This window comes from Pseudomonas sp. SBB6 (genome assembly GCF_024213215.1).
Taxonomy (GTDB): domain Bacteria; phylum Pseudomonadota; class Gammaproteobacteria; order Pseudomonadales; family Pseudomonadaceae; genus Aquipseudomonas; species Aquipseudomonas donghuensis.
On sequence record NZ_JANAVH010000001.1, the window covers coordinates 617578 to 673329 of the forward strand.

General features: G+C 62.0%; 52 protein-coding genes and 1 tRNA gene (1 of these 53 only partly in view). 24 read left to right on the forward strand and 29 right to left on the reverse strand.

Translation table 11 applies throughout. The annotated features are described in order from the left end of the window. Positions 1 to 600: the 5' portion of a 3-methyl-2-oxobutanoate hydroxymethyltransferase gene (panB, locus tag NLX68_RS02925; RefSeq protein ID WP_010221429.1), read on the reverse strand. The gene continues 219 nt to the left of window position 1, outside the view; only the first 600 of its 819 coding nucleotides appear in the window; its start codon is at positions 598 to 600; the stop codon falls past the left edge of the window. Between the two features lie 84 nt (positions 601 to 684). On the opposite strand from panB, the gene NLX68_RS02930 reads away from it, so the two are divergent. The 3 genes from NLX68_RS02930 to NLX68_RS02940 all read left to right on the forward strand — a co-directional run bounded on the left by NLX68_RS02930 (position 685) and on the right by NLX68_RS02940 (position 2447). Then, entirely contained in the window at positions 685 to 1476 is a 792-nt protein-coding gene (locus NLX68_RS02930) for a helix-turn-helix transcriptional regulator (RefSeq protein WP_254282605.1), read from the forward strand. 93 nt (positions 1477 to 1569) lie between these two features. Next, positions 1570 to 2223, forward strand: a complete 654-nt coding sequence (locus NLX68_RS02935; RefSeq protein WP_254282606.1) for a hypothetical protein — start codon at positions 1570 to 1572, stop codon at positions 2221 to 2223. Positions 2224 to 2294: 71 nt separating this feature from the next. After that, positions 2295 to 2447 carry a hypothetical protein gene (locus tag NLX68_RS02940; protein WP_254282607.1) on the forward strand — a complete coding sequence of 51 codons (153 nt, stop codon included), beginning with the start codon at positions 2295 to 2297 and terminating at the stop codon, positions 2445 to 2447. 53 nt (positions 2448 to 2500) lie between these two features. On the opposite strand, the gene NLX68_RS02945 is transcribed toward NLX68_RS02940, so the two are convergent. From NLX68_RS02945 to rpsU, 5 genes are all read right to left on the reverse strand, one after another. Then, positions 2501 to 2577, reverse strand: a tRNA-Ile gene (locus tag NLX68_RS02945). Positions 2578 to 2590: 13 nt separating this feature from the next. Then, positions 2591 to 6334 (reverse strand): EAL domain-containing protein, encoded by a 3744-nt coding sequence (locus NLX68_RS02950; RefSeq protein WP_254282608.1) that lies wholly within the window; start codon positions 6332 to 6334, stop codon positions 2591 to 2593. A 128-nt stretch (positions 6335 to 6462) separates the two neighbouring features. Further along, positions 6463 to 8310, reverse strand: a complete 1848-nt coding sequence (gene rpoD / locus NLX68_RS02955) for an RNA polymerase sigma factor RpoD (RefSeq protein WP_254282609.1) — start codon at positions 8308 to 8310, stop codon at positions 6463 to 6465. Between the two features lie 67 nt (positions 8311 to 8377). Next, positions 8378 to 10348, reverse strand: coding sequence for a DNA primase (dnaG, locus tag NLX68_RS02960; protein WP_254282610.1), 1971 nt, complete (start codon positions 10346 to 10348; stop codon positions 8378 to 8380). Between the two features lie 304 nt (positions 10349 to 10652). Further along, positions 10653 to 10868, reverse strand: coding sequence for a 30S ribosomal protein S21 (rpsU, locus tag NLX68_RS02965; protein ID WP_002551877.1), 216 nt, complete (start codon positions 10866 to 10868; stop codon positions 10653 to 10655). A gap of 201 nt (positions 10869 to 11069) precedes the next feature. Here rpsU and tsaD point away from each other — a divergent pair, with 201 nt between their 5' ends. Beyond that, positions 11070 to 12095, forward strand: a complete 1026-nt coding sequence (gene tsaD / locus NLX68_RS02970; protein ID WP_254282611.1) for a tRNA (adenosine(37)-N6)-threonylcarbamoyltransferase complex transferase subunit TsaD — start codon at positions 11070 to 11072, stop codon at positions 12093 to 12095. 26 nt (positions 12096 to 12121) lie between these two features. Here tsaD and plsY read toward each other — a convergent pair whose 3' ends face one another. Continuing rightward, positions 12122 to 12691 (reverse strand): glycerol-3-phosphate 1-O-acyltransferase PlsY, encoded by a 570-nt coding sequence (gene plsY, locus NLX68_RS02975; RefSeq protein ID WP_010221435.1) that lies wholly within the window; start codon positions 12689 to 12691, stop codon positions 12122 to 12124. Positions 12692 to 12765: 74 nt separating this feature from the next. On the opposite strand from plsY, the gene folB reads away from it, so the two are divergent. Continuing rightward, entirely contained in the window at positions 12766 to 13119 is a 354-nt protein-coding gene (gene folB, locus NLX68_RS02980; protein ID WP_010221436.1) for a dihydroneopterin aldolase, read from the forward strand. Further along, positions 13110 to 13619 carry a 2-amino-4-hydroxy-6-hydroxymethyldihydropteridine diphosphokinase gene (gene folK, locus NLX68_RS02985; protein ID WP_254282612.1) on the forward strand — a complete coding sequence of 170 codons (510 nt, stop codon included), beginning with the start codon at positions 13110 to 13112 and terminating at the stop codon, positions 13617 to 13619. The genes folB and folK overlap by 10 nt, the downstream gene beginning before the upstream one ends. Positions 13620 to 13706: 87 nt before the next feature. On the opposite strand, the gene NLX68_RS02990 is transcribed toward folK, so the two are convergent. The 11 genes from NLX68_RS02990 to lptD form a co-directional block, all read right to left on the reverse strand. Then, entirely contained in the window at positions 13707 to 14936 is a 1230-nt protein-coding gene (locus NLX68_RS02990) for a multifunctional CCA addition/repair protein (RefSeq protein WP_254282613.1), read from the reverse strand. A gap of 55 nt (positions 14937 to 14991) precedes the next feature. Continuing rightward, a complete protein-coding gene (locus tag NLX68_RS02995) occupies positions 14992 to 16554 on the reverse strand; it encodes a SpoVR family protein (RefSeq protein ID WP_010221439.1) in 1563 nt (520 codons plus the stop codon). Further along, positions 16551 to 17822 carry a YeaH/YhbH family protein gene (locus tag NLX68_RS03000; RefSeq protein ID WP_254282614.1) on the reverse strand — a complete coding sequence of 424 codons (1272 nt, stop codon included), beginning with the start codon at positions 17820 to 17822 and terminating at the stop codon, positions 16551 to 16553. The genes NLX68_RS02995 and NLX68_RS03000 overlap by 4 nt, the downstream gene beginning before the upstream one ends. Positions 17823 to 17943: 121 nt before the next feature. Further along, positions 17944 to 19866: a PrkA family serine protein kinase gene (locus NLX68_RS03005; protein ID WP_010221441.1), complete on the reverse strand. Its 1923-nt coding sequence runs from the start codon at positions 19864 to 19866 to the stop codon at positions 17944 to 17946. Positions 19867 to 20147: 281 nt separating this feature from the next. Next, positions 20148 to 20477 (reverse strand): thiosulfate sulfurtransferase GlpE, encoded by a 330-nt coding sequence (gene glpE / locus NLX68_RS03010; protein ID WP_100783179.1) that lies wholly within the window; start codon positions 20475 to 20477, stop codon positions 20148 to 20150. Positions 20478 to 20491: 14 nt separating this feature from the next. Further along, on the reverse strand, positions 20492 to 21367 hold the full coding sequence (locus NLX68_RS03015; protein ID WP_254282615.1) for a symmetrical bis(5'-nucleosyl)-tetraphosphatase: 876 nt from the start codon (positions 21365 to 21367) through the stop codon (positions 20492 to 20494). After that, the gene (apaG, locus tag NLX68_RS03020; protein WP_100783177.1) at positions 21367 to 21747 is read right to left on the reverse strand and encodes a Co2+/Mg2+ efflux protein ApaG; all 381 of its coding nucleotides are present in this window, start codon (positions 21745 to 21747) and stop codon (positions 21367 to 21369) included. Before apaG ends, NLX68_RS03015 begins: the two co-directional genes overlap by 1 nt. 104 nt (positions 21748 to 21851) lie before the next feature. Further along, complete coding sequence (gene rsmA / locus NLX68_RS03025; protein WP_254282616.1) at positions 21852 to 22658, reverse strand: 16S rRNA (adenine(1518)-N(6)/adenine(1519)-N(6))-dimethyltransferase RsmA; 807 nt, start codon at positions 22656 to 22658, stop codon at positions 21852 to 21854. After that, a complete protein-coding gene (gene pdxA / locus NLX68_RS03030; RefSeq protein WP_010221447.1) occupies positions 22655 to 23644 on the reverse strand; it encodes a 4-hydroxythreonine-4-phosphate dehydrogenase PdxA in 990 nt (329 codons plus the stop codon). Before pdxA ends, rsmA begins: the two co-directional genes overlap by 4 nt. Then, entirely contained in the window at positions 23641 to 24960 is a 1320-nt protein-coding gene (surA, locus tag NLX68_RS03035) for a peptidylprolyl isomerase SurA (RefSeq protein ID WP_254282617.1), read from the reverse strand. Before surA ends, pdxA begins: the two co-directional genes overlap by 4 nt. Beyond that, positions 24941 to 27715 carry an LPS-assembly protein LptD gene (gene lptD / locus NLX68_RS03040; RefSeq protein WP_254282618.1) on the reverse strand — a complete coding sequence of 925 codons (2775 nt, stop codon included), beginning with the start codon at positions 27713 to 27715 and terminating at the stop codon, positions 24941 to 24943. Before lptD ends, surA begins: the two co-directional genes overlap by 20 nt. A 130-nt stretch (positions 27716 to 27845) precedes the next feature. Between lptD and NLX68_RS03045 the strand changes: the two genes are divergently transcribed. Genes NLX68_RS03045 through NLX68_RS03055 form a run of 3 tightly spaced genes read left to right on the forward strand, consistent with a single transcriptional unit; the run spans position 27846 to position 30305 of the window. Continuing rightward, entirely contained in the window at positions 27846 to 28871 is a 1026-nt protein-coding gene (locus tag NLX68_RS03045) for an aminoglycoside phosphotransferase family protein (protein WP_254282619.1), read from the forward strand. After that, positions 28868 to 29539, forward strand: a complete 672-nt coding sequence (murU, locus tag NLX68_RS03050) for an N-acetylmuramate alpha-1-phosphate uridylyltransferase MurU (protein WP_254282620.1) — start codon at positions 28868 to 28870, stop codon at positions 29537 to 29539. The genes NLX68_RS03045 and murU overlap by 4 nt, the downstream gene beginning before the upstream one ends. Position 29540: 1 nt before the next feature. Beyond that, on the forward strand, positions 29541 to 30305 hold the full coding sequence (locus tag NLX68_RS03055; RefSeq protein ID WP_036995058.1) for a DnaJ domain-containing protein: 765 nt from the start codon (positions 29541 to 29543) through the stop codon (positions 30303 to 30305). Here NLX68_RS03055 and NLX68_RS03060 read toward each other — a convergent pair. After that, the gene (locus NLX68_RS03060) at positions 30302 to 31306 is read right to left on the reverse strand and encodes an alpha/beta hydrolase family protein (RefSeq protein ID WP_254282621.1); all 1005 of its coding nucleotides are present in this window, start codon (positions 31304 to 31306) and stop codon (positions 30302 to 30304) included. The two genes, NLX68_RS03055 and NLX68_RS03060, sit on opposite strands and share 4 nt — an antisense overlap. Positions 31307 to 31400: 94 nt before the next feature. Between NLX68_RS03060 and NLX68_RS03065 the strand changes: the two genes are divergently transcribed. The 9 genes from NLX68_RS03065 to trpE all read left to right on the forward strand — a co-directional run bounded on the left by NLX68_RS03065 (position 31401) and on the right by trpE (position 42224). Further along, a complete protein-coding gene (locus tag NLX68_RS03065) occupies positions 31401 to 33791 on the forward strand; it encodes a transporter substrate-binding domain-containing protein (protein WP_254282622.1) in 2391 nt (796 codons plus the stop codon). A 9-nt stretch (positions 33792 to 33800) separates the two neighbouring features. Then, positions 33801 to 34430, forward strand: coding sequence for a response regulator transcription factor (locus tag NLX68_RS03070; RefSeq protein ID WP_010221455.1), 630 nt, complete (start codon positions 33801 to 33803; stop codon positions 34428 to 34430). 258 nt (positions 34431 to 34688) lie between these two features. Beyond that, complete coding sequence (locus NLX68_RS03075) at positions 34689 to 35813, forward strand: ABC transporter ATP-binding protein (protein WP_010221456.1); 1125 nt, start codon at positions 34689 to 34691, stop codon at positions 35811 to 35813. Positions 35814 to 35853: 40 nt separating this feature from the next. After that, positions 35854 to 36888: an ABC transporter substrate-binding protein gene (locus NLX68_RS03080; protein WP_254282623.1), complete on the forward strand. Its 1035-nt coding sequence runs from the start codon at positions 35854 to 35856 to the stop codon at positions 36886 to 36888. Between the two features lie 64 nt (positions 36889 to 36952). Then, positions 36953 to 38200, forward strand: a complete 1248-nt coding sequence (locus NLX68_RS03085) for an ABC transporter permease (RefSeq protein WP_036995062.1) — start codon at positions 36953 to 36955, stop codon at positions 38198 to 38200. Positions 38201 to 38211: 11 nt separating this feature from the next. Further along, the gene (locus NLX68_RS03090) at positions 38212 to 39039 is read left to right on the forward strand and encodes an ABC transporter permease (RefSeq protein ID WP_254282624.1); all 828 of its coding nucleotides are present in this window, start codon (positions 38212 to 38214) and stop codon (positions 39037 to 39039) included. A gap of 144 nt (positions 39040 to 39183) precedes the next feature. Continuing rightward, entirely contained in the window at positions 39184 to 39858 is a 675-nt protein-coding gene (gene rpe, locus NLX68_RS03095; RefSeq protein WP_010221460.1) for a ribulose-phosphate 3-epimerase, read from the forward strand. Beyond that, the gene (locus tag NLX68_RS03100) at positions 39855 to 40673 is read left to right on the forward strand and encodes a phosphoglycolate phosphatase (protein ID WP_254282625.1); all 819 of its coding nucleotides are present in this window, start codon (positions 39855 to 39857) and stop codon (positions 40671 to 40673) included. Before rpe ends, NLX68_RS03100 begins: the two co-directional genes overlap by 4 nt. A 69-nt stretch (positions 40674 to 40742) precedes the next feature. Next, positions 40743 to 42224 carry an anthranilate synthase component I gene (gene trpE / locus NLX68_RS03105; protein ID WP_254282626.1) on the forward strand — a complete coding sequence of 494 codons (1482 nt, stop codon included), beginning with the start codon at positions 40743 to 40745 and terminating at the stop codon, positions 42222 to 42224. A 45-nt stretch (positions 42225 to 42269) separates the two neighbouring features. Here the strand turns inward: trpE and estP are convergent, their stop codons facing one another. Next, positions 42270 to 44192, reverse strand: a complete 1923-nt coding sequence (estP, locus tag NLX68_RS03110; protein WP_254282627.1) for an esterase EstP — start codon at positions 44190 to 44192, stop codon at positions 42270 to 42272. 404 nt (positions 44193 to 44596) lie between these two features. Between estP and NLX68_RS03115 the strand changes: the two genes are divergently transcribed. The 4 genes from NLX68_RS03115 to NLX68_RS03130 are packed head-to-tail and all read left to right on the forward strand — an operon-like array spanning position 44597 to position 47840. After that, complete coding sequence (locus tag NLX68_RS03115; protein WP_254282628.1) at positions 44597 to 45190, forward strand: aminodeoxychorismate/anthranilate synthase component II; 594 nt, start codon at positions 44597 to 44599, stop codon at positions 45188 to 45190. A gap of 9 nt (positions 45191 to 45199) precedes the next feature. Beyond that, complete coding sequence (gene trpD, locus NLX68_RS03120; RefSeq protein WP_254282629.1) at positions 45200 to 46249, forward strand: anthranilate phosphoribosyltransferase; 1050 nt, start codon at positions 45200 to 45202, stop codon at positions 46247 to 46249. Then, a complete protein-coding gene (trpC, locus tag NLX68_RS03125; RefSeq protein WP_254282630.1) occupies positions 46246 to 47082 on the forward strand; it encodes an indole-3-glycerol phosphate synthase TrpC in 837 nt (278 codons plus the stop codon). The genes trpD and trpC overlap by 4 nt, the downstream gene beginning before the upstream one ends. A gap of 53 nt (positions 47083 to 47135) precedes the next feature. Next, complete coding sequence (locus NLX68_RS03130; RefSeq protein ID WP_254282631.1) at positions 47136 to 47840, forward strand: lipoate--protein ligase family protein; 705 nt, start codon at positions 47136 to 47138, stop codon at positions 47838 to 47840. On the opposite strand, the gene crp is transcribed toward NLX68_RS03130, so the two are convergent. Beyond that, entirely contained in the window at positions 47837 to 48481 is a 645-nt protein-coding gene (gene crp, locus NLX68_RS03135; protein ID WP_254282632.1) for a cAMP-activated global transcriptional regulator CRP, read from the reverse strand. The genes NLX68_RS03130 and crp overlap by 4 nt on opposite strands. 192 nt (positions 48482 to 48673) lie before the next feature. Between crp and NLX68_RS03140 the strand changes: the two genes are divergently transcribed. Beyond that, positions 48674 to 49096, forward strand: coding sequence for an OsmC family protein (locus NLX68_RS03140; RefSeq protein ID WP_010221469.1), 423 nt, complete (start codon positions 48674 to 48676; stop codon positions 49094 to 49096). Positions 49097 to 49162: 66 nt separating this feature from the next. Here the strand turns inward: NLX68_RS03140 and NLX68_RS03145 are convergent, their stop codons facing one another. From NLX68_RS03145 to hemJ, 8 genes are all read right to left on the reverse strand, one after another. Further along, positions 49163 to 49582: a hypothetical protein gene (locus tag NLX68_RS03145; protein ID WP_254282633.1), complete on the reverse strand. Its 420-nt coding sequence runs from the start codon at positions 49580 to 49582 to the stop codon at positions 49163 to 49165. After that, positions 49582 to 50622, reverse strand: a complete 1041-nt coding sequence (locus tag NLX68_RS03150) for a DUF2157 domain-containing protein (protein ID WP_254282634.1) — start codon at positions 50620 to 50622, stop codon at positions 49582 to 49584. The genes NLX68_RS03145 and NLX68_RS03150 overlap by 1 nt, the downstream gene beginning before the upstream one ends. A gap of 8 nt (positions 50623 to 50630) precedes the next feature. Continuing rightward, the gene (gene coq7 / locus NLX68_RS03155; RefSeq protein ID WP_254282635.1) at positions 50631 to 51278 is read right to left on the reverse strand and encodes a 2-polyprenyl-3-methyl-6-methoxy-1,4-benzoquinone monooxygenase; all 648 of its coding nucleotides are present in this window, start codon (positions 51276 to 51278) and stop codon (positions 50631 to 50633) included. Between the two features lie 65 nt (positions 51279 to 51343). Continuing rightward, positions 51344 to 51682, reverse strand: a complete 339-nt coding sequence (locus tag NLX68_RS03160; RefSeq protein ID WP_010221473.1) for a histidine triad nucleotide-binding protein — start codon at positions 51680 to 51682, stop codon at positions 51344 to 51346. A gap of 71 nt (positions 51683 to 51753) precedes the next feature. After that, positions 51754 to 52527: an SDR family oxidoreductase gene (locus tag NLX68_RS03165; protein ID WP_254282636.1), complete on the reverse strand. Its 774-nt coding sequence runs from the start codon at positions 52525 to 52527 to the stop codon at positions 51754 to 51756. Positions 52528 to 52602: 75 nt separating this feature from the next. Next, positions 52603 to 53049 carry a DUF805 domain-containing protein gene (locus tag NLX68_RS03170; RefSeq protein ID WP_254282637.1) on the reverse strand — a complete coding sequence of 149 codons (447 nt, stop codon included), beginning with the start codon at positions 53047 to 53049 and terminating at the stop codon, positions 52603 to 52605. 31 nt (positions 53050 to 53080) lie between these two features. Next, positions 53081 to 54037 carry a nitronate monooxygenase family protein gene (locus tag NLX68_RS03175; RefSeq protein ID WP_254282638.1) on the reverse strand — a complete coding sequence of 319 codons (957 nt, stop codon included), beginning with the start codon at positions 54035 to 54037 and terminating at the stop codon, positions 53081 to 53083. Positions 54038 to 54070: 33 nt separating this feature from the next. After that, positions 54071 to 54496, reverse strand: a complete 426-nt coding sequence (gene hemJ, locus NLX68_RS03180) for a protoporphyrinogen oxidase HemJ (RefSeq protein ID WP_254282639.1) — start codon at positions 54494 to 54496, stop codon at positions 54071 to 54073. 142 nt (positions 54497 to 54638) lie between these two features. On the opposite strand from hemJ, the gene argC reads away from it, so the two are divergent. Then, a complete protein-coding gene (gene argC / locus NLX68_RS03185; protein WP_010221478.1) occupies positions 54639 to 55673 on the forward strand; it encodes an N-acetyl-gamma-glutamyl-phosphate reductase in 1035 nt (344 codons plus the stop codon). The last annotated feature ends 79 nt before the right edge of the window (positions 55674 to 55752 follow it).

Here is a 55752-nt window from a genome sequence, read left to right on the forward strand (position 1 = left end):
CTCCTCGCTCAGACGCCGGGCCAGAGGTTCGGCGATGCCTTCCAGTACGACCGAGAAAGCGCCTGCGCCCTGCATGGCCAGGGCATCCTGACGCACCTTGGCGGCGCTCTGATCATCCCGGCCCTGGGCCTTGAAACCGCCGAGGCTGTTGACTTGTTGCGGCATCAGACCGACATGGGCCATTACCGGAATACCGCGGCGGGTGAGAAACGCTACGGTCTCGGCCAACTCTTCACCGCCTTCAAGCTTGACGCCCTGGGCGCCGGTTTCGCGCAGCAGTCGGGCGGCACTGAGGAACGCCTGTTCAGGCGAAGCCTGATAGCTGCCAAACGGCAGATCGATAACCACACAGGCGCGCTGGGCCCCACGCATCACCGCCTGGCCATGGGCAATCATCATCTCCAGGGTAACGCCGAGGGTGCTGGGCATACCGTACAGCACCATACCAAGCGAGTCGCCGACAATGATCACATCGGCCTCGGCATCCACCCAGCGTGCCATTGGCATGCTGTACGCCGTTAGCACCACCAGATTGCCAGCCCCCTTGCGCTGCTGAATGGCGGGCACGCTCAAACGGTTTTCACGTACATGGCTGCTCATCGGTCTCTCCTTGGGTTGTTCAACGAAGCCGGGCGCAGGCTAACATCGGTCTTTATCGGCTCACTTGAGCAAAGGAGACAGGCGATGCCGTCAATGAGACAAGCTAGCGAAGTGCCGCCGCTGCCGGACTTTCAGCAACTGCCGGGCCCGGTGTACCGGCGCATGTTTGCTATTCCGGCGGGTCATCGGGTGCAGATGCACAGCCACCCCTGGGTGCAGTTCACCTATGCCAGTGCCGGCATCATGCAGGTGCTGACCGAACACCACAGTTACCTGTTGCCGCCGCAATGTGCGTTATGGATACCGGCTGGCGTCGAGCACACCGCCTATAGCGACCAGGCCATCGAGTTTCGCGGGCTGTACCTGGACGACTCGCTGCTCAATGGTTACCAGCGCCCCTGTGGCGTGCTGCAGGTCACGCCGCTGGTGCGCGAGCTGATTGCCAAGGCCAGCCGCTTTGCGCCGGAATATCCCGCACAAGGGGCCCAGGCGCGGCTGCTGCAGGTGTTGGTCGATGAGTTGCGCGAGCTGCCCGAAGCGCCATTTGGCCTGCCGCTGCCCAGCGACCCGCGCTTGCGGCGGATCACCGAAGCCTTGCAGGCCACCCCTGCGGATAACCGCAGCATTGAGGACTGGGCGCAGCAGGTAGGGGCTTCACGGCGTACCCTGGTGCGATTGTTCCAGGCGCAGACGCAGTTGTCGTTCAGGGAATGGCGACAGCGCCTGCGCCTGCTTGCGGCGTTGCCGCTGCTGGCCCAGGGCATGAGTGTCACGGCGCTGGCCAACGAGTTGGGCTACGACTCGGTGTCGGCGTTTATTGCCTTGTTTCAGCAGCACTATGGTGTGACGCCAGGACAAATGCGCCGGCGTCAGTAATGGCTTGGTAGTGGCAGTGGTTGCACAGTAAAATCGTGCTCTTTTACGGCTTGGTCGATTTCCGGCGCTGGCTGATGCTGGAAGGGTTGCAAGATGAGCAAGATCCACTTCGACGTTGATGCTGTTTATTGCATTTCGATCAAAGAGCGAAACGACCGGCGCGAGTTGTTCAGGCAGACCGTTGGCAGCCTGATCCAGAATCAGGTGATCTTCCACGTTGTCGAGCGTAGCGATGATCCGGTCAGGGGCTGTTATGAGTCCCATCAGGCCTTGGCACGCCAGGCATTGGCTGAAGGTTTGCAGCGCGTGCTGATCTTCGAGGATGACGTCCAGGCCTATGCATTAAAGGCGGCGCCTATCCGTTGGGTCAATCGCTTTATTCGCACGCGCAGTTTCGAAGTACTGCACCTGGGGTACAGCATGGGCAGAACCTGGCTGACCTGGTTTCCCTACATCGCTCGCGGTCGCGTGGTGGCCCTGCACGCGTACATCCTGTCGCCTGCGGGCTGCCGGATCCTAGCTGAAACACCTTACGACGGTACGCCGGTGGATGTGCTGTTCAAGCAGCGCATCAAACAGCACTGCGTGTTCCCGATGTTGTTCCGTCAGCATGCGGCGTCAGCGACGGGCAGCGATATCGAAGCGCTGGTCAAGAACGAGGATGAGTTCTGGCAACGCAACTGGGACAAGCATCGCATTTCGCCGCTGAAAAACTTCTGGCGCACCCTGTTTCGGGTGCGTTTCTGAGAGAACCAACTAGAGTGATGAAGGTACCAGCGGCACGGATGCCGCTGCATGTTCATTGCTCAGGGTTCGAGATGATTCGCAACAAGACCTTTGGCGCGCTGCAGTTATTGAAGCGCGTTCTTTTCACTGTTTTGGCCTTGCTCAGCTTCTTTGTCATACCACTGGTGTGGGTGCCGTTGATCGTCGGTGACTGGTTACTGGGGAAGTTCAGGCAGCGCAGGTGAAACCGGTTTCTATCGCAGGCACAAAAAAACCGCGCAATGCGCGGTTTTTTGTTTGGTGGGCCCAGCAGGACTCGAACCTGCGACCAAGGGATTATGAGTCCCCTGCTCTAACCAACTGAGCTATAGGCCCCAGTGGACGCGGATTATAACGAGGGTTTCCAGGCTGTGCTATCCGAAAGATCCGAAAGTGCTATGCGAAGGAAAGTCGCGGCAAATTCCCCGGCTGGCAGCGGCAGGCTGACGATGTAGCCCTGGATCTGCTCGCACCCTTCGGCTGCCAGGAACTGCTGCTGGGCCTGGCTTTCCACCCCTTCGGCAATTATGGTCAGTTGCATACTGCGCCCCAGGGCAATAATCGCGCGGGCGATGGCGGCATCGTGGGGATCGTCCGGCAGGCCGCGGATGAACGACTGGTCGATCTTGAGAATATCCAGCGGCAGGCGTTTGAGGTAGCTCAGTGACGAGTAGCCGGTGCCGAAGTCATCGATCGCCAGTTGCACGCCCAGCTGCTTGAGCTGGTGGAGGATGGCCAGGGCTTCTTCGGCCTGGCTCATGATGAAGTTCTCGGTGATCTCCAGTTGCAGGTCGCCAGCCTTGAGCTGGTGGGTCTTGAGCAACTGTTCGATGCGCTTGACCAGGCTTGGCTGGCGCAGTTGGGCGCCGGCCAGGTTGACCGATAGCGGGCCGAACGCCAGGTAGTCGTGCTTCCATGCCTGCATTTGCTGGCAGGCCTGTTCCAGCACCCAGTCGCCCAGTTGCAGGATCATGCCGTTTTCTTCGGCCAGTGGGATGAAGTGTTCCGGTGGAACGTCACCGAAGCTTGGGTGGGTCCAGCGGATCAGCGCTTCGGCGCCTACCAGGCTCTGGGTTTTCAGGCTGAACTTGGGCTGGTAGCACAGGCTCAGCTCATTGCGCTCGATAGCCCGGCGCAGCTCGTGCTCCAGGGCGATGCGTTCGCTGGCCTGGGCGGTGAGGTCGCGGGTGTAGGACTCGACCCGGTTGCGGCCCTTGGCCTTGGAGCGGTACATGGCGGCGTCGGCGTTGCGGATCAGTGAGGCGACGTCGGTGCCGTCCTGTGGATACAGGCTGGTGCCGATGCTGGCGCTGGTGAAGAACTCGTGCTCGCCGGCCTGGAACGGCGCCCCGAAGCAGGCCAGCAGCTTGTGCGCGATGTGCCCGGCATCACTGGGCTGGTGCAGGCCGGGCAGGAGGATGATGAACTCGTCGCCACCCAGGCGCGCCACGGTGTCGATATCGCGCACCTGCTCCTTGAGCCGCTGGGCGATGGCTTTGAGTAGCAGATCACCCACCGGATGGCCGAGGCTGTCATTGATGTGCTTGAAACGATCGAGGTCGAGAAACAGTACTGCGCCTTGGCGCTGCGAGGCTTGGGCGCAGTTGAGTGCAGCCTGCAGACGGCTTTCGAACAGGGTGCGGTTGGGCAAGCCGGTGAGCGGATCGTGATGGGCCTGGTAGTCGAGCTTGGCTTGCGCGTGCTTGAGGCTGGAGATGTCGGCGAACACCGCGACAAAGTGGGTGATGCCGCGTTCGCTGCTGCGCACCGCGCTGATGGTCAGCCAGCTGGGGTAGACCTCGCCGTTCTTGCGCCGGTTATGGATTTCGCCTTGCCAATGGCCCTCGGCAGTCAATTGGTGCCACATGGCCACGTAGAAGGCGCTGTCGTGCTGACCGGAAGCCAGCAGGCGCGGGGTCTGGCCCAGGGCCTCGAACTCGCTGTAGCCGGTGATTTCGCTGAAGGCGCGGTTGACGGCGCTGATGCGTTGGTCGGTATCGGTGATCAGTACCCCTTCGGCGGTGTTCTCGAACACCGTGGCGGCCAGCTGCAGTTTTTCCTGCATCAAGTGGCGTTCGGTGATGTCGCGGGCGATGGTCAGCATGCAGTCAACGCCGGCGATCGGTAATGGCCTGGCGGATAGCTCGCACAGGCGGATCTGACCGTCGCTGCGGCGGATATGACAGCTGAAGTCACGTACGAAGCCATCACGCTGGAGCATGTCCAACAGTCGGCGGCGCTCGTTGAGGTCGACCCAGATACCCAGGTCCAGCGAAGTGTGGTCCAGCGACATATGGGTGTCGTAGCCGGTCAGGCGGCAGAAGCCTTCGTTCACTTCGATCAGCAGGCCGTCGCTCTGGCGTGACAGCAGCAGGCCGTCGGGAGAGGCGTGGAAGGCTTTGGCGAACTTCTCTTCGGAGGTTTGCAGCTGTTCCTGGGTTTCCTTTAGCTGACTGATGTCCCGAACCGCCACTACCAGTGCCGGCGTGCTGTCGAGCTGGAAGGTTTCGGCGGAGGTCAGGCCGGTGAACACTTGGCCGTTGCTGCGCCGGAAGAGCATTTCCAGGTTGCGGATGCTGCCTGCCTGCAAGCGTTTGAGCAGGTCGGGGCCGATGCCGTCGATGCCCCAGATGTTCAATTCGGTTGCGGTGCGGCCCAGCACTTGCGCCGGGCTCAGGCCAATCTGCTCTTCGAAGGCTTCGTTGACCTCCAGCAGGCAGCCGTCGCTCATGCGGGCGATAACCAGGATGTCCGGACATTGCTGGAACACCGAGGCGAACTTTTGTTCGGACAGGCGCAGGGCTTCTTCGGCGTTCTTGGTTTCGCTGATGTCGATCATCAACCCACGCATCACCGGTTTGCGCCCGTGTTCGATCAAGCTGACGATATCGCGCACCCACAGGCTGCGACCGTCGGCGCGGATCACCCGGTAGTCCAGGCTGTGATCGCGCCCGGCAGCGGTTTCGCTGTCGCAGTAGGCTTGGGCCCAAAGTGCGTCGTCAGGGTGAATGATGCTGCGCCAGAAGCCCGGACGCAGCCATTGGCTCAAGGGGTAGCCGAGCAGGCCTTCGGCATGGGGCGAAACGTAGCTGTAGGTGAAGTCGTTGGCGTCGGCTTCCCAGGCAATGGCTGACAGGCTCTCGATCAGGCCGCGGTAGTGGTACTCGCTGCTGCGCAGTTCCTGTTCCAGGGCAATGCGCCGGGAAATCTCCGAACTCAGGCGCCGGTTGACGCGGATCACGGCCGCCAGGACCGCAATCAGCAGCAGCAGGGCGGGTAGACCGTAGATCAGCAGGTCGTACCAGAGCGTGCGGTGATCGAGCACCTTGCCGACCCAGCGCTCCTGGATATTGCTGATTTCGTTGGGGCTCATGTCGGCCATGACTTTGTCGAGGATGCTGACCAGGATTTTCTGCTCCCGCGGCACGGCCATGGCCAGCTGATAGCGGTAGGGCGTTTCGCCGCTGACGTACAGGCCTTCGAGCTTGAGCTGGCGCAGGCTCCAGATGCTCGAGGCGAGGTCGCCAACCACTGCATCCACCTCGTCGGTGGCCAGGGCCTGCAGCGCCGAGCTGACATTGGGCAGGGCTACCAGGTTGAGGTCCGGGTGATGGGTACGCAGCAATTCATGGGGCGCGTAGTTCTCCACCACGGCGATTTTCAGGCCGTACAGGTCCTTGATGGTGCGCGGTTGCGGGCCGCCGTCATGGGCGAGGATGACGATCGGGAAATCCAGGTAGGGGCGGGTGAAGGCCAGATAGCTCTGGCGCTCCGGTGTCGACATGATGCCCGGCAACAGGTCGAGGTTGTTCTTGCGTGCCTGCTCGAGTACGGCGGTCCAACTGATCGGTTCGATCGGCTTGAACTGCACATTCAGGCGATCCTGGATCAGGGCAATGTAGTCGGCGGCCAATCCCTGGTAGCGACCATCCTGGTCCCGGTATTCGAATGGTGGCCAGGATGCATCGACGCCCAGACGCAGCTGCGGATGCGCGCTGAGCCAGGCTTGTTCTTCGTCAGTCAGGGTCAGGGCACCGGCCGTTGCACTCCAGACAAGCAGGAGGGCCAACAGAAGGGCCGGCATTCGGGGCATAACGGCCTCGTCACACAGGTGGATTGATTCGAGTGTAGACGGGCATTCAAGTGGCGGGGTAGTGGGCAAAGGCTTAAAAGCGCCGTTCGCCGGAAAAGAAAAACCCCGGCCTGGGCCGGGGTTTGTCGTCACTCGTCGAGGAAGGAGCGCAGATGCTCGCTTCGCGTCGGGTGGCGCAGCTTGCGCAACGCCTTGGCTTCAATTTGACGGATCCGCTCACGGGTCACATCGAACTGTTTGCCGACCTCTTCGAGGGTGTGATCGGTGTTCATATCGATACCGAAACGCATGCGCAGCACCTTGGCTTCGCGTGCGGTCAGACCGGAGAGCACGTCACGGGTCGCTTCCTTGAGGCTTTCGACCGTGGCCACATCGATTGGCGACTGCATGGTGGAGTCTTCGATGAAGTCCCCCAGATGCGAATCTTCGTCGTCACCGATCGGGGTTTCCATGGAGATCGGCTCTTTGGCGATCTTCAATACCTTGCGGATCTTGTCCTCAGGCATTTCCATGCGCTCACCCAGCTCTTCCGGGGTCGGTTCGCGACCCATTTCCTGCAACATCTGCCGGGAAATACGGTTGAGCTTGTTGATCGTCTCGATCATGTGCACCGGAATACGGATGGTGCGGGCCTGGTCGGCGATCGAACGGGTGATCGCCTGGCGGATCCACCAGGTGGCATAGGTCGAGAACTTGTAACCACGACGGTATTCGAACTTGTCCACCGCCTTCATCAGGCCGATGTTGCCTTCCTGGATCAGGTCGAGGAACTGCAGACCGCGGTTGGTGTACTTCTTGGCGATCGAGATAACCAGACGCAGGTTGGCCTCGACCATTTCTTTCTTGGCACGACGAGCCTTGGCTTCACCGATCGACATGCGACGGTTGATGTCCTTGATCTCGGCGATGGTCAGGCCGGTTTCGCTTTCGAGGTCGATCAGCTTCTGCTGGCAAGCGACGATAGCGTCGTTTTTCTCGCCCAGCGCTGCAGCCCACTTGGTGCTGCGCTTGGAAAGATCGCCGCTCCAGGTCTGGTCGGTTTCATTGCTCGGGAACAGGCGCAGGAAGTCGGCACGTGGCATGCGCGCGTCACGGACGCACAGTTGCATGATGGCGCGCTCTTGCTGACGCAGACGGTCCAGGGCACTACGAACGCGCTCAACCAGGGCTTCGAACTGCTTGGGCACCAGCTTGATCGGCATGAACAGCTCAGCCAGATCGAGCATCGCCTTGAGGCTGTCCTTGTGGCTGCGGCCGTTCTTCTTCAGAACCTTGAGGGTGGCGTTCAGTTGATCCTGAACGGCACCGAAGCGCTGACGAGCGATTTCCGGGTCGGGACCGCTTTCGGTCTCTTCCTCTTCCTCGTCACCTTCTTTCTCTTCGTCTTCGTCGTCAGCTTCGGCCTTGGCCGGTGCTTTCGGGTCGATCGGCGGCGGTACTTCGGCCGGCGGCGCAATGCCGTCGTCCGGGTCGATGTAGCCGCTGAGAACGTCGGACAGGCGGCCACCTTCGGTGGTGACGCGATCGTACTCGGACAGGATGTGCTCGACAGTACCCGGGAAGTGGGCGATAGCACCCATGACTTCACGAATGCCTTCTTCGATCCGCTTGGCGATTTCGATTTCGCCTTCGCGGGTCAGAAGCTCGACGGTACCCATTTCACGCATGTACATGCGCACCGGGTCAGTCGTGCGACCAATATCGGTCTCCACAGCCGCCAACGCTGCGGCGGCTTCTTCAGCTGCGGCTTCGTCGGTGTCGGCTTCGGCCAACAAAAGGGCATCCGCATCCGGAGCACTCTCGAATACGTTGATCCCCATGTCGTTGATCATGCGGATGATGTCTTCCACCTGCTCCGGATCTGAAATATCCTCTGGCAGGTGGTCGTTGACCTCCGCGTAAGTCAGGTAGCCCTGCTCACGACCGCGGGTGATCAACTCTTTGATGCGAGACTGCTGTTGCGCTTTTCCGGACATAACACCCTATCCACTGAAGGTCTTGGCGGGCAAAAAACAAGCCGAGGATTATACCCGAGCTAGGACCTCACGCGCCAGTTGAGGTCGGGGTTTGTGCGGGAACATTACGGCTTAACAGGTCACGCAGCTGATTTTTTTCCTCTGCGCTCAAGTCACTTTGACGTGCTTTCCTGAGCAGATGTTCCAGGCTGCGCTCGCGTTGGCGAGCGGACAAGCTAGTTATAGTGTCGAAAAACTGTTGTTCAAGGTTGTCGGCATCGATCAGCCATTCCTTTTCTGCCAAGGCCCTGAGCAAACGGCCTTGTTCGGTACCGTGCCAGCGGGCGATCAGCTGTAGTGAGCGTAGCTCAGGATTCTTTTGCAACGCCTCCAGCAGGGCCACCAGCAGCTGGGCGTAGACGTGTTCCTCGGCCGCCAGCTGGCTGGCATCCTCGACTTTTTTCGCCAGCTGCGGGTGGTGCAGGAGGGTGCGCAAGGCGCTCAAGGTCGGCGGTTCTACCGAGGTCGGCACCCGTGGCGGGGCATCCTGGCGCTGGCCATTGCGCTCCCAGGGTTTGCCCTTCTTGTCCCAGGGCTTGCCTTCCCATTTTTTCTTGCCGCCCTTGTTCGGCGTCCACTGCTGTTGCGGTGGTGCGTACTCGGGCTGGTGAAAATCGCCGTAATCCGGCGTGTAGTCGGGAATGGCATCGTAATTGATGCCCGGGTCATAGCTGGGCGGTGCTTCGACCGGCGCGGAGTGCGCCAGCTGTTCGACCTGCTGGTTGTCCAGCCCGGTGATTTCCTTGAGGCGATTGCGCATCAGTGCGCGCAGGTTGGCCCCGGGCACTTTTTCGATCAACGGTGCAGCGAGGGTGGCCATGTGCGCCTTGCCCTCGAGCGAGCGTGGGTCGGCTTCTTCGGTCAGTTGCTGGAAAAAGTAATCGGCCAGCGGTTGAGCATGCTGGTTGATGCGGGCGCGGAAAGCGTCGGTGCCTTCGGCGCGTACCAGGGTGTCCGGGTCTTCGCCTTCGGGTAAAAACAGAAAGCGCGCCTTGCGCCCGTCCTGCAGGCTCGAAAGCGTTGCTTCCAGAGCGCGCCAGGCGGCGTTGCGGCCAGCCTGGTCGCCGTCGAAACAGAACAGCACGCTGGGCACGACGCGAAACAGGCGCTTGAGGTGCTCTTCGCTGGTGGCCGTGCCCAGGGTCGCCACCGCGTTGCGCAGGCCTTGTTGCGCAAGGGCGATGACGTCCATGTAGCCTTCGACCACGATGATTTCATCGAGGTTGCGATTGAATTTGCGCGCCTCGTACAGCCCGTACAACTCCTGGCCCTTGTGGAACACCGGGGTTTCCGGGGAGTTGAGGTACTTGGGCTTGTCGTCGCCCAGCACCCGGCCGCCGAAGGCGATGACTCGGCCACGGCTGTCGCGGATCGGAAACATCACTCGGTCGCGGAAACGGTCGTAGCGCTTGCCGGACTCGGCGTTCTCGATCAGCAGGCCGGCGTCGATCATGGCTTTTTGTTGCAGGGTATCGCTGCTCAGGTGCTTGAACAGGTTGTCCCAGCCAGGCGGGGCGAAACCGAGGCCAAAGTCGCGGGCGATCTCGCCGGACAGGCCGCGGCCCTTGAGATAATCGACCGCCGATTTGCGCGTCGGGTGGCTACGCAGCGCCTGGCGATAGAACTCGGCGGCCGCTTCAAGCAGCGGGTACAGCGGTGAATCGACCGGTTGCCGGGGCTTGTGGCCGCGCCCGCTTTCTTCGCGGGGCACCTCCATGCCGGCGGCCTTGGCCAGTTCCTCGACGGCCTGGGGAAAATCCAGGTTATCGTGGTCCATGATGAAGCCAAGGGCGTTGCCGCCTGCGCCACAGCCAAAGCAGTAATAGAACTGTTTGTCGGGGCTGACGCTGAACGAGGGGGTCTTTTCCTTGTGGAACGGGCAGCAGGCCGTGAGGTTCTTGCCAGCTTTTTTCAGCTGCACGCGCGAACTCACCACATCGACGATGTCGGTACGGTTAAGCAGGTCGTCGATAAAACTCTGGGGAATCAGCCCGGCCATGGCACTCTCATCATCAGGCGATAAGCAAGTGTAATCGCTAATGCGGCGGGAACGGCTGCGCGTTCGAGCGATGTCGAATGGCGTAACACAAAATACGGAAAGACGTGCTCGTCTGCAGCCGGTGAAGGCTCGTCAGGAAGGACGTGCACAGCTGGCGTTGCGGCCAGTTCTGACGATTCAGGCAGGTTGTCCATGCTGCAGGGCAACAGGACGCCTTGGGCCCGAAGGCCAAAGGATCAAGCAACAACTGCCGGCAGCCCGGCTTTAGGCCGGGCGAGGCAGAAGCTTGCGACGGACGTCTGTATTAGTACAGACGAACGGCGCGGCGCTGTTCGCGCTGAACTTTCTTGGCGTGACGTTTAACAGCGGCTGCTGCTTTGCGCTTACGCTCAGAAGTCGGCTTCTCGTAAAATTCGCGGCTACGAACTTCAGCCAGAACACCGGCTTTTTCGCAGGAGCGCTTGAAACGACGCAGAGCTACGTCGAAGGGTTCATTCTCTTTAACTTTGACGGCTGGCATCCAGAGCTACCTTCATTCATTACCGGGGTCAACGAACTCGTGGCAAAAATGTGCGCTGGAGAACGTCGGTTTTTAAGGGTTGCGGATGTTAACCCTTAGCCGACCGGAATGCAAAGCCTCTGATCGAAAACCGCTGGTCGGCGTCGGGAGCGGGGACTATCATGCGCGCCTTCGAATTCAGCCTCAACAAGGCACGGACCCATGCTAGTACTGGGATTGGAAACATCCTGCGACGAAACCGGCGTCGCATTATACGACAGTGAACGCGGCCTTTTGGCCGATGCATTGTTCAGTCAGATCGACCTGCACCGCGCCTATGGCGGCGTCGTGCCGGAGCTGGCCTCGCGTGATCACGTCAAGCGCATGCTGCCGTTGATCCGCCAGGTGCTGGCCGAAGCCGACTGCGTCGCCACCGAGATCGACGCCATCGCCTATACCGCAGGCCCCGGCCTGGTCGGTGCTCTGCTGGTGGGCGCTTCCTGTGCCCAGGCCCTGGCTTTTGCCTGGGGTATCCCGGCGCTGGGCGTGCACCACATGGAAGGCCATCTGCTGGCGCCGATGCTCGAAGAGCAGCCGCCGGAATTCCCGTTCGTCGCCTTGCTGGTATCGGGCGGGCATACCCAGTTGGTACGGGTCGATGGTATCGGGCGCTACGAGCTGCTCGGCGAGACCCTTGATGACGCCGCTGGCGAAGCGTTCGACAAGACCGCCAAGCTGATCGGCCTGAACTACCCGGGCGGCCCGGAGATCGCCCGGCTGGCGACCCAGGGTGTGCCTGGGCGCTTTGTCTTCCCGCGGCCGATGACCGATCGTCCGGGGCTGGACTTCAGCTTCAGCGGCCTGAAAACCTTCGCCCTCAACACCTGGCAGCAGTGCCAGAGTGCTGGAGACGACGGTGAACAGACTCGTTGCGACGTGTCGCTGGCCTTCCAGCACGCGGTGGTGGAGACTTTGACCATCAAGTGCAAGCGTGCCCTCAAGCAAACCGGCCTCAAGCGCCTGGTGATCGCTGGCGGCGTCAGCGCCAACAAGGCCTTGCGCGCCTCCCTGGAGGACATGCTGGCCAGTATCAAGGGCAATGTGTACTACGCCCGTCCGCAATTTTGCACCGACAACGGCGCCATGATTGCCTACGCCGGCTGTCAGCGTCTGGCTGCCGGCCAGCAGGAAAGCCTGGCAATCAGCGTGCAGGCGCGCTGGCCGATGGAGCAGCTGGCGCCGCTGTGAAACTGAGCGTTGCTCATGCAGTGGATTCAGAAATGCCGTTCGCGTCCGGCGAAAAGGTCGCGTAGATTGCCGCGGTGACGCCAGACGATCAGCACCGTCAGCACGCTGATCGGCAGCAGCGCTTCCGGCTCGCGCCAGGCCAACAGCGGCAGGGTCAGAGGCGTTGCGACCAGTGCCGCGAGCGAGCTGGTGCGGGTCAGGTAGAAGGTCAGCAGCCAGGCGCTGATGGCCAGCAAGGCGGCTGGCGGGTAGAGCCCCAGCAGCATGCCGGCGGCGGTGGCGACACCTTTGCCGCCGCGAAAGCGAAAGTACACCGGGAACAGATGGCCAATCACCGCGCACACGCCGATCCAGGCCTGTTGCTGCAGGTCGAGGCCAGCAAGATTGGCGATCAGCACCGGCAGCAAGCCCTTGCACAGGTCGCCAAGCAGGGTCAGGACCGCCAGTTTGCGGCCGGCCAGGCGCAGCATGTTGGTTGCACCGGCATTGCCTGAACCGCTCATGCGCGGGTCCGGGCTGCCATTGAGGCGGCTGAGGACAATGGCAAAGGACAGAGAGCCGAGCAGGTAGGCGCACAGCGCCAGTAACCAAAACATGCTAACCATTCCGGGCGAGGACGCCCTGATTCTAACGGCGCAACGCGCCCTTGTCGTGCTGTGGAGAGAAGTGCTTGGACAGAGTGTTCATCGAAGGGCTGGAAGTCGATACCGTGATCGGTGCCTACGACTGGGAGCGCGGAATCCGCCAGTGCCTGCGCCTGGACCTGAGTTTTGCCTGGGACAATCGCCCGGCCGCGGCCGGTGACGACCTGACCCTGGCCCTGGACTACGCCAGTGTCTCGGCGCGCATCCAGGCGTTTGCCGAACAGTCCGAATTCCAGTTGGTGGAAACCTTCGCCGAGCGTCTGGCGGCGGTGTTGATGAGCGAATTCCAGATTCCCTGGTTGCACCTGAAGCTGACCAAGCCGGGTGCAGTACCTGCTGCCAGTGGGGTGGGTGTGGAGATCGAGCGCGGATGTCTCTGAACAGGGTTTACCTCGGGCTGGGCAGCAATATCGAGCGTGAGCGGCATTTGACCGCCGGGCTCGATGCCCTGGCCGACGTGCTGAGCGACATGCACTGTTCGGCAGTGTTCGAGAGCCAGGCCGTGGGCATCAAGAGCGGGCCGTTCTTCAACTTGGTGGTCACCGGCCTGACCGCGCTGCCGCTGATGGAGCTGGACCGCCGGCTCAAGTTCATCGAGGCCGACAATGGCCGCTATGCCCCTGAGCGCAAGGGCCTGCCGCTGGATATCGATGTGCTGATGTACAACGATTCGCATGGCAGTTTCGATGGCCTGGTATTGCCGCGGGCGGAGATTCTCAAGAACGCATTTGTGCTGTGGCCGCTGGCGTTGATCGCGCCTGAGCTGATGCACCCGGGCGCCGGTAAAACCATGGGGCAGCTGTGGGCCGAGGCGCAGATCAAGCAAGTGCTGGCGCCGGTGCCGTTCGAGTGGCGTGGGCAGCAGCTAACCAGGATTTGACCCCATCGCTGGCAAGCCAGCTCCCACAAGGTCCGGTGTAGGCAGGCCCTGTGGGAGCTGGCTTGCCAGCGATGAAGGCGACACGCATTACGGCTTGGCGTCGTCCTTGTAGGCCTTCAACGCCTTCAGCCGCTCACCCTTGAGCGCCTCACCCAGTGCCTGCCCGGTCAACCCCTTCTGCACCAGTGGCTGCACCTGCACCGCCCGCGCTGCCGCTGCCGCACCGCGCAAATAGTCCGCCTGTGGGTAATCGCGCTGCTCCAGCCCTTTGCGGCCCCGGGCGTCCATCTCGCACGCGGCGATAAACTCCTCGAAGCGCTGTGGCCGTCGATACACGTCGAAGCTCTGCAGCAATTCCAGCAAGGTCGAGGCCCGTAACTCCAGTGCCCGGTGGCAGTGGGTGTGGTACTCGCCTACCAGCAACGCCAGCTCCTGGCATTCACGGGGCGCCTTGAAGCGCTGGTTCACCGCCTTGATCAACTTCAGGCCGCGCTGCTCGTGAGCGATGTGCCGTGGCCATTGCGCTTGTGGGGTAAGGCCCTTGCCCAGGTCGTGCAGCAAACAGGCCCAGCGCACGCTCAGGGGTTGTTGGTGCAGGGCGGCTTGTTCGAGTACCGAGAGGGTGTGGATGCCACTGTCGATTTCCGGGTGATGGGCCTCGGGCTGCGGCACGCCGAACAGGGCATCGAGCTCCGGCATCAACTGCTTGAGGGCGCCGCAATCACGCAGAACCTGGATGAATACCTGTGGTTGATCCTCCATCAGTGCGCGGGCAATTTCCTTCCAACTGCGTTCGGCGGTCAGGGCCTGCAGCTCGCCGGATTCGCTGAGTTCGCGCATCAGTTCGATGGTTTCTGCGGCTACGCTGAACCCCAGGCCGGCATAGCGCGCAGCAAAGCGGGCGACCCGCAGTACCCGCAGGGGATCTTCGGCGAACGCCGGTGATACGTGGCGTAAAATACGCGCTTCAAGATCTTTTTGACCGTTGTACGGATCGCAGATATTGCCCTGGTCGTCTTCGGCCATGGCATTGATAGTCAGGTCGCGGCGGATCAGGTCTTCCTCAAGGGTGACCTCGGGGCTGGCATGGAAAGTGAAACCGCCGTAGCCACGCCCGCTCTTGCGCTCGGTGCGTGCCAGGGCATATTCCTCGCCACTCTTCGGGTGCAGGAACACCGGGAAATCGGCACCGACGGGCCGATAACCCAGGGCTTGCATCTGTTGCGCAGTGGCGCCGACCACCACCCAGTCGATATCACTGACCGGCCTGCCGAGCAGGCGGTCACGTACGGCGCCGCCGACTTTGTAGATCTGCATGTAAAACCTCCGTTGATGCCACAGGATAACCTGTCTGGCAGCAACGGAGGGCGTGCTAGAGGTGCACTACAGCCAGGTCCAGGCGACCGTAGTCCGCTTCGCCGTGCTCGCCTCTGGGCGGCACGTGGTGGGTTTTCATCACCTGGTCGCCTTGCAGGGTCTCCAGGTGAATGTCGAAGCCCCAGAGGCGGTGCAGGTGCTTTAAAACCTCTTCGGTGGAGTCGCCCAGGGGTTTGCGGTCGTGTTGCTGGTGGCGCAGGGTCAGCGAGCGGTCGCCACGACGGTCGATGCTCCAGATCTGCACGTTGGGTTCGCGGTTGCCGAGGTTGTACTGGGCGGCCAGGGTTTCGCGGATGATCCGGTAGCCACTTTCGTCGTGGATGGCCGGCACCAGCAGGTCCTCGCGCTGGTCGTCATCGAGAATGCTGAACAGTTTGAGGTCGCGGATTACCGTGGGCGACAGGTACTGGAGGATGAAGCTTTCGTCCTTGAAGCTGCTCATGGCGAACTTGATCGTCGACAGCCAGTCGCTGCCGGCGATCTCGGGGAACCAGCGGCGGTCCTCTTCAGTAGGGTGCTCGCACATGCGGCGGATGTCGCGGTACATGGCAAAGCCCAGGGTATAGGGATTGATACCGCTGTAGTAAGGGCTGTCGAAGCCGGGCTGGAACACCACGCTGGTGTGCGACTGCAGGAACTCCATCATGAAGCCTTCGGTCACCAGGCCTTCGTCGTACAGGTCGTTCATCAGGGTGTAGTGCCAGAAGGTCGCCCAGCCTTCGTTCATCACCTGGGTCTGGCGCTGCGGGTAGAAATACTGGGCGATCTTGCGCACGATGCGCACGACTTCGCGCTGCCAGGGCTCGAGCAATGGCGCGTGTTTTTCGATGAAGTAGAGGATGTTTTCCTGGGGTTCGGCCGGGAAGCGCGCGTTGTCGCGTTCACTGTTCTTGTCGGTGCCCTTGGGAATCGTGCGCCACAGGTCGTTGATTTGTTTCTGCAGGTGTTCTTCGCGTTCTTTCTGCCGGCGCCGCTCCTCTTCGGCAGAAATCGGGTAGGGCCGTTTATAGCGGTCGACGCCATAGTTCATCAGGGCGTGGCAAGAGTCGAGCAGGTCTTCCACGGCATCGATGCCGTGACGCTCTTCGCACTGGGTGATGTACTGCTTGGCAAATACCAGGTAGTCGATGATCGAACTGGCGTCGGTCCAGGTGCGGAACAGGTAGTTGCCCTTGAAGAAGCTGTTGTGCCCGTAGCAGGCGTGGGCGACCACCAGTGCCTGCATGCAGATGGTGTTTTCTTCCATCAGGTAGGCGATGCAGGGGTCGGAGTTGATCACGATCTCATAGGCCAGGCCCATCTGCCCGCGGCTATAGGACTTTTCAGTGCTGAGGAAGTGTTTACCGTAGGACCAGTGGTGATACCCCAGCGGCATGCCGACAGAGGCATAGGCATCCATCATCTGCTCGGCGGTGATCACCTCGATCTGGTTGGGGTAGGTGTCCAGGGCATAGCGCTCGGCCAGGCGGCTGATTTCCCGGTCATAGGCCTGGATCAGTTCGAACGTCCATTCGGACCCGGTAGAAATGGGGTGGCGCTTCTGCTCTCTAGCGGTCATGTCACTAACCTGCGCTGGAAGAGTTCACGGAAGACCGGGTAGATATCGCCGGCCGACACCAGCTGCTGCTGGGCGAATGTATCGGCAAAGGCTTCGCCGATACGTTCATACTCGTACCACAATGCCTGATGTTCGCGAGGGGTGATCTCAACGTAAGTGTAGTACTGGACGAACGGCATGATCTGGTTGGAGAGGATCTCGCGGCAAATCGGTGAGTCGTCATTCCAGTTGTCGCCGTCCGAGGCCTGGGCGGCGTAGATGTTCCATTCATTGGCCGGGTAGCGTTCGGCCATGATCTCCTGCATCAGTTTCAGGGCGCTGGATACAATGGTGCCGCCGGTTTCCCGGGAATAGAAGAACTCCTCTTCGTCCACTTCGCGGGCGCTGGTGTGGTGGCGAATGAACACCACCTCGATCTTGTCGTAATTACGCTTGAGGAACAGGTACAGGAGGATGAAGAAGCGCTTGGCGATGTCCTTGGTGGCCTGGGTCATGGAGCCGGAAACGTCCATCAGGCAGAACATCACCGCCTTGGAGCTGGGGTTGGGTTGCTTGACCAGCAGGTTGTACTTGAGGTCGAAGGTATCGAGAAACGGCACGCGGTGAATACGCGCGCTCAGGCGCTCGATTTCTGCTTCTACTTCCTGAATATCGCCGAAGTTGTCGGGTTCTTCTCGCTTGAGTCGCGCCAGTTCCTCCTGGGCTACGCGCAATTTCGCCCGGCTGCTGCCGGACAAGGCGATGCGCCGGGCATGGGCCGAACGCAGGGTGCGGATGATGTTGATACGTGACGGGTTGCCTTCGTTGCTGATACCGGCGCGCACGGTCTTGAAGGTGTCGGTGCCGGTCAGGTGGCGTTTGACCAGGTTGGGCAGCTCGAGGTCCTCGAACATGAACTCGAGAAATTCTTCCTGAGTGATCTGGAAGACGAACTCGTCCATGCCTTCGCCGGAGTTACCGGCCTTGCCACGGCCGCCGCCCCCGCCGCCCCCTTGTGGACGGGCGATATGCTCGCCGGCAGTGAATTCCTTGTTACCCGGGTGCACCACCGTTTGTTTGCCGCCACGGCCATGGTGCAACACCGGCTCGTCGATGTCGCGACCGGGAATGCTGATCTGTTCGCCATGTTCCATATCGGTAATGGAGCGGCGGCTTACGGCCTCCTCGACGGCTTTCTTGATGTGTTCACGGTACCGCCGCAAAAAGCGCTGGCGGTTGACCGTGCTCTTGTTCTTGCCGTTCAGGCGTCGGTCGATCACATAGCTCATAGGCCCCTCCGGGAGTAGGCGGTAGCTGCAAGCTGTAAGCTTCAAATTGGATCACCGCTGCACCTGCAAGCGCGACACGCATTTGACATACGTGCGCGGCTTGCAGCTTGCCGCTTGCAGCTTATTGCGATTTTCTGACCCGCAGGTACCATTCCGAGAGCAGCCGAACTTGCTTGTCTGTGTAGCCGCGTTCCACCATTCGGGTGACGAAGTCGTTGTGTTTTTGTTGATCCTCTTTGCTGGCCTTGGCGTTGAAGCTGATGACCGGCAGCAGGTCTTCGGTGTTGGAGAACATTTTCTTCTCGATCACCACCCGCAGTTTTTCGTAGCTGAGCCAGGTCGGGTTCTTGCCGTTGTTGTTGGCCCGGGCGCGTAACACGAAGTTGACGATCTCGTTGCGGAAATCCTTCGGATTGCTGATACCGGCCGGTTTCTCGATCTTCTCCAGCTCTTCGTTGAGGGCGATGCGGTTGAGGATCTCGCCGGTTTCCGGGTCGCGGTACTCCTGGTCCTGGATCCAGAAGTCGGCGTACAGCACGTAGCGGTCGAAGATGTTCTGCCCGTATTCGCTGTAGGACTCCAGGTAAGCGGTCTGGATTTCCTTGCCGATGAACTCGATGTAGCGCGGTGCCAGGTATTCCTTCAGGTAGCGCAGGTAACGTTCGCGCACTTCGGCCGGGAATTGTTCCTGTTCGATCTGCTGCTCCAGCACATACAGCAGGTGCACCGGGTTGGCGGCGATCTCATGAGGGTCGAAGTTGAACACTTTGGAGAGGATCTTGAAGGCGAAACGGGTCGACAGGCCGTTCATGCCTTCGTCCACCCCGGCCGCGTCGCGGTACTCCTGGATCGACTTGGCCTTGGGATCGGTATCCTTGAGGTTTTCACCGTCATACACGCGCATTTTCGAGTAGATGTTCGAGTTTTCCGGCTCTTTGAGCCGCGACAGCACGGTGAATTGGGCGAGCATTTTCAGGGTGTCAGGCGCGCAATGGGCCTTGGCCAGCGAACTGTTGAACAGCAGCTTGTCGTAGATCTTGATTTCGTCGCTGACCCGCAGGCAGTACGGCACCTTGACGATGTAGATCCGGTCGATGAAGGCCTCGTTGTTCTTGTTGTTGCGGAAGCTGTGCCATTCCGATTCGTTGGAGTGGGCCAGCAGGATCCCGGAGTAGGGGATCGCACCGAGGCCTTCGGTACTGTTGTAGTTACCTTCCTGGGTGGCCGTCAGCAACGGGTGCAGGACTTTGATCGGTGCCTTGAACATCTCGACGAATTCCATCAGGCCCTGGTTGGCCCGGCACAGCGCGCCCGAGTAGCTGTAGGCGTCGGCGTCGTTCTGTGGGTATTCCTCGAGTTTGCGGATATCGACCTTGCCCACCAGGGCGGAAATATCCTGGTTGTTCTCGTCACCCGGTTCGGTCTTGGCCACGGCGATCTGGTTGAGGATCGACGGGTAGAGTTTGACCACCTTGAACTGGCTGATGTCGCCCCCGAACTCGGCCAGTCGCTTGGTCGCCCAGGGCGACATGATGGTGTTCAGGTAGCGCCGCGGGATGCCGAAGTCTTCTTCGAGGATGGCGCCGTCTTCCGCGGCGTTGAACAGCCCCAGGGGCGACTCGAATACTGGCGAGCCCTTGATGGCATAGAAGGGCACCTTCTCCATCAGTTGTTTGAGCTTTTCGGCCAGGGACGATTTACCGCCGCCCACCGGGCCCAGCAGGTACAGGATCTGTTTCTTCTCTTCCAGGCCCTGAGCGGCGTGGCGGAAATAGGACACGATCTGGTCGATGCATTCTTCCATGCCATGGAAGTCTTCAAAGGCCGGATAGCGGCGGATCACCTTGTTGGAAAAAATTCGCGACAGCCTTGAGTTGTTCGAGGTGTCGACCAGTTCCGGTTCACCGATAGCCATCAACAGGCGTTCGGCCGCCGACGCATAAGCGCTGCGATCGCTTTTGCAGAGCTCAAGGTACTCTTGCAGCGAAAGTTCTTCCTGACGGGTAGACTCGAAACGTTGTTGGAAGTGGCTAAAAATACTCATGACGTCACCTCGCTCGATACGTGGAGCCGACGCCGGATCAGTCAGCTGATGCTGGCATGCAATCGGCGCTACCGATTGCTGTATACCCCCCAGAACACCTAGAACTCGCTACCGATGACCCGCACGCCGGTGTACCGGCTCTCCCCTTTTTGGATGGCCTGCGCTTAAGGATAGTTCGTAATCGGGGAGGTCAAGGGTGGTTGTACATGAAGTTCGCCATGACCGTTCGTCTGGTCAGGCGCGAGCCCGCACAGGACGCGGGCTGCGGGAGATGAAAAAAATTATTCGGCGCTGCCCTGGGCGGTTTCTGCCGGGTAGGTGCCACGCCACAGCTCGAAGCCGCCGTCGAGGCTGTAGACGTCGGAAAAGCCCTGGCTGATCAGATAAGCGGCAGCGCTCTGGCTGGAGTTGCCGTGATAGCAGACCACGACGGTGGGGGCGTCGAGGTCGGCAGCGCGGATAAAATCCGCCACCGAATGGTTGTCCAGATGCCGGGCGCCAGTGATGTGGCCAGCGGCATAGGCTTGCGGGTCGCGAATATCGACCACGACCGCACCTTGCTCGCGCAGCGCCTGGGCCTGCTCGGGAGGGATGCGTTTGAATTCGCTCATGGGTACGGTTTCCTTCAGGACTGGTCGTTCATTCTAGCCGGTTGTGCAGGCGCAGGCTGCGCTCGCGGGGTACCTTCGTCGGTGCAGTCGCAGCGATGCATGGCGCCGGTGTCGACATTGTACAGGGTCATGGCGCCACCCCAGACGCAGCCGGTGTCCAAGGCAATCACCCCGGGTTCCTTGCAGCGGCCTTCAAGGGCCGCCCAGTGGCCGAAAATGATCTTCACATGCCGTGAGCGACGGCCTTTGTGGGCGAACCAGGGCTTGTACCCGGGCGGGGCAGTATCGGCGCCTTCCTTGCCTTTGAGGTCGAGCTTGCCTTCGCTGGTGCAAAAGCGCATGCGGGTGAAATAGTTGGTGATCACCCGCAGGCGGGTGACGCCGCTCAGGTCCTTGCTCCACTTGTTCGGCTCGTTGCCGTACATGCCATCAAGGTAGAGCTTGAAGCGGTTGTCGTCGCGCAGCGCTTCCTCCACTTCGCCCGCCAGATCCAGGGCTTTGCCCAGGGTCCACTGCGGCGGGATGCCAGCGTGCACCAGTACCACGCCGCGTTGCTCGTCGTAGTGCAGCAGCTTTTGCCGGCGCAGCCAGTCGAGCAGTTCGGCGGCATCCGGGGCATCGAGGATCTCGCGCAGGGTGTCGCTCTTTTTCAGGCGCTCGATGTTATGCCAGGCGGCCAGCAGGTGCAGGTCATGGTTGCCCAGCACGCACACCAGCGATTGGCGGATCGAATAAAGGAAGCGCAGGGTCTCCAGCGACTCCGGGCCGCGATTGACCAGGTCGCCGACCAGCCACAGGCGATCGACTGTCGGGTTGAAGGCGACCCGTTCGAGCAGGCATTTGAGTGGCTGCAGGCAGCCTTGCAAGTCTCCGACTGCGTACACCGCCATCAGTGCAGGGCCCCGGGAACCGCCAGACGAAAGGGGGCGATGACGGCGTCGAAGCGCTTACCGTCTTCAGCGAACATCTGGTAACTGCCCTGCATGGTGCCGACCTTGGTGCTGATCACTGCGCCGCTGCTGTAGGTATGGCTTTGCCCGGGCTCGATCAGCGGCTGCTGGCCGATGACGCCAGCGCCCTTGACCTCCTCAACGTGGCCATCACCGTTGGTGATCAGCCAGTGGCGTGACATCAACTTGGCCGGCACGGTGCCGTTGTTCTTCACCGTGATGGTATAGGCGAAGGCGAAACGGTCGTTTTCGGGGTCGGATTGTTCTTTGAGAAAGCGGGTCACGACGCTGACGTCGATCTGGTAACGGGGATCAGACATGCAAGGGGCCTTGGCAACAGACGCGGATACGGCGATGGCGTCAGTCTAGGCTATCGGCGGGGTAGCCGGCCAGTCATGCGGGCATGACTGGCCATTGGGGCAAGTTACGCGGCGCCCTGTTGCTCGGCCAGCTTGTCGGCCAGGCGCACGAAGGCGGCCAGGTCGAGTTGCTCCGGACGCAGGCTGCCATCGACGCCGGCAGCCTCGATGGCGTCGCTGCTGAGCAGGGCCTTGAGGGTGTTGCGTAGGGTCTTGCGGCGCTGGTTGAAGGCTTCGCGTACGATGCGCTCGAGCAGGCGATGGTCCTTGGCCGGGAACGGCAGGGTTTCGTGCGGTACCAGGCGCACGATCGCCGAGTCGACCTTGGGTGGCGGATTGAACGCGCCTGGACCGACGTTGAACAGGTGCTCGACCCGGCAGTGGTACTGCACCATGATCGACAGGCGGCCCCAGTCACCACCGCCAGGGCCTGCGGCCAGGCGCTCGACCACTTCTTTCTGCAGCATGAAGTGCATGTCGCGGATCAGTTCGGCGTTGGCCAGCAGGTGGAAGATCAGCGGCGTGGAGATGTTGTACGGCAGGTTGCCGACCACGCGCAGGCTGTGGGGGGCAGCACCGAGGGTGGTGAAGTCGAATTTCAGCGCATCGCCCTGGTGCAGGCGGAAGTTGTCGCGGCCAGCGAACTGCTGGTTGAGGATCGGCACCAGGTCCTTGTCCAGCTCGACCACGTCCAGCTGCGCGCCGCTGGCCAGCAGGCCGGAGGTCAGGGCGCCCTGGCCCGGGCCGATTTCCAGCATGCGCTCGCCGGTCTTGGCGTGGATCGAGCGCAGAATGCGGTCGATGACCCCGGCGTCATGCAGGAAGTTCTGGCCAAAGCGCTTGCGCGCCTTGTGTTGGTATTGCTCGGTCATTTTCGGGTCTCGGCCATCTGGTAGGCGGTTTCCAGGGCGACCTGCAGGCTGCCGGTGTCGATCTTGCCGCTGCCAGCCAGGTCCAGGGCAGTGCCGTGGTCGACCGAGGTGCGGATGATCGGCAGGCCCAGGGTCACGTTGACCGCAGCGCCGAAGCCTTTGTACTTGAGCACGGGCAGGCCTTGGTCGTGGTACATCGCCAGCACTGCATCGCAGTGCTCCAGATATTTGGGGGTAAACAGGGTGTCGGCGGGCAACGGGCCGCGAAGGTCCATGCCTTCGCTGCGCAGGCGCGCCAATGTCGGTTCGATGGTGTCTATTTCTTCGTGGCCCAGGTGGCCACCTTCGCCGGCGTGCGGGTTGAGGCCGCAGACCAGGATGCGCGGGTTGGCAATACCGAACTTGTGCTGCAGGTCGGCATGCAGGATCCGCGTGACACGCTCCAGGCGCTCGCTGGTGATGGCATCGGCAACATCGCGCAGGGGCAGGTGAGTGGTCACCAGGGCCACGCGCAGGCCACGGGTGGCCAGCATCATCACCACTTGCGCGGTGCCGGTCAGGTCGGCGAGGAATTCGGTATGGCCGGAGAAGGCGATGCCGCTTTCGTTGATTACACCTTTATGCACCGGCGCGGTGATCATCCCGGCGAAATGCCCGTCCAGGCAGCCTTGCCCGGCGCGGGTCAGGGTTTGCAGCACGAACGCGGCGTTGGCCTTGTCCAGCTGGCCGGCCACCACCGGACTCTGCAGCGGCGTATCCCAGACATACAGGCTGCCCGCCGGCGCGGGCTGGTCGGGGAGGGCCGCGAGGCTGACTGGCAGCAGGGTGACGGCCACGCCCAGCAGCGCGGCCCGCTCGGCGAGCAGGTCACGGCTGGTAATGGCAATCAGGGGGTGCGGCTGGGCTTGCGTGGCAAGCAGCAGGCACAGGTCAGGACCTATGCCGGCCGGCTCGCCGGGTGTGAGGGCGAAGCGCTGAGGTTTCACTGCGCGGCCTGATCGGCGCCAGGAAGCTTGATTTCGACGTAGGCTTCGTCACGGATCTGACGCAGCCAGGTCTGCAGCTCTTCATCGTACTTGCGGTTACGCAGTACGTTCATCGCTTGTTGCTCGCGAGCCTGTTCGGTGCTGTCGGTGGCGCGGCGGCCCAGCACTTCGAGCACGTGCCAGCCATACTGGGTCTTGAACGGCTTGCTCACTTCGCCTTGCGGGGCGCTGGCCATGACTTCGCGGAACTCCGGCACCAGGGCGCTCGGGTCGATCCAGTTGAGGTCGCCGCCATTGAGGGCCGAGCCCGGGTCTTCGGAGAAGCTCTTCGCAAGTTCAGCGAAATCTTCGCCGTCCTTGATGCGTTCGTAGAGTTTCTCGGCCAGTTGCTGAGTGGCTGCTTCGCTACGGATTTCGCTTGGCTTGATCAGGATGTGACGGACATGCACTTCGTCGCGCATGGTGGCTCCGCCGCCGCCACGTTTTTCCTGCATCTTGATGATGATGAAACCGGTAGGAATACGAAGCGGCTGAGTAATGTCGCCGACGTCTAGACTGCTGAGCAACTTGGCGAAGTCAGGCGGTAGCTGACCGGCTTTACGCCAGCCCATTTCGCCGCCTTCCAGGGCGTTTTCGCTGGCAGAGTTGGCGATTGCCATCTGGCCGAAGTCGGCGCCGCTCTTCAGGCGCGTGTACAGCTCGCCGGCCTTCTGGGCCGCCGCCTGGATCTGCGCGGAGTTGGCACTTTCCGGCGTCGGGATCAGGATGTTGGCCAGTCGCCATTCTTCCGACAGTTGCATCTGGCCCTGCTCCGAGGCGAGGAAGTTCTTCACTTCCTGCTCCGAGACCTGGATGCGTTCGGCAACCCGGCGCTGACGTACGCGGCTGATGATCATCTCGCGACGAACCTGCTCGCGGGCATCTTCGTACGACAGGCCATCATGAGCCAGGGCGGCGCGGAACTGCTCCAGGTTCATGCCATTGCGCTGGGCAATGGTGCCGATGGCCTGGTTCAGCTCTTCGTCGGTGATGCGGATACCCGAGCGATCGCCGATCTGCAATTGCAGGTTTTCGACGATCAGGCGCTCGAGCACCTGCTGGTCCAGCACGCCGGCGGGCGGCACGGAGCCACCACGCTTGGCGATGGTCTGCTGGACTTCACGCACGCGGCTGTCCAGCTGGCTTTTCATCACCACGTCGTTGTCGACGATGGCCACAACGCTGTCCAGGGGTTGCACGGCGGCGTGCGCCGTGCCGGTCAGCAATACCGCGCCCAGCAACAGCGGGCGCAGACAATCAGTAAGCTTGGTCTTCACGAGTACGATAACCTTGAATGCCCTTGTCGAGGAAAGACTCGACCTTATTGCCCACTACGCCGCCGAGGCCTTTCAGCACAATCTGCAGGAAGACGCCGTGGTCGCCTTTTTCGTTTTGCGGTGCATCCTGGCTGAACTCGTCGTAATCAACCCAGTAACGGTTGATCAGGCGCAGCTTCCAGCAACAGTTGTCGTATTCGAAACCACCGAAGGCTTCCAGGGTGCGGTTGCGGTTGTAGTCGTGCTGCCAGCGGGCGATCGCCGTCCACTGCGGCACGATTGGCCACATGACCGAGAAGTCATGTTGCTGGATCTTGTAGTAGTCCTTGACGTAGTTCGGGCTGCCAGGGGTGCCATAGTCACCGCCAATCTGCCAGCGGCCGGTGCTCTGGTCGTAGCGCACCTGGTCATTGCGATAGCGGTAGCCCAGGTTGACTACTTTGTTGACATTGTCTTCAGGCTGGTAATGGAACATCGCGCTGCCCGAACGGGTGCTGCGGCTATCCGGATCCCAGTTGAAGTCGGAGTTGAAGCGCCAGTCGCGGTTGAAGCGATACTCGTACTCGAGGGCATACGGCGAGACGTCGGAAAGCGCGTCGTCACGCGTACGGTAGTCGATGCCCGGCAACTGGACCTTGCGGTCCTTGAAGTACAGCGCCTGGCCGATACTGAAACGCTGGCGTTCGAAGCCATTCTCTTCGATCCAGCGGTTGGTTACGCCGAGCGAGAGTTTGTTTTCGTCACCAATGCGGTCCGAACCGGAGAAGCGGTTGTCACGGAACAGCGACGAGTAGTTGAAGGTGCTTTCGCTGGTGTCGAATACCGGAATATCGGATTGATCCTTGTAAGGCACATTCAGGTAATACAGGCGTGGCTCCAGGGTCTGGCGATAGTTCTTGCCGAACCACTGGGTGTTGCGATCAAAGTACAGGCCACTGTCGACGCTGAAAATCGGCACGTCGCGGTTCTGGGTACTTTTGAAAGTTTCGCCGGCCAGCAGCGTGTTTTTGCCTTGCTGATCCAGGTCCAGGTTGTAGTTGGTGTAGACGTACTTGATCGATGGTTTCAGGAAACCATAGGTCCACTCCATCGGCAGGCTGACTTCAGGGGCGATATTGATACGATCGCCGTTGGCACGGGCCAAACCTTGTACGTTGGTGTCGTACCACGGTGAGGACAGACCATTTTCGTCTACGAAACTGCCTCTGCGCAGGTCGCGATCGAACCTGACAAATTCGGTGTTGTAGGCGAAGTTCAGCCCGCTCGGATGGTAAGGCAGCATGCCGTTGAAGGTAATCTGCGGCAACCGGTCGTAGGGCGTGATCTGGGTAATGGTCGCCAGTTTGTAGCCCTGGACGTTCAAGCGGGCAGTGTAGTCGTCACCACGATAGGTGAGGGCACCTTGCTGGTTGATGAAGTCCCGGCTCTCAACGCCAATCTGGTCCGACTCCAGATCCTGGAAGTAATACGGGTCGCTGATGTCGGTGTAATCGACTTCAGTCATCAGGCGCTCGTCGAGGCCACCCTTGTGCTGCCAGTTGACCATCCAGCGCTGATCCTTGTAGTCGGACTGCAGCTTGCGCTCATCTTCCTTGTCATTCAGGTAAGCACCACCAAACTGCCCTTCGCTGGACTTGGTCAGGTAGCGGAACTCGCCTTCCATCAACAGGCCGCGCTTGGCCATGTAGCGTGGATACAAGGTGGCGTCGTAGTTTGGCGCCAGGTTGAAGTAGTACGGCGTGACCAGCATGAAGCCGGTGTCGCTGCTGGTGCTGAACGACGGCGGCAGGAAGCCGGACTGGCGACGGTCATCAATCGGGAAGTAGATGTACGGTGTGTAGAACACCGGGACATCCTTGACCCGCAGGGTGACGTTGGTCGCAGTACCAAAACCGGTGGCCGGGTTCAGGGTGATGTTGTTGCCCTTGAGCTGCCAGGCGTTGCTGTTCGGCTCACAGGTGGTGTAGGTACCATCCTTGAGGCGAATGATGGCGTTCTCAGCACGCTTGGCGTACAGGGCGCTGCCGCGGATGCGCGATTTGTGCATCACGTATTCGGCGTTGTCGACCTTGGCTTCACCGGTGTCGAGCTGGATGTCGGCGTGATCGCCCACCACCAGCGAGCCGTTGTCGCGAATCTTCACGTTGCCGCTCAGCTCACCACGGTTCTCGGCCTGATACAGGTTGGCCTCGTCGGCTTCGACCTGCATGCTGCCCTGGCGCATGACCACGTCACCGGCGAGGGTGGCGATCTGCTGTTCCTGCTGGTAGCGCGAGACCTTGGCACCGATGAAGGTCGGCGACTCGTCTTTCGGCGTGGTGTCGTTCATGCCCGGACGCGTCGGCTCGATGTAGGCGCCGGCGCAGTAAGGCCCGGTTTCGGCGAGCTGGGCCGGGGTCAGCTGGTCGCGCGGCACCCAGTCCAGGTGACTGGCATCGGGGCTGCGGGATTTCAGCGCGCGACCTTTGGCCTCGGTGACCAGCACCGGACCTTGACCCTGCTGCTGGGCGACCTCGCCGGGGGCGGCTGGCGTTTCACCGGACGAGCTGGCAGCGGCACCGGCATGCACCGGGCGTGGCGGCAGTGCGGCGGCAGGGGTTTTGGGCTTGCAGTCCCAGCCTCCGGCAGCAGACACTTGGCAGTCGAACTGCTCTGCGGCGACCACGTATGGGGTGGCCAGAGGTTGCATCGCCAGCAAACCGCCGGTGACCAGCAACGGGAATTTTTTACGAAACGCGGGGGATTTCAATGCCATCTTATTAGTCCGGGCTTCCTGCGTGCCATCTGCCCGCGTGTGGGGCCGCACGCCTCTCGATGGTCTGAAAAAGATGCTGGATAATAAAGCATGACCCGCTTGACGGCTAGGGCCGTCGGAGACCCTTGTAATGCCCGATCACGATGTACGCTTGCAACACCTGAATGTCTGGCTCGCCGAGCAGCTGGCAAACCTGTTCCACAAACAGGGCTGGGGCACGGTTCCCGCGGGTAGCCTGACCGCTGCCAGCAGCGACGCGAGCTTTCGCCGCTACTTCCGCTGGCAGGCCGCAGGCCACAGCTTTATCGTCATGGATGCGCCACCGCCGCAGGAAAACTGCCGGCCATTCGTTGATATCGCCCACTTGCTGGCCACTGCCAGCATCAATGTTCCGGTCATTCATGCCCAGGACCTTGAGCGCGGCTTCCTGCTGCTCAGCGACCTCGGCACCCAGACCTACCTCGATGTGATCAACGCCGAGAATGCCGATGGCCTGTTCAACGGCGCCATCGACGCGCTGCTGGCCTTCCAGCAGTTGCCTTTGGACGCGCCGTTGCCAAGCTACGATGTGGCGTTGCTGCGTCGCGAGCTTGAGTTGTTCCCCGAATGGTATGTGGGCCGCGAGCTGGGCCTGGGCTTCACCGACGCACAACTGGCGGCCTGGCAGCGCATCAGCAGCCTGCTGATCGACAGCGCGCTGGCCCAGCCGAAGGTGCTGGTGCACCGCGACTATATGCCACGCAACCTGATGGACAGCGAGCCGAACCCCGGCGTGCTGGATTTCCAGGATGCGGTGTACGGGCCGGTGACCTATGACGTCACCTGCCTGTTCAAGGACGCCTTCCTGAGCTGGCCACAAGCGCGGGTGCAGGGCTGGCTGAAGGATTACTGGCAACGCGCCCAGGCCAAGGGCATCCCGGTGCAGGGCGATTTCGAGGACTTCCACCGCGCCAGCGACCTGATGGGGGTGCAGCGTCACCTCAAGGTCATCGGTATTTTCGCCCGCATCTGCCACCGCGACGGCAAGCCGCGTTACCTGACCGATGTGCCGCGTTTCTTTGCTTATATAGATGAAGTGATCGCCCGCCGCCCGGAACTGGCCGAGCTCGATGAATTGATCGAGAGCCTGCAGGCCGCTGCCGGAGTGCGTCCATGAAGGCGATGATTCTCGCTGCGGGCAAGGGCGAGCGGATGCGCCCGCTGACCCTGCACACGCCAAAGCCGCTGGTGTCGGTGGCCGGCATGCCGCTGATCGAATACCACCTGCGTGCGCTGGCGGCTGCCGGTTTCAAGGACGTGGTGATCAACCACGCCTGGCTGGGACAGCAGATCGAAGATCACCTGGGCGATGGTTCGCGCTGGGGCCTGAGCATCCGTTACTCGCCGGAAGGCGAACCGCTGGAGACCGGCGGCGGCATCTTCAAGGCCCTGCCATTGCTGGGTGATGAACCCTTTGTGCTGGTCAACGGTGATATCTGGACCGACTACGACTTCAAGCGCTTGCCACAAGCGCCGAGCGGGCTGGCCCACCTGGTGCTGGTGGATAACCCCGGCCACCACGGCAAGGGCGATTTTCGTCTGCAGCATGGTCAGGTCAGTGACGGCAATGCCGATGCCGACACCCTGACCTACAGCGGTATCGCCGTGCTGGCCCCGCAACTGTTCGCCGACTGCCAGGGGGGCGGCTTCAAACTGGCGCCATTGCTGCGTCAGGCAATGGCGGACGGGCAGGTCAGTGGTGAGCATTACAGCGGGCACTGGGTGGATGTCGGCACCCTTGAACGTCTGGCCGAAGTCGAGCGACTGCTCGCCGAGCGCCGCTGACATGTTGTGGCCGAGCACAGTGATAGGTGCCGGAGCAGGCTTTGCCATCGCCAGTATTCCCGGGGCGTTGCTGGGGGCGTTGCTGGGCCAGGCGATGGACCGCCGTTTGCAGTTACACAGTTGGGCGCATGTGCGTGAACGCCTGGGCGGGCGACCGGTGCTACGCGACGATGAAGTGCTGTTCGTCCTGCTCGGGCGCCTGGCCAAGAGTGATGGGCGGGTGGTCGACGGGCATATCCAGCAGGCGCGGGTGGAAATGCAACGCCTGGAGATGAGCGAGCCGGCCAGGCGCCGCGCCATTGCTGCGTTCAATCGCGGCAAAAGCGGCAAGGAACGCCTGGGCGTTCATCTGCGGCGCCTGAAGCAACAGCCGCATGCCGCCGAAGGCATGTTGCGCGCTTGCTGGCGCATGGTCTGGGCCGATGGCCAGGCCGGTCGGCATGAGCGTGAGTTGCTGCTGGAGTGGGGCCAGGCCCTCGGCTGGTCGTCAGCCAAGGTCAAGGCCCTGGCGCTGGAGTATGAACCGCAGAAGGCGGCAGTGGCCGATGGCACCCTGGGGTATCCGCAGGCCTTGCGCGTGCTCGGGGTCAGCGCAGACACCGAAGCCGGGCAGATCAAGCAGGCCTATCGGCGACTGCTCAGTCGCCATCACCCGGACAAACTGGTGGGCAATGGCGCCAGCCCTTCGCAGGTCCGCGAGGCCACCGAACGTACCCGCGAACTGCATCAGGCCTACGCCGTCATTCGCAAACGCCGCGGCTTTTAGTCGAGCTTTTCCGGGCTCAGCCAGCCACGGATGCGGCGGAACAGCTGTTCCTGTTCCGCCGCGCTGTTACCTGGCATGGCGGTCAGGCTGACCTGGCGGTAGTTGGCATCCTTCAAGCGTTTACTGGCTTGCAGGCGTTGCTCGGCTGCGCGCTTGGCCTGGGGCTGGGTGGCGTAGAAAAAGTCCGCGGTGGGCACTTTCAGGGTCGGCGCCAGGCTGTCCAGGCCTTGTTCGGCCTGGGTCGGCGTCTGGGCGGCGACCATCACCAGCTTTTGTACCTGCGCCGGTTGCCGCTCGCTCAGGTAGCGGGCGGCCCAGTAGGCGCCGCTGCCGTTGCCGAGCAGGACAATGCTGCGGGCATTCTGCTGTTGGGCATAGGCGACGGCAGCGTCGAGGCGGGCGAAGATACGTTCGGCATCGGCCTTGTCATCCTCAACCGGGGCTTTTGCCTGCTCGATGCTTTCGTTGTTGTCGCTTTCCGCTGCCGTGGCCTGTTCGATACTGGCGTTGGCGTTGGCTGGAGTGTCCTTGACTGGTGCGCTTTCGCCTTGCTCGGCCTTTTTGGCTGGCGCCGGTGCGACTTCGATGCGTGCTTGCGGGCTGTTGGCCAGCAGGTCCGGCTGGGCCAGGCTCAGGCTGTGCCAACCGGCATCGGGAAACTTGCGCCGCAATGGGCCGACGGTTTTCGGCCAGTCGGCATTTTCGCCGGCACCGGCAAGAATGATCAGGGCGCCTTCAGGCTCGGCGGTGTTGGCCGGTTTCCACAGGGCCAGGAAGTTGTCGCCGCCGGCCTGCAGGGTTTGCTGTTCAGCCTGAGGCACCTGGCGCTCCAGGGCCTGGGCATCTTCCAGGCTGCGTTCGGCCAGCGGTTGGCGTTCGACAGCGGCAGGTTTGCTGTCGGCAGCAGCTCCTGGCGTTTCGCCAGCTGCCGCTTGTGCGGTACAAGGTAGTATCAGTGACAGGCATAACGCCGGCAGCGTCGTGCGATAAAGTGCGAACATGGATCGATCCAGGCCAGATTAATACCGGCAGCCTAATAGTATTTACTCGGGACGGCCATGCTCGGTGGCCGTCCTACCCTTGATGAGAGTGCAGATGAAGCGTGTGCGCTGCCTGTTGCTTATCGGCTGTTTTTGCCTGCCCTTGATCACGTGGGCGGCTTCGGCTGCCGCGCCTGCGCAGGTTGTGCTGGAGCCTGCACAGCAGCAGTGGCTTGAGCAGCATCGCAGCCTGCGGGTCGGGCTGGTGTTGCAAGCACCCTTCGCCCAGTTCGACCGGCGCCTGCAGCAGCTCTATGGGGTCAACGTCGAGCTGATGAACTGGCTCGGCCGCTCATTGGGACTAGACCTCACCTGGCGCAACTTTCCTGACCAGGCGGCACTGGAGCATGCGTTGCTGGCTGGCGAAGTCGATCTTGCTCCGGGCCTGACCCAGACCCCTGCCAGCTTGCGCCTGTGGTTGTTCAGCGACCCTTACATGCGCGTGCCGCAACTGATCGTCGGGCCGCGTACCGGCGCGGTGGCGGTTGATCTGGAAAAGCTGGCCAGCACCGACCGGGTCGCCGTGCGCATGCCCAGCACCGTGGCCGATTATCTGCGTGCCACCTATAGCAATCTCAACCTGCAAGGTGTGCCTCAGGAGCGCCAGGCCTTGCAGTTGGTGCTCAGCGAACAAGCACGCTTTGCCGTGGTGGATGAGGCGCAATTGAGCCGCCTGTCGCGGGAAAGCGAGTTCAGTGAGCTGGTGGTGGTCGGTGATATCGGCTTGCCGCAGTTGTTGAGGGTTGGCTCGCGGCGGGACTGGCCCGAGCTGGCCAAAATTCTTGAGCGCGGCCTGCAGGCCATTCCAGCCAAGGACCTGGAGCAATTGCACCAACGCTGGCTGGAGCCGAAGTATCCACGGCTCAGCGAATCCCCGGGCTTCTGGCAGAACCTCGGCCTGCTGCTGGCGGCGCTGCTGTTGAGCTGCGTGGCCATAGTTCTCTGGCAGCGCCGACAACTGCATCAGCTCGAACACAGCCTGCTGGCCACCCGCGACACCCTGGCCCAGCGCCAGGCCCGTGAAGAAGCCTTGCGCCTGAGCCAGTTTTCCATCGATCAGAGCACGGTGGGGATCCTCTGGGTCAACTGGGACAGCCATGTGCGCTACGCCAATCGGGCCGCCGAGAGCATGCTCGGCTACGCCTCGGGGGCTCTGATCGACCGGCCGTTGATCGATTTCGAGCCGAACCTGCACATGGACCGCTGGCTCGACCTGTGGAAACGCGCCCGGGCCAGCGATGAGGCGCCACAGCACTTTGAAACCCGGTGCCTGCGTGCCGATGGCAGCCTGTTGCCGGTGGATGTGTCGCTAAGCTTCCTGCGTTTTCGCGATGCCGAGTACCTGGTGGTGTTTCTCGCCGATGTCACCGAGCGCCGGCGTGCGTTGGCAGCCTTGCGCGAGAGCGAGGCGCGGCTCAAGGGCATCGCCGGCAACGTACCGGGGTTGGTGTTTCGCCTCGAACGCAACCCGGCTGAAGGCGAGCTGGAGTTCCCCTATATCAGTGAAGGCAGTGAAGCTTTGGTGGGCTACACGCCGGCCGCGCTCCAGCACCCGGACATGGGCCTGCGCAACCTGGTGCACCCGGATGACCGCGCCGACTATCACCGGGTCCAGGACCTGGCCCTGGCCAGTGACAGCGACTGGTCGTGGCAGGGGCGGATCCTGACCCGTCAGGGCGAACAGCGCTGGGCCGACATCAAGGCCAGTACCCGCACCCTGGCGGATGGCCGGGTGGTCTGGGACGGAGTGGTCTGGGATATCAGCCAGAGCAAGCGCGTTGAACTTGAGCTGGCGCGCTCCCAGGAGCAACTGCGCGAACTGTCGGCGCACCTGGAAAGCGTGCGAGAGGAAGAAAAGGCCCGTATCGCCCGGGAAGTGCACGACGAGTTGGGGCAGATGCTCACGGTGCTGAAGCTGGAAACCTCGATGTGTGAACTGGCCTATGCCGAACTGGATCCCGGTCTCAACGAGCGCCTGGGCAGCATGAAGCGCCTGATCGCCCAGCTGTTCCAGCTGGTGCGTGATGTGGCCACCGCCCTGCGCCCGCCGATCCTCGATGCCGGCATCGCTTCGGCCATCGAGTGGCAGGCCAGGCGTTTTGAAGCGCGTACGCAGATCCCCTGCCTGGTGCAGGTGCCGGAGAATCTGCCACCCTTGAGTGATGCCAAGGCCATTGGCCTGTTCCGCATCCTGCAGGAGGCGCTGACTAATGTCATGCGCCATGCCCAGGCGCATACTGTGCAGATCAGCCTGAGCCTCAATGGCCAGGCCCTGCAGCTGACGGTGATTGACGATGGTATGGGATTTGTCCTGGAGCAACGTCGGCCTTCGTCGTTCGGCCTGGTTGGCATGCGTGAGCGGGTGCTGATGCTGGGCGGCCGCATGACCCTGGAAAGCGAACCGGGCGAGGGCACCAGCCTGAGCGTTGCCATTCCTCTGGATTAGGAGCATTGCGTGATTCGAGTACTGGTTGCCGAAGACCACACCATTGTCCGTGAAGGCATCAAGCAGTTGATTGGCCTGGCCAAGGACATGCAGGTAGCGGGGGAGGCCGGCAATGGCGAGCAATTGCTGGAAACCCTGCGCCATACCGAGTGCGAAGTGGTGCTGCTGGACATTTCCATGCCCGGGGTCAACGGCCTGGAGGCGATCCCGCGGATTCGCGCCTTGAACAACCCGCCGGCGATCCTGGTGCTGTCGATGCACGACGAAGCGCAGATGGCGGCGCGGGCGCTGAAGGTCGGCGCTGCCGGCTATGCCACCAAGGACAGCGATCCGGCCCTGCTGCTGACCGCCATTCGTCGGGTGGCCGGTGGCGGGCGCTATATCGACCCTGACCTGGCCGACCGCATGGTCTTCGAGGTCGGCCTGACCGATGCCCGGCCGCTGCATTCATTGCTGTCGGAGCGGGAGTTTTCGGTGTTCGAGCGCCTGGCCCAGGGCGCCAACGTCAACGACATAGCCCAGCAACTGGCCCTGAGCAACAAGACCATCAGTACCCACAAGGCACGGTTGATGCAGAAGCTCAATGTGAACTCGCTGGCGGAATTGGTGAAGTATGCGATGGAGCACAAACTGTTGTGAGTGTTCCAGAAGCGACATCGTGTTGCCTTCATCGCGGGGCAAGCCCGCTCCCACAGGGGGCGGGACTGTAGGAGCGGGCTTGCCCCGCGATAGCATCGAACCTGCGAACACATATCCAAAAACGCCATCCTTGTAGGGCAATCCCTACCCCAAGCCTTCCATCGCGCTGATATCAATCTCTCTCCACCCCCGATTTGCGCCGCTTGCCGCCTTCACTAGGCTTTGGATACAGCAGTCATCCAACAAAAAGGTGCGGGTATGAGTGAGGTGAATTCGAGCGCTGCAACCGGCGAAGTGCTGGTCAGCTTCCGTGGTGTGCAGAAGAGCTACGACGGCGAATCGCTGATCGTCAAAGACCTCAACCTGGATATCCGCAAGGGTGAGTTCCTCACCTTGCTCGGCCCGTCCGGTTCTGGCAAGACCACCAGCCTGATGATGCTCGCAGGGTTCGAAACGCCGACCGCAGGCGAGATCCAGCTGGCCGGCCGTTCGATCAACAACGTGCCGCCGCACAAACGCGACATCGGCATGGTGTTCCAGAACTATGCGCTGTTCCCGCACATGACCGTGGCCGAGAATCTGGCTTTCCCCCTGAGCGTGCGCAACCTGAGCAAGACCGACATCAGCGAGCGGGTCAAGCGTGTGCTCAACATGGTTCAGCTCGATACCTTCGCCCAGCGCTACCCCGGTCAGCTTTCCGGTGGCCAGCAGCAGCGGGTGGCCTTGGCCCGGGCGCTGGTGTTCGAGCCGCAGTTGGTGCTGATGGACGAACCTCTCGGTGCTCTCGACAAGCAGCTGCGCGAACACATGCAGATGGAGATCAAGCACCTGCACCAGCGCTTGGGCGTCACTGTGGTCTACGTCACCCACGACCAGGGCGAAGCACTGACCATGTCGGACCGCGTGGCGGTGTTCCACCAGGGCGAGATCCAGCAGATCGCCGACCCGCGCACTCTCTATGAGGAGCCGAAGAACACCTTTGTCGCCAACTTCATCGGTGAAAACAACCGCATCAATGGCCGCTTGCTCAGCCACGACGGCGAGCGCTGCCAGGTGCTGCTGCCGCGCGGCGAGAAGGTCGAGGCGCTGGCGGTCAATGTCGGCCAGGCCGGCGAGCCGGTAACCCTGTCGATCCGCCCCGAGCGCGTGCGCCTCAATGGTCACAGCGAAAGCTGCGTCAACCGTTTCTCCGGGCGCGTGGCCGAATTCATCTACCTGGGCGACCACGTGCGGGTACGCCTGGAAGTCTGCGGCAAGGCCGATTTCTTCGTGAAGCAGCCGATTGCCGAACTCGACCCGGCCCTGGCCGTGGGCGATGTGGTACCGCTTGGCTGGCAGGTGGAGCACGCCCGCGCGCTCGATCCTTTGCTGGAAGCCAATTGAAGGTTTGCTTCACCAACCCTGTACTGTGGAGAGAATAATAATGTTCAAACACTTGAAGTTGACCGCCCTGACCTTGGGCCTGTTCGCGGCAACCCAGGCCATGGCGGCGGCCGACCTGACCGTGATTTCCTTCGGCGGCGCCAACAAGGCGGCCCAGGTCAAGGCGTTCTACGAACCATGGGAAAAGGCGGGCAAGGGCAAGATCGTCGCTGGCGAGTACAACGGTGAAATGGCCAAGGTCAAAGCCATGGTCGACACCAAGAGCGTGTCGTGGAACCTGGTGGAAGTCGAATCGCCGGAGCTTGCCCGTGGTTGCGACGAAGGCATGTTCGAGGAGCTTGATCCTGCACTGTTCGGCGACGAGGCCGACTACGTTCCCGGCGCAATTCAGCCGTGTGGCGTTGGCTTCTTCGTCTGGTCCACGGTCATGGCCTACAACGCCGACAAACTGAAGACCGCACCGACCAGTTGGGCGGATTTCTGGGACACCAAGCAGTTCCCGGGCAAGCGCGGCCTGCGCAAAGGCGCCAAATACACCCTCGAATTCGCCCTGATGGCCGACGGCGTTGCGCCCAAGGACGTTTACAAGGTGCTCGCCACCAAGGAAGGCCAGGATCGCGCCTTCAAGAAACTCGACGAACTCAAGCCCAGCATCCAGTGGTGGGAAGCCGGTGCACAGCCGCCGCAGTACCTGGCCTCGGGTGACGTGGTCATGAGCTCGGCCTACAACGGCCGCATTGCCGCCGTGCAAAAAGAGAGCAACCTGAAAGTCGTCTGGAACGGTGGTATCTACGACTTCGACGCCTGGGCCATCCCCAAAGGCGCCAAGAACGTTGAGGAGGCGAAGAAGTTCATCGCCTATTCGGTCCAGCCTGAACAGCAGAAGACCTACTCGCAGAACATCGCCTACGGCCCGGCCAACTCCAAGGCGGTCGCGCTGCTGTCCGACGAGATCAAGAAAGACATGCCGACCACCCCGGAGAACATCGCCAACCAGGTGCAGATCGACGTGGCGTTCTGGGCGGACAACAGCGAGCAGCTGGAGCAACGCTTCAACGCCTGGGCTGCCAAGTAAGGGCTGCTGATGGGGCGTCGGCTTGCCGCCGGCGCTCCTTGTTCTCAAGATTTCGGAGTTCGCTATGGCCATCGCAGTGCCCCTGAATGAAGGCGCCGGTTCCAACCTCAAGCAGCGCCTCAAGCGTGCCGAGCGGGTCAACCGCTGGAAGGCGCAAGCGCTGATCGCGCCGCTGGCGCTGTTTCTGCTGCTGGTGTTCCTCGTGCCGATTGCCGCGCTGCTGTACAAGAGCGTGGGTAACCCGGAAGTGGTGGGCGGCTTGCCGCAGACCGTAACCGCCGTGGCCGAGTGGGACGGCAAGGGCCTGCCAGGGGAGGCGGTGTACAAAGCGCTGAGCGAAGACCTTGCCCAGGCGCGCAAGAACCAGACCCTGGGCGATACCTCCAAGCGTCTGAACATGGAACTGGCCGGCTATCGCAGCCTGCTGGCCAAGACCGCCCGAGCGCTGCCGTTCAAGACCGAACCGGCTTCCTATAAAGAAGCCCTGCAGGAACTGGACGAGCGCTGGGGCGATCCGGCCTACTGGCAGGCGATTCGCCGTAACACCAGTAGCGTCACGCCGTTCTACCTGCTGGCGGCCCTCGACCATCGCATCGATGACCTCGGTGAGCTGGCCAAGGCCACTCCGGACCAGGCCATCTACCTGGACATCTTCACCCGTACCCTGTGGATGGGCTTCGTCATCACCGCCATCTGCCTGGTGCTGGCCTATCCATTGGCCTACCTGCTGGCCAACCTGCCGACCCGGCAGAGCAACTTGCTGATGATCCTTGTACTGCTGCCGTTCTGGACCTCGATCCTGGTGCGGGTCGCGGCCTGGATCGTGCTGCTGCAATCGGGCGGGCTGATCAACAGTGCCCTGATGGCCATGGGCATCATCGACAAACCGCTAGAACTGGTGTTCAACCGCACCGGGGTTTACATCTCCATGGTGCATATCCTGCTGCCGTTCATGATCCTGCCGATCTACAGCGTGATGAAAGGCATCTCGCCAACCTACATGCGCGCGGCGATTTCCCTCGGCTGCCATCCGTTCGCCAGCTTCTGGCGGGTGTACTTCCCGCAAACCTACGCCGGCGTAGGCGCGGGCTGCCTGTTGGTGTTCATCCTCGCCATCGGCTACTACATCACCCCGGCGCTGCTTGGCAGCCCCAACGATCAGATGGTCAGTTACTTTGTGGCCTTCTACACCAACACCAGCATCAACTGGGGCATGGCGACCGCGCTGGGCGGCTTGCTGTTGCTGGCCACCGTGCTGCTTTACCTGATCTATAGCTGGCTGGTCGGCGCCAGCCGCCTGCGCCTGAGCTGAGGAGCGTTGTCATGCTGAGCCCCTACATGTCGCCCGTCGAGCGGGTCTGGTTCTACAGTTTGCGCATCCTGTGCGGCCTGATCCTGTTGTTCCTGGTGTTACCGGTGCTGGTGATCATTCCGTTGTCGTTCAACTCCGGCAGCTTCCTGGTCTACCCGCTGCAGGGCTTCTCGCTACAGTGGTACCACGACTTTTTCGCCTCGGCCGAGTGGATGCGGGCACTGAAGAACAGCATCATCGTGGCGCCAGCCGCCACGGTGCTGGCGATGGTCTTCGGTACCCTGGCCTCGATTGGCCTGACCCGCGGTGATTTCCCGGGCAAATCGCTGATCATGGCCTTGGTGATTTCGCCCATGGTGGTACCGGTGGTGATCATCGGCGTGGCCAGTTACCTGTTCTTTGCCCCGCTGGGCATGGGTAATAGCTTCATTTCGTTGATCCTGGTGCATGCGGTGCTCGGTGTGCCGTTCGTCATCATCACCGTTTCGGCGACCCTGCAGGGCTTCAACCACAACCTGGTGCGAGCGGCAGCCAGCCTTGGCGCCTCGCCGTTGACCAGCTTCCGCCGGGTGACCTTGCCGCTGATTGCGCCGGGGGTGATTTCCGGGGCGTTGTTCGCCTTCGCCACCTCGTTCGATGAAGTGGTGGTCACCCTGTTCCTGGCCGGCCCCGAGCAGGCAACCCTGCCACGGCAGATGTTCAGCGGTATCCGCGAGAACCTCAGCCCGACCATCGCCGCAGCGGCAACCTTGCTGATTGCCTTCTCTGTGGTGCTGTTGCTGACCCTGGAGTGGTTGCGTGGGCGTAGCGAGAAGCTGCGTACCCAGCAGCCGGGTTGAGGCCTTTTCGCGGAGCAAGCCCGCTCCCACAGGAGAGGGCTTGCCCCGCGATGAGCACCCGTCGAGCGCCTTGATACCGGTCAGCCCCTGAGCGTTTCCCTGAGGTACAATGCGCGCCACTGTGATTCTGCCTACAGGTGCGCCATGCAGCCCTACGCTATTGCCCCCTCGATTCTTTCTGCCGACTTCGCCCGTCTGGGCGAGGAAGTCGACAACGTCCTGGCCGCGGGTGCCGACATTGTTCACTTCGATGTGATGGACAACCACTACGTGCCCAACCTGACCATCGGCCCGATGGTCTGCACCGCCCTGCGCAAGTACGGCATCACCGCGCCGATCGACGTGCACCTGATGGTCAGTCCGGTCGACCGCATCATCGGCGACTTCATCGAAGCGGGCGCCAGCTACATTACCTTCCATCCGGAAGCCAGCCTGCACATCGATCGTTCGCTACAGTTGATTCGCGACGGCGGTTGCAAGGCCGGCCTGGTGTTCAACCCGGCGACCCCGCTCGACACCCTCAAGTACGTGATGGACAAGGTCGACATGATCCTGTTGATGAGCGTCAACCCGGGCTTCGGTGGCCAGAAGTTCATCCCCGGTACCCTCGACAAGCTGCGCGAAGCCCGCGCGCTGATCGATGCCAGCGGTCGTGACATCCGCCTGGAAATCGACGGCGGCGTGAACGTCAACAACATCCGTGAAATCGCGGCCGCTGGCGCCGATACCTTCGTCGCAGGCTCGGCGATCTTCAACACCCCGGACTACCGCGAGGTGATTGCCAAGATGCGCGCCGAACTGGCCCTGGCCCGCCCATGAGTGGCTTCGAGCAGCTGTTCCCCGGCGCCCTGCCCAAACTGGTGATGTTTGATCTGGACGGTACCCTGATCGATTCGGTACCGGACCTGGCAGCGGCGGTGGATAACATGCTGCTCGCAATGGGGCGCCAGCCCGCCGGCCTTGAGGCAGTGCGCCACTGGGTCGGCAATGGTGCGCCGGTGCTGGTGCGCCGCGCGCTGGCGGGTGGCATCGATCACGAGACGGTCGATGACGACGTAGCGCAGCAGGGCCTGGAGCTGTTCATGCAGGCCTACGCCGAAAGCCATGAGCTGACGGTGGTCTACCCCGGTGTGCGCGACACCCTCAAGTGGTTGCACAAGCAGGGTGTGGAAATGGCCCTGATCACCAACAAGCCCGAGCGCTTCGTTGCACCCTTGCTCGATCAGATGAAGATCGGCCGCTATTTCCGCTGGATCATCGGCGGCGATACCCTGCCACAGAAAAAGCCCGACCCTGCCGCGTTGTTGTTTGTCATGAAAATGGCCAGCGTTGCGCCTGAGCAGGCCCTGTTCGTCGGCGACTCACGCAGTGATGTACTCGCGGCCAAGGCCGCCGGGGTCAAGTGCGTGGGCCTGACCTATGGCTACAACCATGGCCGGCCGATCAGCGAAGAGGCGCCGTGCCTGGTCATCGACGACCTGCGCGCGCTGTTGCCTGGTTGCTTAGATCCGGCCACTGGGATAACGTTGGCGGACGTTCAATCCCCCTCAGATCGAGATTCCATCGTGGCGGTTACCGGCAAACTCTGGATGAAAGTCATCAAGGCCCTGGCCCGCTGGCGTTGGCGCGCCTGACTGCCATCTGCCGGCACATGCCGGCCTGCTTGCCTGCCTGACCCATCTGCTGCTTGCCACGAGGCTATCATGACCCGCGAAGAATTCCTGCGCCTGGCCGCTGCCGGCTACAACCGCATTCCCCTGGCCTGCGAGACCCTGGCCGACTTCGACACGCCACTGTCGATCTACCTGAAACTGGCTGATCAACCCAACTCCTACCTGCTCGAATCGGTGCAGGGCGGCGAGAAGTGGGGGCGCTACTCGATCATCGGCCTGCCGTGCCGTACGGTGTTGCGGGTGCATGATCACCAGGTGCGGATCACCCACGACGGTGAACTGATCGAACAGCATGAAGCAGAAGATCCGCTGGCCTTCGTCGAAGCCTTCAAGGAGCGCTACCAGGTACCGACCATTGCCGGTCTGCCGCGTTTCAATGGTGGCCTGGTCGGTTACTTCGGCTATGACTGCGTGCGTTATGTCGAGCGGCGTCTGGGCAAGTGCCCGAATCCTGATCCGCTGGGGGTACCGGATATTCTGCTGATGGTGTCCGACGCCGTGGTGGTGTTCGACAACCTGGCCGGCAAGATGCACGCGATCGTGCTGGTCGATCCGGCCCAGGAGCAAGCCTACGAAAACGGCCTGGCCCGACTCGAAGGCCTGCTCGCGCAACTGCGCCAGCCCATCGCCCCGCGCCGTGGCCTGGACCTGGGCGGGCCGCTGCCGGCAGAACCTGCGTTCCGCTCAAGCTTTACCCAGAGCGACTACGAGCGTGCGGTCGATACCATCAAGGAGTACATCCTCGCTGGCGACTGCATGCAGGTGGTGCCATCACAACGCATGTCCATCGACTTCAAGGCCGCGCCGATCGACCTGTACCGGGCGCTGCGCTGCTTCAACCCGACGCCGTACATGTACTTCTTCAACTTCGGCGACTTCCATGTGGTCGGCAGCTCGCCGGAAGTGCTGGTGCGGGTCGAGGACAACCTGGTCACCGTGCGCCCGATCGCCGGCACTCGCCCACGCGGCGCCACCGAAGAGGCCGACCGCGCGCTGGAAGAAGACCTGCTGTCCGACGACAAGGAAATCGCCGAGCACCTGATGCTCATCGACCTGGGCCGCAACGATGCTGGCCGGGTGTCGGAAACCGGCTCGGTCAAAGTCACCGAGAAGATGGTGATCGAGCGCTATTCCAACGTCATGCACATCGTTTCCAACGTCACCGGTGAGCTGAAGCAGGGCCTGAGCGCCATGGATGCACTGCGCGCGATCCTGCCGGCGGGCACCTTGTCCGGGGCGCCGAAGATCCGCGCCATGGAAATCATCGACGAACTGGAGCCGGTCAAGCGTGGGGTCTACGGCGGTGCGGTAGGTTACTTTGCCTGGAACGGCAACATGGATACCGCGATTGCCATCCGCACGGCGGTGATCAAGGATGGCGAACTGCATGTGCAGGCCGGTGGCGGCATCGTTGCCGACTCGGTGCCTGCGCTTGAGTGGGAAGAAACCATCAACAAGCGCCGGGCGATGTTCCGTGCGGTAGCGCTGGCCGAGCAAGCGCCACGCAGCTGAGCCTGACTCACGGCGCCTGCTTGCGGCAGGCGCCGTTTTCCTTCCTTAGAACTCCAGGCTCAACGCCAGGTTGACCCCTTGCTGGGTCAGCTCGTCGCTCTTGCGCCAGTTGTAGCTGCCGCGCAAGGCCAGGCCCGGCGCCAGTGTCTGGCTCAAGCCCAGGGTTGCCCGGTTCAGGTTGCTCTGCGGGGTATAGCCGGTCAGGGTGAAGTCGTTGCCCGGCAGGCTGTTGAGGTGAATGGTCAGGTCCTGGCGGTCGTCTTCGAACTCGTGTTCGTGAGCCACTTCGGCGAACAACAGGGTGCTTGGCCCAGCCTGGTATTTGCCCTGCAGGCCCAGGCCCAGGCGCCGCGATTCACGCTCCTGATCGTCGAAGCTCAAGGCCGTGGCGCGGGTGCCTTTCTCCGAATACCCATCGACCTTCACCCGTGCATAGTCGGCGCTGACGAAAGGCGACAGGCTCCACTGGCTACCGGGTGCCGCCAGGTCATAACCCAGTCGCGCGGCGAACGCCCACAGCTCGCCATCGGTATCACCTTTTTCGCTGCGATCATTCACCCCCAGGGCGGAGGTGCGCTTCAGGTCGCTGTAGTCCAGGTGCCCGCCGGTCAGGGCGGCGTCGGCCCACCACTGGTTCTGCTGGAACTGCACAAAGGCGGTGGCCAGGTAGCTGTCGAGCTTGTAGTCGGAGTCTTGCTCGCCGGCTTCAAGCTTCTGTTGATAAACACCGGTAGCAACGCCAACACGCCAGGCGTCATCCAGGCGATAGCTACCGCCCAGGGTCAGGTTGTAGCCATGGCCATCGGCGCTGGCCGAGCTGCGCTGGCTGTCGATATCCAGGTTCTGCCCACCAGCGGCAACGATGGCCTGCCATTGACCGACCGGTTGCCAGCTGCCTTGCCACTGATTGCGCAGTTCATCCTGGTGCGCGCGCAGGCTGGCGTGAGCCATTTCCGGTAGCAGCGTCAGCTCCCAGGGCGCCGAGAGGATCGAGAAGGCGTAGTCGGCGATGAGCTCCTGCCCAGCGGTGGTGGGATGGACCGAATCGTTGAACAGCAGCTTGCTCGGATCGGGCGTGGCACTGTTGATGCCGTACGTTGCGTTCTGCACGCAGCCATTGCCGCTGAAGCAGGTCCCGACCAGGTTCTGCCCGCTGGCCAGGCCGAACTGCGTCGGAGCAGCCAGGGCTTCCTGGAGCAGCAACGGCACATTGAGCGGAATGACTTGTGCGTCAATCTGGCTCAGCTGGCCGACCAGTTGCTGGTTGAAGATGCTGCTCAGTTGCGAAGCCGGGCCTTGCATCGGCGTGCCGTTCATTGCCGGGGTCAGGCCCAGGTCGGGCAGCAACCAGACCATGATGTACTGCGCGCCGCCCTGCTGCAGAGCCTGGGCGCTGGCGGCCAGGCGATTGGCGGCGGCTGCGGCGGTTGCCGGGCTGGTGATCTGCCCCTGGAGGAAGTCGTTGCCGCCACCGGTCAGGTAATAAAGCGCGTTAGGGTCGGCGCGCAATCCGCCCGCCAGGTAGCCCGGGCGTTCGCGCAGCACGGTGCCGGCACCGGGATTGCCTGGTGGAATGATTACGTCGGAAGTGCCGGTGATCGAGTCGAGAATCTGGTCGGTGCGGTAGCCGCCCACTGCCCAGTTGTTGCCGTCAGGACGACCGAGTGCGGCATTGACCGGTGAAGTCGAAGCGCCCAGGTCAGTCGGAGCAATACCCAGCTGCGCCCCGAGCAACATGGGCGATACCGCGCCGAAGGCCTCGCCGTTGCCATAGGTCGGGCCGATACGGTTGGTAAAGCGCTGGGTAGAGCCTGGCGCACCGTTGCTGTCGGGGAATTGCCCGGCATCGGCAAGGCTGTCACCGAAGACGATCAGGGTCGAGTAGGGGGAAGGGCCGGCATAGGCACTGGAGCAGGCCAGGGCCAGCAGCGAGAATGCACAGGGCAACAGAGAACGCGCGTTCAACATCGCAAAGATCCTTTTTCGTTGTTGTTATCGGATGACGCCTTAGGACGTTAGCAAAACATTCCACGCGTCTTCCATCGCTAAAGCGTTTCGGCATGCCTCGGTCATATTGCGTGGACCGCGCCGGTAGGCTACTGTGCGGGAACGTATGAACGAGACCTACCCCGTGTTGATCGTCAGCAAACTCTTGATGCGCGTAATCAAGGCCCACGCCCGTTGGCGTTGGCGCGCCTGACTTTATCTCTTGCCGGTTAGCCGGCCCTGTACCGCTTTGCCTTTCTGAACGCTTTACCTGCTGTAGCCAGCTGTTGCTGGTGGGCGCAGGCAGACTCGCACCTGTTGCCCTGCGCACAGGCACTTCGAAAGGCATGTATTCAAAGTCAGTAGATGCAAGAGGTTGAACCCAGATGTTACTGATGATCGACAACTACGACTCCTTCACCTACAACGTCGTGCAATACCTCGGCGAATTGGGTGCAGAGGTCAAGGTCATTCGCAATGACGAACTGACCATCGCCCAGATCGAAGCCCTGAACCCCGAGCGCATTGTCGTCTCCCCCGGCCCGTGCACGCCGACCGAAGCCGGTGTATCGCTGCAGGCCATCCAGCATTTTGCCGGCAAGCTGCCGATCCTCGGCGTCTGCCTGGGCCACCAGTCCATTGGCCAGGCCTTTGGCGGTGATGTGGTGCGCGCCCGCCAGGTGATGCATGGCAAGACCAGCCCGGTGTTGCACAACGACCAGGGGGTGTTCGCCGGCCTCAACAACCCGCTGACCGTGACCCGCTACCATTCGCTGGTGGTCAAGCGCGAAACCTTGCCCGAATGCCTGGAGCTGACCGCCTGGACTGCCCTTGAAGACGGCACGGTGGACGAGATCATGGGCCTGCGCCACAAAGAGCTGAACATCGAAGGGGTGCAGTTCCACCCCGAATCGATCCTCACCGAGCAGGGCCACGAGCTGTTCGCCAACTTCCTCAAGCAGACCGGCGGCCGCCGTTAAGGATCGAACATGGATATCAAGAGCGCGCTGAGCCGCATCGTCGGTCACCTGGACCTGAGCACCGAAGAAATGCGCGATGTCATGCGCGAAATCATGACCGGCCAATGCAGCGAGGCGCAGATCGGCGCCTTCATGATGGGCATGCGCATGAAGAGCGAGAGCATCGACGAAATCGTCGGTGCCGTGTCGGTGATGCGAGAGCTGGCTGACAAGGTCGAGCTCAACACCCTCGACCAGGTAGTCGATGTGGTCGGCACCGGCGGTGATGGCGCCAACATTTTCAACGTATCCACCGCTTCGGCCTTCGTCGTCGCCGCGGCCGGCTGCACCGTGGCCAAGCACGGTAACCGTGCGGTCTCGGGCAAGAGCGGCAGCGCCGACCTGCTGGAAGCAGCCGGTATCTACCTGAACCTGACGCCGGTACAAGTGGCGCGCTGCATCGACAGCGTCGGCATCGGCTTCATGTTTGCCCAGACCCACCATAAGGCGATGAAGTTCGCCGCCGGCCCACGTCGTGACCTGGGCCTGCGTACTCTGTTCAACATGCTCGGCCCGCTTACGAATCCGGCCGGGGTCAAGCACCAGGTCGTTGGCGTGTTCACCCAGGCACTGTGCCGCCCGCTGGCTGAAGTGCTGCAACGCCTGGGCAGCCAGCATGTATTGGTGGTGCATTCGAAAGATGGCCTGGATGAATTCAGCCTGGCGGCGCCAACCTTTGTTGCCGAACTCAAGAACGACCAGATCACTGAATATTGGGTCGAACCCGAAGACCTCGGCATGAAGAGCCAGAGCCTGCACGGCCTGGCCGTGGACAGCCCGGCCCAGTCGCTGGAGCTGATCCGCGATGCCCTGGGCCGGCGCAAGACCGAGAACGGCCAGAAGGCTGCGGAAATGATCGTGCTCAATGCCGGCGCTGCGCTGTACGCGGCCGACCACGCCATGAGCCTCAAGCAGGGCGTGGAGCTTGCGCACGATGCTCTGCACACCGGCCTTGCCCGGGAAAAACTCGAAGAACTGGGTGCCTTTACCGCGGTATTCAAGCAGGAGAATGAAGGATGAGTGTGCCGACGGTTCTGGAAAAAATTCTCGCCCGCAAGGTTGAGGAAGTCGCCGAGCGCAGCGCTCGGGTCAGCCTGGCGGAGCTCGAGCGTATGGCGGCAGTCGCCGATGCTCCGCGCGGCTTTGCCAAGGCCCTGATCGAGCAGGCCAGGCGTAAGCAGCCGGCAGTCATTGCCGAGATCAAGAAAGCCTCGCCAAGCAAGGGCGTGATCCGTGAAAACTTCATTCCGGCCGACATCGCCGTCAGCTACGAGAAGGGCGGGGCGACCTGTCTGTCGGTGCTGACCGATGTCGACTACTTCCAGGGCGGCGACATCTACCTGCAACAGGCGCGTGCCGCCTGCAAACTGCCGGTGATCCGCAAGGACTTCATGATCGATCCTTACCAGATCGTCGAAGCTCGGGCGCTCGGCGCCGATTGTGTACTGCTGATCGTTGCGGCGCTGGATGACGTGAAGATGGCCGAACTTGCCGCCACGGCAAAAAGCGTAGGCCTCGACGTGCTGGTTGAAGTACACGACGGCGACGAGCTGGAGCGGGCGCTGAAGACCCTCGACACACCGCTGGTCGGGGTCAATAATCGCAACCTGCATACCTTTGAAGTCAACCTGGAAACCACCCTCGACCTGCTGCCGCGCATCCCCCGTGATCGCCTGGCCATCACCGAGAGCGGCATCCTCAACCGCGCCGACGTCGAGCTGATGGAAATCAACGAGGTGTATTCCTTCCTGGTCGGCGAAGCGTTCATGCGTGCCGAGCACCCGGGGCTGGAACTGCAGCGCCTGTTCTTCCCGGAGCGCGCGGTGCAGAACCCGGGGCAAGCCCTGGATTGAACCAACTCTGAAGCCGGCAATGCCGGCTTTTTTGTCTCTACAAGGTTAATGCGATGACTGATCAAGTGGTTGATGTCACTGTCGAGGCCGGGCTGCACGCCGAGCAGGAGTTGCTGGCGGCTGTGTGCAAAGGCGAAAAGGATCATGGCCTGTTGTTCTGGCGTCCGACTGACCACGCCTTGGTCATGCCCCGGCGCATGAGCCGCCTGGAAAGTTTCGAGGCCGCCTGTGCCGAGCTTGCGATTGCCGGCTGGCCGGTATTGTTGCGCGAAACCGGTGGTGAGCCGGTGCCGCAGTCGCCTGCGGTGATCAACATCGCCCTGGTGTATGTGGCACCGAAAAGCGAGGGTGATCACGGGCGAATTGAAAACGCCTACGAGCGCCTGTGCCTGCCGTTGTGTGATGTGTTGCGCGAGTGGGGCGGGTTGGCGTCGGTGGGGGAAATCGAAGGGGCGTTCTGTGATGGGCGCTACAACGTCAACCTCAACGGCCGCAAGCTGGTCGGCACCGCCCAGCGCTGGCGCCAGGGCCTGGGCGGCAAGCGTCCGGTGGTGTTGGTGCATGGTGCGTTGTTGCTGGATAACGAGCGCGAGTCGATGGTGGCAGCGGTCAACCGCTTCAATGAATGCTGTGAGCTGGAACAGCGCTGCCTGGCCGACAGTCACATTGCCCTGCACGAAGTGGTGCCCCAGGCGCCGTTGCTCGAGCGCCTTGGCCAGGCCTATGCCGAGGTGATCAAGGGGATCGCCCGCGACTAGCGGGTACCGAAGACCACCATGGTCTTGCCTTTTACGTGCACCAGGCTGCGTTCTTCAAGGTCCTTGAGCACGCGGCCGACCATTTCTCGTGAGCAACCGACGATCCGGCCAATCTCCTGGCGGGTGATCTTGATCTGCATGCCGTCCGGGTGGGTCATGGCATCCGGCTGCTTGCACAACTCCAGCAGGCAGCGGGCAACCCGGCCAGTGACGTCGAAAAACGCCAGGTCGCCGACCTTGCGCGTCGTATTGCGCAGACGTTGTGCCATCTGGCTGCCCAGCGCGTAGAGAATGTCCGGGTCGTGACGTGCCAGCTCGCGGAATTTTTCGTAGCTGATTTCCGCAACTTCACACTCGCTTTTGGCCCGGACCCAGGCGCTGCGCCGCTGTTCCTGGCCAGCCGGTTCGAACAGCCCCAGCTCGCCGAAGAAATCACCGCTGTTGAGGTAGGCGATGATCATTTCGTGGCCATCGTCATCTTCAATCAGGATGGTCACCGAGCCCTTGATGATGAACGACAGGGTTTCGGCCTTGTCGCCGGCGCAGATGATGTTGCTCTTGGCCGCATAGCGGCGGCGCTGGCAATGGACCAGCAGCTTGTCGATGTTCTTGATCTTGGCTGGAAGGGCTGATGCAACCATGGCTGGATCCCGGTCAGGAGGCGACACTTCAATTTCTTTTATAGGTTGTCTGGCGATAAGCGCCAGTGATTTGGCGTCAGCTTATCAGACACTCGCCCCTCTATCGGCAGATTTACTCGTGCGCTTGAGCTTTTCCACCGGGCCCGCAGGGTCTAAGCTGGCAGCCTTTTTTCGAACTAGGGAGTCCAGGTAATGAAGGCGCGTATCCAGTGGGCAGGTGAAGCCATGTTTCTGGGCGAATCGGGTAGCGGCCATGTGGTCGTGATGGACGGCCCGCCCGAGGCCGGTGGTCGCAACCTGGGTGTGCGGCCCATGGAAATGCTGCTACTGGGCCTGGGTGGCTGCAGCAACTTCGATGTGGTCAGCATCCTGAAGAAATCCCGCCAGGCGGTGGAGAGCTGCGAAGCCTTCCTTGAAGCCGAGCGCGCCAGTGAAGACCCGAAGGTGTTCACCAAGATCCACCTGAACTTCGTGGTCAAGGGCCGTGGCCTGAAAGAGGCCCAGGTCAAGCGTGCGGTCGAGCTGTCGGCAGAGAAGTACTGCTCGGCCTCGATCATGCTCGGCCGGGCTGGTGTCGAGATCACCCACAGCTACGAGATCGTCGAGCTCGGTTGATGGCCAGCCATCGCGGGGCAAGCCCGTTCCTGCGGGTTGTGGGAGCGGGCTTGACCCGCGATCAGGTTAACCGCGCAGGCGCTCCAACCCAAACAACCAGGCCAACCCTGGAACCAGCGCCACCAATAACCAATGCAGGTTAAAGCCAAGCAAGCCAAAGATTTCTGCTGTGCTCCAGGTATTGCCAAAGGCATTGGCAAACAGCAGGCATTGCAGCAAGGCAGTCAGCGCGGCGAACAGCGCAAAGCCTCTACCGAGCAGTCGCCGCCTGTGGATAAAACAGCCGACCAACACGAACAGCAGTTGCCCTGGCAGCGAGAACAACAGCAGATCGAAAGCACTGTTGCCATCAGGTTGGGAGATTTCTGGCAGCGTCAGGCTGAAGGGCTCCTCCCTCATGCTGGCAGTCATCAGGCACACGAACAGGTAGGCCACCAGCGCCAGACCCAGGCTTTGCAACAGGCGAACACAAAACAGCCTGAGCATCAGCGACGCAGCCCTGGCAATAGATTGAGTAAACCCTCCGGGAGTTGTGCCCGTAGCCGACTGCTCAGATTCTCGCGGTGTTTCTGGTACAGCAGGCCCAGGCCAATCACGCCCAGGCCGATAAAGGTCAGCACCACCGGGAACAGCAGCGATTCGGCAAACACCTGGTAAGACAGATAGCCCAGGTACATTGCCACGCCGATGCCGCCAAAGACCATGAACAGCGGTCGGCGCAGCAGTACCGCAATGCCCATCAGGCCGAGATTGATCAGGCCGTACAGGGCTTTGTCCCATTCACTGTCGGTGTCCAGCAGCGGCAAGCCGAACCAGAATGCCAGCAATCCGGCCAGGTAACCCCAGAACGCATAGTCCTGGCGGGTGCGACCGTCGATCACCAGGAACACCAGCAGCATCGCCAGGCCAAACCACAGCGACACCGTGCGCCGTTGAGTCCAGTCGAAGGCTTCGCCGTAGAACCATTCGCTCAAGTCCATGGACATGAACCACAAGGCCACGGCGATCGGCATGACGATGAACGGGAAAGGGATCAGCCGCAGCATCAGCAAGCCGGCCAGTATCGTCGCCGCTTCCATCAGCAGCCAGCCGCCCTGCACGTAGGTGTAGTAGTGGTGGTAGTTGCCCTGGGCATCGTCCAGCGGCCAGAAACCGCTGAGCCGCTCCACGGCAAACACCGCCAGCGGCACGATACTCACCGCCACCGCGGCAAGTACCCCGGCGGGGATGAGTTGGCCGCGGCGTTGCAGGAGTAAACCACCCAGGGTCAGCGCGCCGATGTACACCAGGGCAACCAGCAGCAGGGCGCTGTCACCGATGCGCATCCAGGCTTCACTGAGCAACCAGCCCATGGCGGCCATGATCAGCAGGGCGCCGAAGTAAAACGCCACATGGGCCAGCTGAAAACTGGCCTGGGCTTGTGGCTGGCGATTGAGGAATTCAAGCAGGGCCTGGTCCTGGCCCGGTTTCAGAACGCCGGCGCTAACTGCGCGGGCCAGGTCCTTGGCATCGAAGCGCTCTGTCATCGACTGTCCTAGATACGATAAGTGCTTTTGGTCATGACCTTGGCCATAAGGCTCATGCCGAACTTCACCGGTGCCGGGAAGCGGAAGCCGCCCGCATCCAGGGCGGACTCGGCATGTTGCTCTTCGTCGATACGCATCTGTTCAAGAATCGCCCGGGACTTTTCATCCTCGGCCGGGATCTGCTCCAGGTGCTCGTCCAGGTGCTTGCACACCTGATGCTCGGTGGCGGCGACAAAGCCCAGGCTAACCTTGTCGCTGACCAGGCCGGCAAGGGCGCCAATACCGAAGGACATGCCGTAGAACAGCGGGTTGAGCACGCTGGGGTGGCTGCCAAGCTGGCGAATACGCTGCTCGCACCAGGCCAGGTGGTCGATCTCTTCTTCGGCGGCGTGCTCCATGGCCTTGCGTACCTGAGGCAATTTGGCGGTCAGGGCCTGGCCCTGATAGAGCGCCTGGGCGCAGACTTCACCGGTATGGTTGATACGCATGAGCCCAGCCACATGGCGGGTTTGCGTTTCGTCCAGGGTAACGTCCGGCTGGATGATCGCCGGTGACGGTCGGGCAGGGTGGCCGCTGAAGGGCAGCAAGGTGCGCATGGCGGTGTCGGCCTGCAGCAACAAGCGGTCGAGCGGGGAATAGTGACGTTCGGTAGCCATCGGGCACCTCCGCAAGAATGTGCCCGACAGTTTACCCCAATCGCGATGCCGGGGCTTGCCCTGGATCAGCCCGGTGGCCAGTGCATCTGACGCTGGCCAAGCACGTGCATGTGAATGTGGTAGACGGTCTGCCCACCTTGCTCATTGCAGTTCATGACCACGCGAAAGCCTTCTTCGCAGCCCAGTTCCTTGGCCAGCCGCTGAGCGGTGAAGAGGAGGTGTCCGGCCAGGCCCTTGTCTGCTTCGGTCAGGTCGTTGAGGGTGCGGATCGGTTTTTTCGGGATGACCAGAAAATGTACCGGTGCCTGCGGGGCGATATCGTGGAAGGCCAGAACCTGGTCGTCCTCGTAGATGATCCTGGCCGGGATCTCCCGGTTGATGATCTTGGTAAACAGAGTATCCACTACGGCTGCTCCATGAGAGTAATCGGACTTGAGTGTACGCAGGCCAGGCGCGTGCGCCCAGCCCTGTGCTACTAGCGGGGGCAATAGGCCTGGTTGATGGCGCCGGCCAGCTTGCGCGTTACCCAGCGCGACAGCAGGCGCGGGCTGAAGGCCAGCCAGCGGTTGCGGCGGCCAGGGATGATCAGGGCGCGGTTCTTGTCCAGGGCGCGAACGGTATACAGCGCTACTTCCTCGGGGCTCAGGCTGCGCTGGCCTGTCTCCAGCCGTGGGATGCGCCGCAACGGCGAGCGCACGGGGCCTGGGCAGAGCACCGAAACCTTGATGCCGGTGCGTTTGAGTTCTTCGCGCAGGCCTTCGGAAAAGTGCAGCACATAGGCTTTGCTTGCCGCGTAGCTGCTCATCCAGGGCCCCGGGGCAAAGGCGGCGAGGGACGCAACGTTGAGGATCTGCCCGCCGCCCTGAACCGCCATGGCATTACCCAGGGCGTGGCAAAGGCGGGTCAAGGCCAGGATATTCACCTCGATCAGGTCCTGTTCATCACTCCACTCCTGGGCCAGGAAGTGGCCGTAGGAACGGATGCCGGCGCAGTTGACCAGCAGGTCGATATGCCGCTCGCTTTCTTCCAGTTCCAGCAGAAACCCCGACAGGCGCAACGGCTCGCCCAGGTCGCAGGCACGAAACAGCACTTCGACGCCAAAGCGCTGAGTCAGCTCGATGGCGATGCTTTCCAGCGGGTCACGCTGGCGGGCCACCAGGATCAGATTGCGTCCCCGACGTGCCAGCGCCTCGGCCAGTGCCAGGCCCAAGCCGCTGGAGGCACCGGTGATCATGGCGTAACGGGTCATGCAGTTCTCCAGTCGGGAAGAGTGGCCAAAGTGCGCAGTTTACAGGTAGCGGGCGTGAGGTGCTGCCGGTGTGATTCAGATACCGGGCCGGAACACGGTCAACACCACTGCGCCAACGATCACTACCAGCCACATCGAGGCCAGAATAACGACGGCCATGCTGTTGGGCGGCGGGGCAGGTCCGAAGCGATTGTTGCCTCGTTTGCCAGGCATCACCAGCAGGAGCAGCAGCAGGAAGTTGCCGACCCAGGGCAACAACACTGCCCAGCAGAACCAGCCACTCCAGTTAAGGTCGTGCAGGCGCTTGACGAAGAAGATCATGCTCATGATTCGAGCGATAAGGGCGGCAATCAGGAACAGTGCGCCAGCGTCTTTCCACACTGCACTGGTCACCCAGCCCAGCAACAGCGCGCAGGCCACGGTGCCCGCAATCAAACCCAGGCTCCAGGCCAGAAGGCGGAGCCGGCCGATTCGGCCTTGCGGGCTCATCAGCTCGTTTGCGAAGGTGAGGGTGTTGTTCATGCGGGCTTCCTTTGCCTTGATAAAGCGTGAATCAGCCCGGCCAGTGGCGGCTCAGGGCTGTGGCCGAGGCATGCGCCTGGCGGTACTCGGCATCCAGGCGGCTAATCAGTTGCTCGACCGAGCACAACTGGTCGATAGCACCGACACCTTGTCCGGCAGACCAGACGGTCTTCCAGGCCTTGGCCTCGTCGTCGATGGGTTTGAGCTTGGTTTCGGTATGGGTGCGCAGGGCGGCCATGTCGAAACCTGCGTTTTCCAGGCTCTGGCGCATAAAGCTTGCAGGTACCCCAGAAACCGCAGCGGTGTGGATGATATCGGCTGCCTTGGCTTCAAGCATCATTTCTTTGTAGGGCCCCGGCGCCAGGCTTTCATGGGTGGCGATAAAGCGCGTGCCCAGGTAAGCCAGGTCTGCCCCCAGCAACTGTGCGGCGAGCACTTCATGGCCGCGGTTGATGCAGCCGGCCAGCAACAGGGTCTTGCTGAAGAACTGACGGATCTCGGCGATCAGCGCGAACGGGCTCCAGGTCCCGGCGTGCCCGCCGGCGCCGGCGGCTACGGCAATCAAGCCATCGACGCCGGCTTCGGCGGCTTTCTCGGCATGCCGGCGCGTGGTCACGTCATGAAACACCAGGCCGCCGTAGCTGTGCACGGCATCAACCACCTCCTTGACGGCCCCCAGGCTGGTGATGACGATGGGCACCCGGTGCTTGACGCACAGCGCCAGGTCCGCCTGCAGACGCGGGTTGCTCTGATGCACGATCAGATTCACTGCGTACGGCGCAGGCTTGTCGAGGGCCGCCAGGCCGGTTTCGATCTCCTCCAGCCAGGCCTCGAAACCGGCACTGTCGCGCTGGTTCAGCGCCGGAAAACTACCGACCACGCCATTGGCACAACAGGCCAGCACCAGCTGCGGGTTGGAGATCAGAAACATCGGTGCCGCTACGACCGGCAGGCGCAAGCGTTGTTCGAGCAGGGCAGGCAATGACATGGCAGGTTTCCCGAGGCTGATTATGGGCTTAGGTTAGAACGGTTTGACCACCACCAGAATTACCACGGCCAGCAAGACCAGCACCGGTACTTCATTGAACCAGCGGTAGAACACGTGGCTGCGTTTGTTTTCGCCACGGGCGAAGCGTTTGAGCTGCGCGCCGCACATATGGTGGTAACCGACCAGCAACACCACCAGGGTCAGTTTGGCGTGCATCCAGCCCTGGCTGAGAAAGCCGGGAGTCAGGCTCAGCAGCCAGATGCCGAAGACCAGGCTGGCGATCATCGCCGGCAGCATGATCCCGCGGTACAGCTTGCGCTCCATGATCACGAAGCGCTCCTGGCTGATGCTGTCCTGGCTTTGCGCGTGGTAGACGAACAAGCGCGGCAGGTAGAACAGGCCGGCGAACCAGCAGACCACGCTGACGATATGCAGCGTTTTGATCCAGAGAAAAAGCATGAGGTTGAGTTCCTTCAGGGTTCACGGTCGTCAGATAGTAGAGGCTAGGGGGCTTGCGGGCCATCGCAACAGTTGTAGGCGTGTTGCAGCGCCCCTATTATCGTGGGCTTTCCTGTTGGTTCGTTGATAAGGGGCACGCGTTATGGTCAAGGTCGGTATCGTTGGCGGCACGGGTTACACCGGGGTCGAGCTGCTGCGTCTGTTGGCACAGCATCCACAGGCCGAGGTGGCGGTGATCACTTCGCGCTCCGAGGCTGGCCTGGCGGTTGCCGATATGTACCCGAACCTGCGCGGCCACTACGATGGCCTGGCCTTCAGTGTGCCAGACGTGAAGACCCTGGCCGCCTGCGACGTGGTGTTCTTCGCCACCCCGCATGGGGTTGCCCATGCCTTGGCGGGCGAGCTGCTGGCCGCTGGCACCAAAGTCATCGACCTGTCCGCGGACTTCCGTCTGCAGGACGCCGATGAGTGGGCCAAGTGGTACGGCCAACCTCACGGCGCGCCGGATCTGCTCAAGGATGCGGTGTACGGCCTGCCTGAAGTCAATCGCGAGCAGATCCGCCAGGCGCGCCTGATCGCCGTGCCGGGTTGCTATCCTACCGCCACCCAGCTGGGCTTCCTGCCGCTGCTCGAGGCCGGCATTGCCGATGCCTCGCGCCTGATTGCCGACTGCAAGTCCGGTGTCAGCGGCGCCGGTCGTGGCGCGGCGGTCGGTTCGTTGTTCTGTGAGGCGGGCGAGAGCATGAAGGCTTATGCGGTCAAGGGCCATCGTCACCTGCCGGAGATTACCCAGGGCCTGCGCCGGGCGGCTGGTACTGATGTCGGCCTGACCTTTGTGCCGCACCTGACGCCGATGATCCGCGGTATCCATTCGACCCTGTACGCCACCGTCGCCGATACCTCGGTCGATCTGCAGGCGCTGTTCGAGAAACGCTATGCCGATGAACCGTTCGTCGACGTAATGCCGGCTGGCAGCCACCCGGAAACCCGCAGCGTGCGCGGCGCCAACGTCTGCCGGATTGCCGTGCACCGTCCGCAAGGCGGCGACCTGGTGGTGGTGCTGTCGGTGATCGACAACCTGGTCAAGGGCGCGTCGGGGCAGGCGGTACAGAACCTCAACATCCTCTTTGGCCTGGACGAACGCATGGGGCTTTCCCACGCCGGCCTGCTGCCCTAAGCCTCCAGCGGCAAGTTTCAAGCTGCACGTCAGAGCCGGACGCGAGCCGCTTATAGCTTGCAGCTAGCCGCTTGCAGAT

What these genes read in the sequence shown, in the direction of transcription:
- NLX68_RS03045 (WP_254282619.1), top strand. Translation starts at nt 27,846, where the DNA reads ATGCCCGATCACGATGTACGCTTGCAACACCTGAATGTCTGGCTCGCC.
- NLX68_RS02940 (WP_254282607.1), top strand. Translation starts at nt 2,295, where the DNA reads ATGATTCGCAACAAGACCTTTGGCGCGCTGCAGTTATTGAAGCGCGTT.
- NLX68_RS03060 (WP_254282621.1), bottom strand. Translation starts at nt 31,306, where the DNA reads ATGTTCGCACTTTATCGCACGACGCTGCCGGCGTTATGCCTGTCACTG.
- tsaD (WP_254282611.1), top strand. Translation starts at nt 11,070, where the DNA reads ATGCTAGTACTGGGATTGGAAACATCCTGCGACGAAACCGGCGTCGCA.
- argC (WP_010221478.1), top strand. Translation starts at nt 54,639, where the DNA reads ATGGTCAAGGTCGGTATCGTTGGCGGCACGGGTTACACCGGGGTCGAG.
- NLX68_RS02935 (WP_254282606.1), top strand. Translation starts at nt 1,570, where the DNA reads ATGAGCAAGATCCACTTCGACGTTGATGCTGTTTATTGCATTTCGATC.
- glpE (WP_100783179.1), bottom strand. Translation starts at nt 20,477, where the DNA reads ATGAGCGAATTCAAACGCATCCCTCCCGAGCAGGCCCAGGCGCTGCGC.
- estP (WP_254282627.1), bottom strand. Translation starts at nt 44,192, where the DNA reads ATGTTGAACGCGCGTTCTCTGTTGCCCTGTGCATTCTCGCTGCTGGCC.
- coq7 (WP_254282635.1), bottom strand. Translation starts at nt 51,278, where the DNA reads ATGGCTACCGAACGTCACTATTCCCCGCTCGACCGCTTGTTGCTGCAG.
- NLX68_RS03085 (WP_036995062.1), top strand. Translation starts at nt 36,953, where the DNA reads ATGGCCATCGCAGTGCCCCTGAATGAAGGCGCCGGTTCCAACCTCAAG.
- NLX68_RS02930 (WP_254282605.1), top strand. Translation starts at nt 685, where the DNA reads ATGCCGTCAATGAGACAAGCTAGCGAAGTGCCGCCGCTGCCGGACTTT.
- NLX68_RS02995 (WP_010221439.1), bottom strand. Translation starts at nt 16,554, where the DNA reads ATGACCGCTAGAGAGCAGAAGCGCCACCCCATTTCTACCGGGTCCGAA.
- NLX68_RS03090 (WP_254282624.1), top strand. Translation starts at nt 38,212, where the DNA reads ATGCTGAGCCCCTACATGTCGCCCGTCGAGCGGGTCTGGTTCTACAGT.
- apaG (WP_100783177.1), bottom strand. Translation starts at nt 21,747, where the DNA reads ATGTCTGATCCCCGTTACCAGATCGACGTCAGCGTCGTGACCCGCTTT.
- NLX68_RS03130 (WP_254282631.1), top strand. Translation starts at nt 47,136, where the DNA reads ATGACTGATCAAGTGGTTGATGTCACTGTCGAGGCCGGGCTGCACGCC.
- NLX68_RS03175 (WP_254282638.1), bottom strand. Translation starts at nt 54,037, where the DNA reads ATGTCATTGCCTGCCCTGCTCGAACAACGCTTGCGCCTGCCGGTCGTA.
- trpD (WP_254282629.1), top strand. Translation starts at nt 45,200, where the DNA reads ATGGATATCAAGAGCGCGCTGAGCCGCATCGTCGGTCACCTGGACCTG.
- NLX68_RS03080 (WP_254282623.1), top strand. Translation starts at nt 35,854, where the DNA reads ATGTTCAAACACTTGAAGTTGACCGCCCTGACCTTGGGCCTGTTCGCG.
- trpE (WP_254282626.1), top strand. Translation starts at nt 40,743, where the DNA reads ATGACCCGCGAAGAATTCCTGCGCCTGGCCGCTGCCGGCTACAACCGC.
- NLX68_RS03065 (WP_254282622.1), top strand. Translation starts at nt 31,401, where the DNA reads ATGAAGCGTGTGCGCTGCCTGTTGCTTATCGGCTGTTTTTGCCTGCCC.
- NLX68_RS03015 (WP_254282615.1), bottom strand. Translation starts at nt 21,367, where the DNA reads ATGGCGGTGTACGCAGTCGGAGACTTGCAAGGCTGCCTGCAGCCACTC.
- NLX68_RS03140 (WP_010221469.1), top strand. Translation starts at nt 48,674, where the DNA reads ATGAAGGCGCGTATCCAGTGGGCAGGTGAAGCCATGTTTCTGGGCGAA.
- folK (WP_254282612.1), top strand. Translation starts at nt 13,110, where the DNA reads ATGTCTCTGAACAGGGTTTACCTCGGGCTGGGCAGCAATATCGAGCGT.
- NLX68_RS03075 (WP_010221456.1), top strand. Translation starts at nt 34,689, where the DNA reads ATGAGTGAGGTGAATTCGAGCGCTGCAACCGGCGAAGTGCTGGTCAGC.
- rpe (WP_010221460.1), top strand. Translation starts at nt 39,184, where the DNA reads ATGCAGCCCTACGCTATTGCCCCCTCGATTCTTTCTGCCGACTTCGCC.
- NLX68_RS03005 (WP_010221441.1), bottom strand. Translation starts at nt 19,866, where the DNA reads ATGAGTATTTTTAGCCACTTCCAACAACGTTTCGAGTCTACCCGTCAG.
- lptD (WP_254282618.1), bottom strand. Translation starts at nt 27,715, where the DNA reads ATGGCATTGAAATCCCCCGCGTTTCGTAAAAAATTCCCGTTGCTGGTC.
- NLX68_RS03145 (WP_254282633.1), bottom strand. Translation starts at nt 49,582, where the DNA reads ATGCTCAGGCTGTTTTGTGTTCGCCTGTTGCAAAGCCTGGGTCTGGCG.
- hemJ (WP_254282639.1), bottom strand. Translation starts at nt 54,496, where the DNA reads ATGCTTTTTCTCTGGATCAAAACGCTGCATATCGTCAGCGTGGTCTGC.
- NLX68_RS02990 (WP_254282613.1), bottom strand. Translation starts at nt 14,936, where the DNA reads ATGCAGATCTACAAAGTCGGCGGCGCCGTACGTGACCGCCTGCTCGGC.
- dnaG (WP_254282610.1), bottom strand. Translation starts at nt 10,348, where the DNA reads ATGGCCGGGCTGATTCCCCAGAGTTTTATCGACGACCTGCTTAACCGT.
- plsY (WP_010221435.1), bottom strand. Translation starts at nt 12,691, where the DNA reads ATGTTTTGGTTACTGGCGCTGTGCGCCTACCTGCTCGGCTCTCTGTCC.
- rsmA (WP_254282616.1), bottom strand. Translation starts at nt 22,658, where the DNA reads ATGACCGAGCAATACCAACACAAGGCGCGCAAGCGCTTTGGCCAGAAC.
- NLX68_RS03000 (WP_254282614.1), bottom strand. Translation starts at nt 17,822, where the DNA reads ATGAGCTATGTGATCGACCGACGCCTGAACGGCAAGAACAAGAGCACG.
- rpoD (WP_254282609.1), bottom strand. Translation starts at nt 8,310, where the DNA reads ATGTCCGGAAAAGCGCAACAGCAGTCTCGCATCAAAGAGTTGATCACC.
- crp (WP_254282632.1), bottom strand. Translation starts at nt 48,481, where the DNA reads ATGGTTGCATCAGCCCTTCCAGCCAAGATCAAGAACATCGACAAGCTG.
- trpC (WP_254282630.1), top strand. Translation starts at nt 46,246, where the DNA reads ATGAGTGTGCCGACGGTTCTGGAAAAAATTCTCGCCCGCAAGGTTGAG.
- NLX68_RS03055 (WP_036995058.1), top strand. Translation starts at nt 29,541, where the DNA reads ATGTTGTGGCCGAGCACAGTGATAGGTGCCGGAGCAGGCTTTGCCATC.
- rpsU (WP_002551877.1), bottom strand. Translation starts at nt 10,868, where the DNA reads ATGCCAGCCGTCAAAGTTAAAGAGAATGAACCCTTCGACGTAGCTCTG.
- NLX68_RS02950 (WP_254282608.1), bottom strand. Translation starts at nt 6,334, where the DNA reads ATGCCCCGAATGCCGGCCCTTCTGTTGGCCCTCCTGCTTGTCTGGAGT.
- NLX68_RS03100 (WP_254282625.1), top strand. Translation starts at nt 39,855, where the DNA reads ATGAGTGGCTTCGAGCAGCTGTTCCCCGGCGCCCTGCCCAAACTGGTG.
- NLX68_RS03165 (WP_254282636.1), bottom strand. Translation starts at nt 52,527, where the DNA reads ATGACCCGTTACGCCATGATCACCGGTGCCTCCAGCGGCTTGGGCCTG.
- NLX68_RS03170 (WP_254282637.1), bottom strand. Translation starts at nt 53,049, where the DNA reads ATGAACAACACCCTCACCTTCGCAAACGAGCTGATGAGCCCGCAAGGC.
- NLX68_RS03115 (WP_254282628.1), top strand. Translation starts at nt 44,597, where the DNA reads ATGTTACTGATGATCGACAACTACGACTCCTTCACCTACAACGTCGTG.
- murU (WP_254282620.1), top strand. Translation starts at nt 28,868, where the DNA reads ATGAAGGCGATGATTCTCGCTGCGGGCAAGGGCGAGCGGATGCGCCCG.
- NLX68_RS03150 (WP_254282634.1), bottom strand. Translation starts at nt 50,622, where the DNA reads ATGACAGAGCGCTTCGATGCCAAGGACCTGGCCCGCGCAGTTAGCGCC.